At 65.8% G+C, this 57671-nt stretch carries 40 protein-coding genes, 2 other RNA genes, 1 pseudogene and 1 riboswitch (2 of these 44 cut by a window edge); of the genes and pseudogenes, 21 read left to right on the top strand and 22 right to left on the bottom strand.

What is annotated here, in order from left to right; translation table 11 throughout:
- The 3 genes in view from FHY18_RS14740 to FHY18_RS14730 are tightly spaced (at most 40 nt apart) and all read left to right on the top strand, a layout consistent with a single transcriptional unit that may run on beyond the window.
- A protein-coding gene (locus FHY18_RS14740; RefSeq protein WP_259156423.1) for a sensor histidine kinase crosses the window boundary here: on the top strand, positions 1 to 340 show its end. Its footprint begins 1046 nt before the window's first position; 340 of the gene's 1386 nt are visible here — the last part of the coding sequence; its start codon lies off the left edge, out of view; its stop codon occupies positions 338 to 340.
- Positions 340 to 1389, top strand: coding sequence for an ABC transporter substrate-binding protein (locus FHY18_RS14735; protein WP_259156421.1), 1050 nt, complete (start codon positions 340 to 342; stop codon positions 1387 to 1389). Before FHY18_RS14740 ends, FHY18_RS14735 begins: the two co-directional genes overlap by 1 nt.
- A gap of 40 nt (positions 1390 to 1429) precedes the next feature.
- Positions 1430 to 2068 carry a response regulator transcription factor gene (locus FHY18_RS14730; RefSeq protein WP_259156419.1) on the top strand — a complete coding sequence of 213 codons (639 nt, stop codon included), beginning with the start codon at positions 1430 to 1432 and terminating at the stop codon, positions 2066 to 2068.
- 177 nt (positions 2069 to 2245) lie between these two features.
- Here the strand turns inward: FHY18_RS14730 and FHY18_RS14725 are convergent, their stop codons facing one another.
- The 9 genes from FHY18_RS14725 to FHY18_RS14685 all read right to left on the bottom strand — a co-directional run bounded on the left by FHY18_RS14725 (position 2246) and on the right by FHY18_RS14685 (position 13892).
- The gene (locus FHY18_RS14725; RefSeq protein ID WP_259156417.1) at positions 2246 to 3130 is read right to left on the bottom strand and encodes an SDR family oxidoreductase; all 885 of its coding nucleotides are present in this window, start codon (positions 3128 to 3130) and stop codon (positions 2246 to 2248) included.
- A 169-nt stretch (positions 3131 to 3299) separates the two neighbouring features.
- Positions 3300 to 3671: an Atu4866 domain-containing protein gene (locus FHY18_RS14720; protein ID WP_259156972.1), complete on the bottom strand. Its 372-nt coding sequence runs from the start codon at positions 3669 to 3671 to the stop codon at positions 3300 to 3302.
- 11 nt (positions 3672 to 3682) lie between these two features.
- The gene (locus tag FHY18_RS14715; protein ID WP_259156416.1) at positions 3683 to 4222 is read right to left on the bottom strand and encodes a nuclear transport factor 2 family protein; all 540 of its coding nucleotides are present in this window, start codon (positions 4220 to 4222) and stop codon (positions 3683 to 3685) included.
- A gap of 16 nt (positions 4223 to 4238) precedes the next feature.
- Entirely contained in the window at positions 4239 to 5309 is a 1071-nt protein-coding gene (locus FHY18_RS14710; protein ID WP_259156414.1) for an aldo/keto reductase, read from the bottom strand.
- An 851-nt stretch (positions 5310 to 6160) separates the two neighbouring features.
- Positions 6161 to 8281: a TonB-dependent receptor gene (locus FHY18_RS14705; RefSeq protein ID WP_259156412.1), complete on the bottom strand. Its 2121-nt coding sequence runs from the start codon at positions 8279 to 8281 to the stop codon at positions 6161 to 6163.
- 345 nt (positions 8282 to 8626) lie between these two features.
- Entirely contained in the window at positions 8627 to 9463 is an 837-nt protein-coding gene (locus FHY18_RS14700; protein WP_259156411.1) for a DUF1460 domain-containing protein, read from the bottom strand.
- Between the two features lie 291 nt (positions 9464 to 9754).
- Positions 9755 to 12400, bottom strand: a complete 2646-nt coding sequence (locus tag FHY18_RS14695; protein WP_259156971.1) for a PAS-domain containing protein — start codon at positions 12398 to 12400, stop codon at positions 9755 to 9757.
- Positions 12401 to 12459: 59 nt separating this feature from the next.
- Positions 12460 to 12535: non-coding RNA, sX9 sRNA (locus FHY18_RS14690), on the bottom strand.
- Positions 12536 to 12719: 184 nt separating this feature from the next.
- Positions 12720 to 13892 (bottom strand): OprO/OprP family phosphate-selective porin, encoded by a 1173-nt coding sequence (locus tag FHY18_RS14685; protein ID WP_259156410.1) that lies wholly within the window; start codon positions 13890 to 13892, stop codon positions 12720 to 12722.
- A gap of 284 nt (positions 13893 to 14176) precedes the next feature.
- Here FHY18_RS14685 and FHY18_RS14680 point away from each other — a divergent pair, with 284 nt between their 5' ends.
- Positions 14177 to 15523: a dicarboxylate/amino acid:cation symporter gene (locus FHY18_RS14680; protein WP_259156409.1), complete on the top strand. Its 1347-nt coding sequence runs from the start codon at positions 14177 to 14179 to the stop codon at positions 15521 to 15523.
- A gap of 199 nt (positions 15524 to 15722) precedes the next feature.
- Entirely contained in the window at positions 15723 to 18032 is a 2310-nt protein-coding gene (locus FHY18_RS14675) for an NADP-dependent malic enzyme (RefSeq protein WP_259156408.1), read from the top strand.
- A 318-nt stretch (positions 18033 to 18350) separates the two neighbouring features.
- On the opposite strand, the pseudogene FHY18_RS14670 reads toward FHY18_RS14675, so the two are convergent.
- A pseudogene (locus FHY18_RS14670) lies at positions 18351 to 21611 on the bottom strand (GH92 family glycosyl hydrolase); the annotation flags it as partial.
- A 450-nt stretch (positions 21612 to 22061) separates the two neighbouring features.
- Here FHY18_RS14670 and FHY18_RS14665 point away from each other — a divergent pair.
- The 4 genes from FHY18_RS14665 to FHY18_RS14650 all read left to right on the top strand — a co-directional run bounded on the left by FHY18_RS14665 (position 22062) and on the right by FHY18_RS14650 (position 25056).
- Entirely contained in the window at positions 22062 to 22316 is a 255-nt protein-coding gene (locus FHY18_RS14665) for a hypothetical protein (RefSeq protein ID WP_259156405.1), read from the top strand.
- A gap of 104 nt (positions 22317 to 22420) precedes the next feature.
- Complete coding sequence (locus FHY18_RS14660) at positions 22421 to 22618, top strand: zinc-finger domain-containing protein (RefSeq protein WP_005990898.1); 198 nt, start codon at positions 22421 to 22423, stop codon at positions 22616 to 22618.
- 10 nt (positions 22619 to 22628) lie between these two features.
- Positions 22629 to 23741, top strand: a complete 1113-nt coding sequence (locus tag FHY18_RS14655) for a glycosyltransferase (RefSeq protein WP_259156403.1) — start codon at positions 22629 to 22631, stop codon at positions 23739 to 23741.
- A complete protein-coding gene (locus FHY18_RS14650) occupies positions 23722 to 25056 on the top strand; it encodes an O-antigen ligase (RefSeq protein ID WP_259156402.1) in 1335 nt (444 codons plus the stop codon). Before FHY18_RS14655 ends, FHY18_RS14650 begins: the two co-directional genes overlap by 20 nt.
- A 73-nt stretch (positions 25057 to 25129) precedes the next feature.
- Here FHY18_RS14650 and FHY18_RS14645 read toward each other — a convergent pair whose 3' ends face one another.
- Positions 25130 to 26050: an LpxL/LpxP family Kdo(2)-lipid IV(A) lauroyl/palmitoleoyl acyltransferase gene (locus tag FHY18_RS14645; protein ID WP_259156401.1), complete on the bottom strand. Its 921-nt coding sequence runs from the start codon at positions 26048 to 26050 to the stop codon at positions 25130 to 25132.
- Positions 26051 to 26126: 76 nt separating this feature from the next.
- Between FHY18_RS14645 and waaA the strand changes: the two genes are divergently transcribed.
- Positions 26127 to 27443, top strand: a complete 1317-nt coding sequence (gene waaA / locus FHY18_RS14640) for a lipid IV(A) 3-deoxy-D-manno-octulosonic acid transferase (RefSeq protein WP_259156398.1) — start codon at positions 26127 to 26129, stop codon at positions 27441 to 27443.
- A 586-nt stretch (positions 27444 to 28029) separates the two neighbouring features.
- On the opposite strand, the gene FHY18_RS14635 is transcribed toward waaA, so the two are convergent.
- The 3 genes from FHY18_RS14635 to FHY18_RS14625 all read right to left on the bottom strand — a co-directional run bounded on the left by FHY18_RS14635 (position 28030) and on the right by FHY18_RS14625 (position 30871).
- Complete coding sequence (locus tag FHY18_RS14635; protein ID WP_259156397.1) at positions 28030 to 29412, bottom strand: TolC family outer membrane protein; 1383 nt, start codon at positions 29410 to 29412, stop codon at positions 28030 to 28032.
- Positions 29413 to 29432: 20 nt separating this feature from the next.
- Entirely contained in the window at positions 29433 to 30089 is a 657-nt protein-coding gene (locus FHY18_RS14630; protein ID WP_259156395.1) for a protein-L-isoaspartate O-methyltransferase, read from the bottom strand.
- Between the two features lie 128 nt (positions 30090 to 30217).
- On the bottom strand, positions 30218 to 30871 hold the full coding sequence (locus tag FHY18_RS14625) for a TetR/AcrR family transcriptional regulator (RefSeq protein WP_259156393.1): 654 nt from the start codon (positions 30869 to 30871) through the stop codon (positions 30218 to 30220).
- Between the two features lie 329 nt (positions 30872 to 31200).
- Here FHY18_RS14625 and FHY18_RS14620 point away from each other — a divergent pair, with 329 nt between their 5' ends.
- Positions 31201 to 34203, top strand: coding sequence for a ligand-binding sensor domain-containing diguanylate cyclase (locus tag FHY18_RS14620; RefSeq protein WP_259156390.1), 3003 nt, complete (start codon positions 31201 to 31203; stop codon positions 34201 to 34203).
- Between the two features lie 39 nt (positions 34204 to 34242).
- Positions 34243 to 34587, top strand: a complete 345-nt coding sequence (locus tag FHY18_RS14615; protein WP_259156388.1) for a hypothetical protein — start codon at positions 34243 to 34245, stop codon at positions 34585 to 34587.
- Positions 34588 to 34780: 193 nt separating this feature from the next.
- Here FHY18_RS14615 and FHY18_RS14610 read toward each other — a convergent pair whose 3' ends face one another.
- Complete coding sequence (locus FHY18_RS14610; RefSeq protein ID WP_259156387.1) at positions 34781 to 35659, bottom strand: LysR family transcriptional regulator; 879 nt, start codon at positions 35657 to 35659, stop codon at positions 34781 to 34783.
- Between the two features lie 118 nt (positions 35660 to 35777).
- On the opposite strand from FHY18_RS14610, the gene leuC reads away from it, so the two are divergent.
- The 3 genes from leuC (at position 35778) to leuB (ending at position 39095) form a co-directional block, all read left to right on the top strand.
- Positions 35778 to 37226 (top strand): 3-isopropylmalate dehydratase large subunit, encoded by a 1449-nt coding sequence (gene leuC / locus FHY18_RS14605; RefSeq protein ID WP_259156384.1) that lies wholly within the window; start codon positions 35778 to 35780, stop codon positions 37224 to 37226.
- Between the two features lie 67 nt (positions 37227 to 37293).
- Entirely contained in the window at positions 37294 to 37941 is a 648-nt protein-coding gene (leuD, locus tag FHY18_RS14600) for a 3-isopropylmalate dehydratase small subunit (protein WP_039519096.1), read from the top strand.
- Positions 37942 to 38021: 80 nt separating this feature from the next.
- Positions 38022 to 39095, top strand: a complete 1074-nt coding sequence (gene leuB, locus FHY18_RS14595; RefSeq protein ID WP_259156374.1) for a 3-isopropylmalate dehydrogenase — start codon at positions 38022 to 38024, stop codon at positions 39093 to 39095.
- Positions 39096 to 39886: 791 nt separating this feature from the next.
- Here leuB and FHY18_RS14590 read toward each other — a convergent pair.
- The 5 genes from FHY18_RS14590 to ilvC all read right to left on the bottom strand — a co-directional run bounded on the left by FHY18_RS14590 (position 39887) and on the right by ilvC (position 45663).
- Complete coding sequence (locus tag FHY18_RS14590; RefSeq protein WP_259156373.1) at positions 39887 to 41449, bottom strand: 2-isopropylmalate synthase; 1563 nt, start codon at positions 41447 to 41449, stop codon at positions 39887 to 39889.
- The gene (locus tag FHY18_RS14585; protein WP_276577282.1) at positions 41446 to 42564 is read right to left on the bottom strand and encodes a threonine dehydratase; all 1119 of its coding nucleotides are present in this window, start codon (positions 42562 to 42564) and stop codon (positions 41446 to 41448) included. Before FHY18_RS14585 ends, FHY18_RS14590 begins: the two co-directional genes overlap by 4 nt.
- A gap of 90 nt (positions 42565 to 42654) precedes the next feature.
- Positions 42655 to 42912, bottom strand: coding sequence for an ACT domain-containing protein (locus tag FHY18_RS14580; protein WP_259156369.1), 258 nt, complete (start codon positions 42910 to 42912; stop codon positions 42655 to 42657).
- Positions 42896 to 44617 carry an acetolactate synthase 2 catalytic subunit gene (gene ilvG, locus FHY18_RS14575; RefSeq protein WP_259156368.1) on the bottom strand — a complete coding sequence of 574 codons (1722 nt, stop codon included), beginning with the start codon at positions 44615 to 44617 and terminating at the stop codon, positions 42896 to 42898. The genes FHY18_RS14580 and ilvG overlap by 17 nt, the downstream gene beginning before the upstream one ends.
- Before the next feature lie 44 nt (positions 44618 to 44661).
- Entirely contained in the window at positions 44662 to 45663 is a 1002-nt protein-coding gene (gene ilvC, locus FHY18_RS14570) for a ketol-acid reductoisomerase (RefSeq protein WP_046964004.1), read from the bottom strand.
- A 643-nt stretch (positions 45664 to 46306) separates the two neighbouring features.
- Between ilvC and ggt the strand changes: the two genes are divergently transcribed.
- The 3 genes from ggt to FHY18_RS14555 all read left to right on the top strand — a co-directional run bounded on the left by ggt (position 46307) and on the right by FHY18_RS14555 (position 50083).
- Positions 46307 to 48016, top strand: coding sequence for a gamma-glutamyltransferase (gene ggt, locus FHY18_RS14565; protein WP_259156363.1), 1710 nt, complete (start codon positions 46307 to 46309; stop codon positions 48014 to 48016).
- Between the two features lie 77 nt (positions 48017 to 48093).
- Complete coding sequence (locus tag FHY18_RS14560; protein ID WP_259156362.1) at positions 48094 to 49932, top strand: methyl-accepting chemotaxis protein; 1839 nt, start codon at positions 48094 to 48096, stop codon at positions 49930 to 49932.
- Between the two features lie 75 nt (positions 49933 to 50007).
- Positions 50008 to 50083: non-coding RNA, sX9 sRNA (locus tag FHY18_RS14555), on the top strand.
- Between the two features lie 4 nt (positions 50084 to 50087).
- Here FHY18_RS14555 and FHY18_RS14550 read toward each other — a convergent pair.
- On the bottom strand, positions 50088 to 52031 hold the full coding sequence (locus FHY18_RS14550) for a prolyl oligopeptidase family serine peptidase (RefSeq protein ID WP_259156361.1): 1944 nt from the start codon (positions 52029 to 52031) through the stop codon (positions 50088 to 50090).
- A complete protein-coding gene (locus tag FHY18_RS14545) occupies positions 51985 to 52248 on the bottom strand; it encodes a hypothetical protein (RefSeq protein ID WP_259156359.1) in 264 nt (87 codons plus the stop codon). The genes FHY18_RS14550 and FHY18_RS14545 overlap by 47 nt, the downstream gene beginning before the upstream one ends.
- Before the next feature lie 80 nt (positions 52249 to 52328).
- Positions 52329 to 52426: riboswitch (TPP riboswitch) on the top strand.
- Positions 52427 to 52538: 112 nt separating this feature from the next.
- Between FHY18_RS14545 and thiC the strand changes: the two genes are divergently transcribed.
- The 3 genes from thiC to FHY18_RS14530 form a co-directional block, all read left to right on the top strand.
- A complete protein-coding gene (gene thiC, locus FHY18_RS14540; protein WP_259156357.1) occupies positions 52539 to 54416 on the top strand; it encodes a phosphomethylpyrimidine synthase ThiC in 1878 nt (625 codons plus the stop codon).
- Between the two features lie 419 nt (positions 54417 to 54835).
- Positions 54836 to 57175 carry a winged helix-turn-helix domain-containing protein gene (locus tag FHY18_RS14535; protein ID WP_259156967.1) on the top strand — a complete coding sequence of 780 codons (2340 nt, stop codon included), beginning with the start codon at positions 54836 to 54838 and terminating at the stop codon, positions 57173 to 57175.
- Positions 57176 to 57285: 110 nt separating this feature from the next.
- Positions 57286 to 57671, top strand: partial view of a helix-turn-helix transcriptional regulator gene (locus FHY18_RS14530; RefSeq protein WP_259156355.1) — the start only. It continues 508 nt past the right edge of the window; only the first 386 of its 894 coding nucleotides appear in the window; the start codon lies at positions 57286 to 57288; the stop codon falls past the right edge of the window.

Below are 57671 nucleotides of genomic sequence, written 5' to 3'. Positions count from 1 at the left end.
GCTGCGCGGGGATGCGTTGCTGCTGCGCGAAGCGCTCAAGAATCTGATCGATAACGCCTGCAAATACGGTGGCGGCGCGCCGTTGCAGGTGGCCTTGACCGGCGACGGCAACCACCACGTGCTGACCATTGCCGACCACGGGCCAGGCATTCCGGCTGCTGAAGCCGAGCGTGTATTCGAGCGTTTCGTGCGTGGGCCGGATGTCCCCGCCGGCGGCGCAGGCCTGGGGCTTGCCATCGTCAAGCGCGTGGTCGAGGCACATGGCGGGCGCATCGATCTGGCCAACCGCATCGGTGGCGGGTTGATCGCCTCGTTGCATTTCCCGGGAGGAACCGCGTGATGCGCAGGCTGTGGGCGATGGTGTTGCTGCTGGTGCACGGTCTGGCCTGGGCGGCGCCGGGCGATGTGCGGCGCTTTCCCGCACATGGGCCGATGCAGGCGCAGCTACGCGTGCAGGGGTCCACCGATCTGGAAGTGTTCGGCGCGGTCATTCAGGACTACCAACGCCTGCATCCGGGCACCGAGGTGATCTACGAGGATGTGATCGCCTGGGACATCTACGCGCGCTATCTGCATCCGGCCGCCAGTGCGCCCACTGCCGATATGTTGATCAGCGCCAGCATGGATCTGCAGACCAAGCTGGTGAACGATGGGCACGCGCTGGCCCACCGTTCCGCGCAGACCGAAGCGCTGCCGGCCTGGGCGCAATGGCGGCACGAGGTGTTCGGCATCAGCTATGAGCCGGTGGCCATCGTCTACAACACGCGCAAGCTCGATCCCTCCCGCGTCCCGCGCACGCGACGCCAGCTGCTGGCGTTGCTGCGTGCGCCGGATGCGCCGTTACGCGGCAAGGTGGGCACCTACGATGTGGAGCGCAGCGGGGTGGGCTACCTGTTCGCCACTCAGGACGGGCAGGTGGGCAGCATTGCCGGCGCGCTGCTGGCCGCGCTGGGCGCAAACCAGGTCAGGCTGGAAGAACGTACCGGCACCTTGCTCGACCGCGTCAGTCGCGGCGAGTTGCTGCTGGCCTACAACGTGCTCGGGTCCTACGCGCAGGCGCGTATCGATGCCGGCGCGCCGCTGGGTATCGTGCAGCCGCAGGACTACACGCTGGTGGCGCTGCGTACCGCGGTGATCCCCAAGACCGCACCGCATGCGCCGGAAGCGCGCAGGTTTCTCGACTATCTGCTGTCGCCACGCGGGCAGCAGGTGCTCTCGCGCGAAGCGCGGCTGATGCCGATCCTGCCGGCCGCCGGTGGCCGGGGCGGCTCGGCACAACCGCCGTTCCGGCCGATTCCGCTCGGCCCCGGCCTGCTGGTGTATCTGGACAAGCTCAAGCGCCGCCAGTTTCTGGAAGCGTGGCGTGCGAGTACGCAGCCGCCGCGATAGGGCAGCGGCATCGTTGGCGCCCATGTGCCAGACTTGGCAGATGGCCGATCTCACCATTCTCGTCGCCGACGATCACCCGCTGTTCCGTGCCGCCGTGATCCACGTGCTGCAGCAGACCCTGCCGCAGGCGCAGGTGGTGGAAGCCTCCAGCGCCACCACGCTGAGTGCGATGCTGCGCGCGCACCCGCAGGCCGAGCTGGTGCTGCTGGACCTGGCTATGCCCGGTGCGCGCGGCTTCTCGGCGTTGCTGCATGTGCGCGGCGAGCATCCCGATATCCCGGTAGTGGTGATCTCCTCCAACGATCACCCGCGGGTGATCCGGCGCGCGCAGCAGTTCGGCGCGGCGGGTTTCATTCCCAAGTCCACGCCGGCCGAGACCATCGGCACCGCCGTGGCCAGCGTCCTGGACGGCGGCACCTGGTTTCCGCCGATGACCGCCGAGCGTTCGGAGGCCGACGCGCAACTGGCCGCCAAGCTGGCCCAGCTCACCCCGCAACAGTTCCGCGTGCTGCTGAGCCTGGCCGATGGCCTGCTCAACAAGCAGATTGCGCACGAACTCGGTCTGGCCGAGAACACCGTCAAGGTGCATGTCACCGCCATCCTGAAGAAGCTGGACTGCTACAGCCGCACGCAGGCAGCGGTGCTGGTCAAGGCGCTGGAGCCGGAAGGCGAGGGTTAACGCCTGCAAGGCAGGTTGCGTGCGGGAAACCGCCGGTGGCGCGCGCAGATCAGGCGTGTACGGGGCGCCTGGGCCAGGGCTCCAATCGCGTCGCGGCGCGGGCCGCGCGCCCCGAGCTGCTGTCGCCTGCCGGCGCGACAGCGCTGCGATTGTCTGGGGTGCCGCAAGGCGGGTTCATCACCGCGTGAGAGCGCGTAACCGCTGCATGCCCATGATGCGGAACACCCGCTCGGTCTGTGCGTCCACCACGGCATTGACGGCTTCGGCGCCGTAGTCCGCGAAGTCGACAGTGGTACGCAGGGGCTTGGCGCCCCTGGGCAGCGCAAGCACGCGCGCGATCTCGTCGGCCACCGCCTGCACCGGGGCCTGCTGCCCGTCGCGAAACAGGCGGCGCAGGCCCGGTTCGTAGTTGTCCACTTCCGGCTGCACCGCCGCGTAGGCCTGTTCCATCGACTCGGCCGGGCGCACCGCGGTCTGGAAATGCGAGGTGCCATCCATGAAGGTACCGGGCATGACGATGGTCGTTTCGATCCCCAGCGGCTGCACTTCGTAGGCGGTGGTTTCGGCCACTGCGTCCAGCGCATATTTGCCGGCCACGTACGGCATCATGAAGGGCGCGACGATACGGGTGATGGTGCTGCCGACGTACAGCAACACGCCATCGCCTTGCCTGCGCAGTTGCGGTAGTGCAGCGCGATTGAGCCGGTGCGCACCCACCGCATTGGTATTGAAGCTGTCGGCCAGCTGCTCCGGGGTGAAACCCTCGGCCATGCCGATGAACAGATGCGCGGCATTGTGGATCACCGCATCCAGTCGCCCGTGCGCGGCGATTACGCCATCGACCGCATCCTGGCACGACTGCGCATGGTGGATGTCCAGATCGACCACCTGCACGTAGCCACCGTGGTCGCTGGCGTAAGCCTCCAGCGCTTGCCTGCGCGCGGTGCTGCGGCCATGCGGGTCACGCACGCCTGCATGGACCGCGTAGCCGGCACGGATCAGCGTCTGCGCGGTCAGCAGGCCCATACCCGAGCCGGCGCCTGAAATCAGTACAGTCTTCATGGTGTCTCCTTGCTGAGGTGGATAGTTGCAAGCGGCGATCGCGAGGATGCCGCTGCGTCGACGCAGCTGGGCTCATTGCAGCCCGCATCGCCGCGCAGCGCGTGCGCCAGCGGCGGCGCAGCACTGGATTGGCCGACCGTGTAGCCGATTGCGAGGATGCGCTGGAGGCTCAGTCCTGCCGTTGGCGATGCAAGATCATGCCGCCGTGATGCAGTTCGTCCTGGGTGACGAACTGGCCATCGGCGGTGAATCCGCTGTCATCCCAATAGGGGATCGTGGAACCCGTAACGTCGTAACGGCCCTGGTAGGCGCTTCGGCGTGCATCGCGTGCCTCGTCGTAGCGACCGTTGGCCAACAGGGTCTGGCGGATCCTGCCATCACCGGTGACCCACATGCCGACGTAGGGGTGTGTCTGCATGGGGGTTGGCTCCGGCAAGGACGTGCGTGTCGGTGTTGCGGGCGGTGCAGTGGCGGCCATGGCAGCGGCATTGCAGGCGCCGGCTGCGCCGGCGCCAAGCGCCATGGCGACTGCGATGCTCATGCGCGTATCGGTCATCGGTGTGTCCTGCGTCTGAGTTGGGCGGAGGGGCGCTGCAGCACGGCGTCGTACGCGGCAAGATCCAGGAATGCATCCACTTCCACCGCCTTGCCGCCCTGCATGCGCAGGATCCACACGTAGCGATTGCGGTAGCTTCCGCCGTCCGCCAGGTCGGCGGCGCCGTCCCATTGCACGATGACGTGGTCGCCGTCGGCCCACAGCCGCCGTTGCACAGGACGCAGCGGCGAGGACAGGCGCTCGGTCAGCGGGCGCACGGCCCGTTCGATCAGCGCAGCGCGACCGTGGAGGGTGCCGGCGCTCGGGCCGGAGCCGTGGATGGTCCAGGCCACCTCCGGCGCCAGCAGCTCCTCGAAGAGGTTGCTGCCGCCGGCTTCCCAGCGTGCAAACGCTGCATCGACGATGCGCTTGTTGCACGGCTGCAGCGCCTGGTCGACACAGCGCTCGGTTGCGGCCGCCGGGGCGATCGGCCCGGCACCGGCGATGCACGCGGCCGCGATCAACAATGCCGCAGCGAAGGTGGAAGGTCTGCTCATGAGGTCACCCCCGGTCTCAGTGGCGCAGCTGCAGCGCGTGCGTGCCATAGATCAGCTGCTGCGCCATCGGCCGCCCGATGAAGCGCTCCGGGAAGATCGGCGACAGGCCGCTGACCTGATCCAGGCGCGCCAGCTGGTCGTCGCTGAACTCGACCTCCAGCGCACCGAAGTTGTCCTCGGCCTGTTGCAGCGTGCGTGCACCCATCAGCGGCGAGACCACCGCCGGATTGCGCAAGGTCCAGGCAAGCGCCACTTGCGAACGCGAGGCGCCCAGCTCGTCGGCCACCGCACCGACCACATCGGCGATCTCCAGCGAGCGCGCGTTGAGATGCCCGGTCGAGGCGATCACGCCCTTGCGGCTGGTGGATACGTCCGCCGCGTTGTCGTCGGACAGATCCGCGCGGCTGTACTTGCCGGTCAGGATGCCGCCGCCCAGCGGCGACCACGGCAACACGCCCAGGCCCAGCTCGCGCGCCATCGGGAGCAACTCGTGTTCGACGGTGCGTTCGACCAGGCTGTATTCGATCTGCAGCGCGACCAATGGCGACCAGCCACGCAGATCGGCAAGCGTCTGCAGCTGCGCCACGCGCCAGGCCGGCGTGTTGCAGATGCCGATGTACAGCACCTTGCCCGATTGCACCAGATGCTCCAGCCCGCGCATCACTTCGTCCGGCGAGGTCGTGAAGTCCCAGGCATGCAGATACAGCAGATCGATGCGATCGGTGTCCAGTTGCTGCAGGCTGGTCTCCACCGAACGGATCAGGTTCAGACGATGATTGCCGCCGGAGTTGATGTTGTGCGCATCGCGCGCCATGGTGAATTTGGTCGCCACCACAAAGCGCTCGCGATGCGGCTTGATCAGGCTGCCGACGATACGCTCGGCGCCGCCGTTGGTGTAATTGACCGCAGTGTCGATGAAGTTGCCGCCGCGGTCTGCATACGCGTCGAAGATGCGCTTGGCTTCGCCCGCATCCGCGCCCCAGCCCCATTCCTCGCCGAAGGTCATGGTGCCCAGCGACAGCGGCGAGACGCGCAGCCCGGAGCGGCCGAGCAGGCGGTAGTGGTCCAGCGAAAGTGTCTGACTCATGCTTGGGTTCTCCAGATAGTGGCGTCGTGCGTCTTGCGATGCACTGTGCCGCGTGCAGTGGAGTCAGCGTGAGCCTGGTTATCCGGCATCCTTGCCTGATCGTCCGAATCGTCCACGCAGCATCGTCACGCCGCCGTAGCAGTGGCTTGCATGCATTGCAGCATTCGGTTCGAGGTGCGTGGGCGTGCCACGTCGATTGCAAGGCGCCAAGGAACACGCACGCGGTGGTCGCACGGCCCCCGCAGTGGGCGCGAGTATCAGAGACAACGGTGCGCCCTTCTGGGTCGGCGAGTGAGCGACCAGAGCGCCAGGATCTGCGTCGTCGCTGCAGTGCCCTTGCCCGGCCAACCTCACGGGACACGCTGCAAGTACGTCCCTGTCAGCTCTGACGCGGCATCCATGCCGCGTCAGGTCGCGCGACGGTGGGCGGACAAGGATCAGTCGAGATGGTCGGTGTGCATGATTGCAGGCAGGACATGACGTGCGTTGGTTGAATAACGGCGTGTCCGAGCAGCTTCTCAAGCCAAGGCAAACGGCAGGCGGGCAGGCTTTCAATAAAGCAGCTGGCGAACTTTCTGGTGCGGTGTCCCGCGAGCGGCGAGGGCACCGCGCGCTCGACTACCAAGCTTTTATCGCATCTAAACGACGCTACGAATCGACATTTCTATCATCGTGGGCTGATTGAACGCTCTCGATGCATCGGTCGCCGAGCGATAGCGCTCCCGCTCCCCGCCCACCTCTACCTGACACGCCGCAAGTACGTCTGCACAAGGTCCACAGCGGTATCCAAGCGCAGCAGCACGCCTACGCGGGTGTAGCGTGCGCACGCTACCGACAATCACGCAATGCCATCAAAAATCCAGCGAGTAACCCAGCGTAAACGTGCGGCCGCGCCCGGCGAAGTAGCGCAGCGGCTCGACCAGGGCCGATTGCGAGTAGTAGGTGATGTACTGCTTGTCGAACAGGTTGGAGACACCCATGCGCACTGCGCCACGCGGCAACGCGTAATTGAACGTCGCATCCACCAGCGTGTAGCCGCTGAAGCGCTTGTCGGCCTCGTCGAAGGATTGGCTGAAGGCATGCTGGGCCTGCACGAACGAGGAGAGCTTGGGCGTCCACTGCGCCGACCACGAGGCGATCACCCGGTTGGGCGCCACGTTGAGCCCGTCCAGGCGCGCGTCCAGCTGCCCGTCGTTATCGCTGTCGTAGCGGCCGCGGGTGTAGGCGTAGGACAGGCGCAGCCGATGCGCCGCATCCAGGCGATACCCCAGGCTGGCGTCCACGCCCTGCACGCGGGTCTTTTCCCGGCTCATCATGAAGGCGCCGTTGATCGGCACCACGCGCGTGCCCAGATCCGAGTTGGATTGGAAGTAGCTCAGGTCCGCATCGAAGGCGCCACGCGTGAGGCGGGTGCCCGCTTCCATGCTCTTGGTCAGGATGGGCTCCAGCGTGCTCAGGCTGGCCACGCGCGTGCCCGGGGTATTGATCGCGCGCAGCACGCGGCCCACGTCCGGCATGCCGAAGCCTTCGGAATAGCTGGTGAAAAAGCTCACACCTTCGAGCGGCGTGTAGACCAGGCCGGCGTTGTAGAGGGTCTGGTTGAAGTCGAGTGTGCCGCCTTCCACAGCGACCCGGTTGTAGCGCCACAGCGTCTGATAACTGTCGATCTTCAACTTGGCTTCTTCGCGGCGCACGCCGGCGTGCAGGGTCAGCGTGGGCAGCAGCTTGTATTCGCCCTGTACGAACAGCGACAGATTGCGGTAGTCCGATTCGGGCACATAGGTACGCCCGGTGCCGTACAGATCCTGCTTGCCGGTGTCGGCCAGCAGGTCGACGCCGCCGGTGAGCTTGAGCCGGTTGTCGAGCAGGTCGTCCCTGGTCAGGCTGATCTTGCTGCCCCACTTGGAAGCGACCGAACGCGATTGGTCGTACAGCGTGCCGACCGGTGCGATGCGCGGGTCCTGAAACGTGGACGAGTTGTCGGCGCCGAACAGCCCTTCGAATTCCTGGTTGAACACCATCGCGCTCAGCTGCATGCCGGCCAGATCGTCATGGGTGTAGGACAGGCTGGAGGTCAGCACGTCGTTCCACGGCGCGGTGCCCTGCGGGGTGCCGCGCACCGAGGTGGTGGGCAGGCCTTGCGCACGGTTGCCGGGGATGCCGATGTAGTCGTTGTCGTTCTTGATGCGGTAGCGGTTGACGCTGACGCTCAGGCGCTGCGTGTCGGTGAGCGCGTAGCCGAGCTTGGCCAGCACGTCGTAGCTCTTGGACGTCATCAGGTCGCCCTGGGTGTTGTCGGCGCCGATCGGCCGGCCTTCTCCATCCACATACAGGCCCTGGTCGCTGTAGCTGGCCGAGAACAGGTAATCGAGCTTGTCCGAGCGGCCGTCCACGCGGTAGCGGGTCTCGGCGCTGGTGGTTTCCGCGCGCGTCTCGGACGTGGGCGCGGTGGCCTGCATGTCGATGTGCTGGTTGAGCGAGCCGTCCTGCGGGCGCCGGGTGATGATGTTGATGGTGCCGCCGGTGGCGCCCAGCCCGTTGATCGCGTTGGCGCCCTGGATCACTTCGATGCGCTCGACCATCGCATAGTCGATGGTGTGCGCCTCGCGCCCGGTGGGACGGATCGGGTTGGACTGCGGCACGCCGTCGATCAGGATCAATGGCGTGCGCCCGCGCAGGGTTTCGCCGCTACCGTTCATCTTGCCGCGGCTGGGCGTGTACGAGGGAATCAGGTTGGCGAGCACGTCGGAGGAATTGCTGGAGATCGTCAGCTGCTGCTGGATCTGCGCCTTGTCGATGATCAACACCGTCTGCGGCGACTCGGCCACGGTCATGTTGGAGCGCGAGGCGGCCACCACCACGGTGTCCAGTGTGTCGGTGACGTCCGATTGGGCGGACGCGGTTGCGGAGGCGAACAGGCAAAGGGTGGCAACGAACGGCATGCCGGCCGATCCATGGGCGGAAAGCTTCATCGAGTAAGAACTCCAAGGCGCCGACGGAGCACGCGACATGCTCCGCGACGCAAAGTGAAAGTCAAATGGGAATCGTTCTCGATATTCTAGCAGGTGCCGTCGTCCGGCGACCGCACACTGCCGGCTGGATGTGCGCGCGGGCATCGCGCCGACTTCCATGCAATCGCTGAGCGGCGATTTGCAGATCTGCGCGCTGCGTTGGCGGCGCGCGCTGGAGTAGGCGATGGCGCTGCTGCTTGTCCACTCCCACTGACGCAAGGCGGTTCCGACCATGCGCTTACCGTGCGGATCAGATTGAAACGACGATCGCCGCCAGAACGGCTGTTGTGCGCACCACAACCGATGTCAGGGCCTGGGCCGGTAGACCACGATGCCCTGCGTGCGGGCGACGTACTCCATGAACGGCGAGTCCACGACCTTTTCGTTTTCCGGGCGCGATGAGGCATTGCGCAACACCGGGCCCCGGTCGGTCATGACGAAGATGCCGACATGGCTGACATCCAGCCCGGGCGCCGGCGAGTACCTGCCCACATAGTCGCCGGTGCGCAGTTGCCGGACGATAGTGCTGTCCACATCGGTGGCGGGGATGTAGGTGATGGTCCGCTGCACCAGCGGCAATCCGGGCAGATAGCTGCTGCCGTCGGCTTTGAGATTGAGCGTCTTGTCCACGCGCACGGCCCTGGGGCCGAGCGTTGCGGTGATGTCGTCGGCAAGCGGGTAGGGACGTGCGACCCAGTCCGAAAAGAAGTGCTTGCGCGAGGTGAAGCCGATGACGCCATCGACGTAGCGGGTGAGGATCACGCGATCGACGAAGTCCTGCTGCGAATGGGCGTGGCGCGCCGCTTCGACATAGTCCAGATAGGTGAAGCAATCCAGGCCCCTGAAGTCGATGATCAGCCGCTCCGGCACGGTGGCCGAGCCCTGCAGCATGTTGGCCTGATACGGGGTGTCGAGAAATTCCGCCGAGATCAGCTTGATCAGATGCCCCTGACTCACGCCGCGATGCGTGGATGCCTGGTGCAGCACGCGGTCCAGGGTCTGCAGCGTGTATGGGTCCATGTCCGCGCGCACCGGGCCGGAGGGCGGCACGGTCGCCGATGGCGTGGACGCGTGCACGGGCAGATCCGCCGCGCAGCCTGCGGCAAGCAACGCGGTCAACATCATGGCGGCAGGCCTGAACATGGGGGCTCCAATGTCCTGGGGGGAGAACAACCGGCAGCTGAGGGATGCACGATGGAGATGCGAGCAGCCACCCACGCGCAAGCACTGTAGCGCCATCGCGAAGGCAGGCCTGGAACGGCGCGCACTTCGGTACGCTGAAACGATCCGGCGACGCTCGGCCCACAACGTGCAGCGCCAGGAATCGCTGCACAACACGCATGCTGTGGCGCGGCAGGTGCGGCCTTTCAGCGGTGATCAGCTACGCCCGGCGCACAGGCTTCACCTGTTTGTCGAGACGGCTGACTGCGCAGCTCACCCACGTCGCAACAACATCTGCGTCATCAACGCACGCAGGGCCGGTGGCCGCACCGGCTTGGCCAGGAACCCCCAGCCCAGGTCGAGCGCATGTTCGCGCAGGGCCGGGTCGGGTTCGGCGGTGACCAGGATGACGCGCGGTTCGCGCTGCCAGCGTTCCACCAGCTGCGGCAGCAACATGGGGCCGTAGTGCGCACCCATGCGCACATCCAGCAGCAGCAGTTCCGGCGCGTCGTCGGCGCCTGCGCCGGCAAGCGCTTCGTCCGGGCCGCCGGAAAAATCCACGCGGCATTCCCAGCGTTCCAGCAGGGCACGGGTGGCCTCGCAGACACGCGGGTCGTCGTCCACGCACCACACCCGGCAACCGTGCAGGATGGGGTCGTTGCCGTGTTCGGTGGTGGCGGTGGGAGGCGGCAACCGCGTGGCGATGGCGGCGCGTTCGCCCACCGGCACGCTGACCGAAAACACGCTGCCGCTGCCCAGTGTTGAACGCAGGCCGATGCGGTGCCCCAGCAGGCGGCCGATGCGTTCGACGATCGCCAGCCCCAGCCCGGCGCCGCGGTCGTTGGCCACACCATCGTCCAGGCGGCGGAATTCTTCGAAGATTTCGTGCTGCAAGGCGTCTGGAATGCCGGGACCCTGGTCGTGCACTTCGATGCGCAACCAGCCGCCGCGCCGACGGCAACCGATCAGCACACGCCCGCGCGGGGTGTAACGGATCGCGTTGGACAGGAAATTCTGCAGGATGCGGCGCAGCAGGGTTTCGTCGCTCAGCACCACCGCCGATGTCGGCACCCACTCCAGCACCAGGCCGCGGTCTTCGGCGAGGATGCCGAACTCGCGTGCCAGTGTTTCCAGCAGCGGGGCGATGGCGAAATCGCGCACCTGGGTTTTGAGGCTGCCCGCTTCCAGGCGCGAGATGTCCAGCAGGCTGTTGAGGATGGCGTCCTGCGCGGCGAGGGCGCCGTCGATGTTGTCGACCACGCGTGCACTGCCGGGCTCACGCACCTGCCCGCGCAACACCGACACGAACATGCGCGCGGCGTTGAGCGGCTGCAGCAGGTCGTGGACTGCCGAGGCGACAAAGCGGGTCTTGTAGCGGTTGGCGCTTTCGGCCTCGCGCTTGGCGGCGGCCAGATCACGGGTGCGCTCGGCCACGCGATGCTCCAGCGCATCGGCCAGCGAGCGCAGTTCGCGCGCGGCGTTCTTGTAGCTGGTGATGTCAGCGTAGCTGGTGACGAACCCGCCATCGGGCAGCGGGTTGCCACGGATCTCCAGCACCGTGCCGTCTTCCTTTTCGCTTTCGCGCATATGCGGCTTGCCGCTGCGCAGGTGATTGAGCCGTCGCTCGATGGCCGCCTCGATCGGTCCCGGCCCCAGCAGGCCGCGGCGGGCATTGAAGCGGAACAGGTCTTCGATCGGGCGGCCGATCTTGAGCAACTCCGGTGGGAAGCGGAACAGCTCCACGTAGCGCGAATTCCACGCCACCAGATTGAGTGCCTCGTCGATCACCACCACGCCCTGCGGCAGATGTTCCAGGCTGCGGCTCAGGCCGGCGTTGGACTGCTGCGCGGCCGTGACGACACCGTCCTGAGCGGTGCGCAGTTCTTCGGCGTGTTGCTGCAGCAGGGTTTCCAGCTCATGCCGGCTGCGCTGACGCAGCGCCGACAGCCGCCGACGCTGCTGCACGAACAACCACAGCAGCGCCAACGCCAGCCAGGCACCGGCAGCGGCAATGGCCGCAGCGCGCCCGGCAGCGGCGCTGGCGCGGGTGTCGTGCAGCAGATGCAGGCGCCAGCCGCTTTCGGGGACTTCCAGCGTCTGCCACAGCACTGGCGCGGCCAGTGGCGGGTCGCGCACCTCGGCCAGTACACCGCCGTTGCCGGTCTGCTCGATCAACCGCCGACGCAGCGGCAGCAGTCCTTGATTGGCGTACTGGCGGGTGCTCTGCAACTCGCTGCGATCGCGCGGGGTGAGTGGCGCCAGCATGCGGTAGCGCCAGCTGGCGCGGCTGGCCAGAAACACCACGCCATGCGCATCGGAGGCCAGCACGATATCCGGGGTCTGCAGCCATTCGCGCTCCAGTGCGGCCAGCGCGATCTTGATCACCACCACGCCCTGCACCTGGCCGTCAGCGTCGACGATGGCCTGCGACAGGAAGTAGCCCGGTTCGCTGGTGGTCATGCCGATGCCGTAAAAACTGCCGCTACCGGTGGCCAGCGCCTGCTGGTAATACGGGCGGAAAGCGTAATCCACCCCGACATTGCTGCGCACCGCGCGCCAGTTGCTGGCCGCCAGCGCAATGCCGCTGCGGTCGATCAGCGTCAGCGTGGACGATTGGGTGACGTTGTTGGCAAGTTCGAGCTTGCGATTGAGTTGCTGCACGTGTGCGGGCGACAGCGGGCCGGCGACCGCCGCGCGCAGTTCCGGGTCCAGCGCCAGGATCTGCGGCAGGGTGCGATAGCGGTCGATGCGTTGTTGCAGCGCCTGCGCGTACAGACGCAGCTGCCGGCGCACAGTGGCGCTTTCCTCGCGCAAGGCGTTCTGTTCGACGAAGTGTCCGGCTGCCAGCATGGCCACGACCATCCCGCCCAGCACGATGACCAGGGTGAGCAGCAGGCGGCGGCGTTGCGAGGCATACATGCCGGCAAGTATGGCGGTCTGCTCCCGCACGCGCAGCCATCGCCTGACCGTGTGCCTGCCGCCCAAGCGCGGTAGCGAGCAGTCGTGAGGTGAATGTGGATGGCGCGGAGGGGCCGGAGTGCATGCGTGGTCCATGCCGCAGCGCGCACCCGCCGCGCCCGGCTGGCGGTGAGCGCCGTCGTTTTGCTGGCTGCCCTGAACGACAACGGCCGCACCCGTGACAGGATGCGGCCGTCTCGGAACGGCTGCTGCCATTGGCAACGACAGCAGCCCAGTGCGCGGCACCGGTTGCCCGCGCGCTGGAATGCCGCAGCGCTGCTTAGAACTGCACCTGCGCGCGCAGCTCCATCACGTGCGGGGTTTCATGCACGCCATTGCGCGAGGAATCCACCCAGCTGTAGTTGGCCTGGAACTTGAAATGGCTGGTGAGGTACCAGTTAGCGCCGATGGTGGTGTCGTGCTGACGGCCGCCGTGGACGTTGTTGTCTTCCAGATTCAGGCGGCTGTAGCGGGCGGTCAGTTCGACTGCGCCGTAGTCGTGTGCGGGTTTGATGTTGCCCGGCACGCCGCCGGCATAGCTGCGCGACTCGCCGGTCAGCGACCAGGTGCCGTACACGTACTGGCCCTGCGCGATGAAGTGCGGCAGGTTGTCGTTACGCGCCACTTCGGCACGCAGCGCTTCGCTCTGCAACGAGAACGGGCCATTGATCCAGACCGCTTCCACGCCGGTGCGGATCACGTGGTCCACATCGAGGATGGTGCCGGTGTCGATCAGACGCACGTCGGTCAGGCCGGCTTCCGGGCGCGCGCGCAGGCGCACGCGCGGGCTGAACGAGACGCCGCGGCCGTCGCTGAAACCACGCGGGTTTTCCACCGAGCCGGCGATGCCCAGATGCAGCACGTTGCCTTCGGCCTTGAACGGGGTCCACGCCGCATGCACGGCCTGGGTGGTGCCGGGGTTGTCGCCCTGCAGATCCTTGCCGCCGTAGGCGCCGGCCTGCAACAGGTATTGCTGACGCTCCAGGGTCCACTCCACGCCGGTACGCCGGCCCTGGAACACCGCCTGCACCGGCAGGCCCAGCTCCATGAAGCTGCCCGCACGCGAGCTCTGCACCGCTTCCAGACCCACCGGCACCTTCATGTAGCCCAGCCGCACGCGGCCGTAGTCCTGGCCCAGCAGCGCCTTGGTCTCGAAGCGGTAGAACACGTCCAGCCACAGCTTGGCTTCGAAGTCGAAGTACACCATGGCGTCGTAGACGCCCTTCTTCTTGATGGTGGCGCCGAATTCCTTGCGGCGGAAATCGGTGCGGTCTTCCAGGCGGTCGTCGCCGGAAAAGTTGTTGTCGTCGTAGGCGTAGTTGCCGGTCAGGCCCAGCTCGGTGCCATCACCGAAGGTGTACTTGGTGGGCCAGTTTTCGATCGAGGTAGCTGCATTGGCAGCGGCGGGGACGATGGCAATGGCCAACGCCAGGACAAGCGGATTGAGGCGCATAGGAGTGGTCTTCGGCAATGAAAGGGGCCGGGCGTCCTGCCATGGCGGTCGCACTGAACAGCTTCAGCAAGCGCGCAGGTTCCGGACGGCCAACAACACAGGAATCGGTGTCTGCGTTAAACGGAATTAACGGCCGGTGGCGGCGCGGCTGAAGTGTAAGGCGACGTTCAGCCCGCCGACAGTGCGTAGTACCAATGGGCTATCGGCCCGGGCTGCGACGTACGGCCAGAATGCCCGCACCGGGTGCCTGCTCAGGCACCCTCCAGTTCCCTCGGAGTGGTGTCATGCACATCAGCAAGCCTGCCGGCCCCTTGCCGGCGCCCGTTCCCTTTTACCGTCAGCTGTATTTCCAGGTAGTGGTGGCGATCGTCCTGGGTGCCCTGCTGGGCCATTTCGAGCCGGCCTTCGCCGAAAGCCTCAAGCCGCTGGGCGATGCCTTCATCAAGCTGGTGAAGATGATCATTGCCCCGGTGATCTTCCTGACCATCGTCACCGGCATCGCTGGCATGACCCACCTCAAGACGGTGGGCCGGGTCTTCGCCAAGGCGATGACCTACTTCCTGTTCTTCTCCACGCTGGCGTTGATCGTGGGCATGATCGTGGCGCACGTGGTGCAGCCCGGCGCCGGCATGAACATCAACCCGGCCGAGCTGGACCAGAGCGCGGTCAATACCTACGTGCAGAAGTCGCACGAGCTGAGCCTGGTCGGCTTTTTGATGGACATCATCCCGGCCACGCTGATCAGCGCGTTCGTCGATGGCAACATCCTGCAGGTCCTGTTCGTGGCGGTGCTGTTCGGCATCGCGCTGGCCCTGGTCGGCGAGCGTGGCCGCCCGGTGCTGAGCTTCCTGGAAGCGCTGACCGCGCCGGTGTTCCGTCTGGTGCACATCCTGATGAAGGCCGCGCCGATCGGTGCATTCGGTGCGATCGCCTTCACCATCGGCAAGTACGGGGTGGAATCGCTGGTCAACCTGGCCTGGCTGGTGGGCTCGTTTTACCTGACCTCGCTGTTCTTCGTGCTGGTGATCCTGGGCATTGTCTGCCGGTTGTGCGGCTTTTCGGTGCTCAAGCTGATCCGCTACCTCAAGGCCGAGTTGCTGCTGGTGCTGGGCACCTCCTCGTCGGAGTCGGCGCTGCCCTCGCTGATGGAGAAGATGGAAAAGGCCGGCTGCCAGAAGTCGGTGGTGGGCCTGGTGGTGCCGACCGGCTACTCGTTCAATCTGGATGGCACCAACATCTACATGACCCTGGCCGCCTTGTTCATCGCCCAGGCCACCAACGTGGACCTGACCCTGGGCCAGCAGATCACCTTGCTGGCGGTGGCGATGCTCAGCTCCAAGGGTGCGGCCGGCGTGACCGGCGCCGGCTTCATCACCCTGGCCGCCACGCTGTCGGTGGTGCCGGACGTGCCGGTGGCCGGCATGGCGCTGATCCTGGGCGTGGACCGCTTCATGAGCGAGTGCCGCTCGCTGACCAACTTCATCGGCAACGCGGTCGCCACGGTGGTGGTGTCGCGCTGGGAAAATGCGCTGGACCGCGACCAGCTCAAGCTGGTGCTGGATGGCGGCTCGCCGCCGCTGCAGGCACCGGTGGCCTCGACCGACGTCGTCGCCCCGATCAGCGCACGCTGATGCTTCCTACGGCCCTGTTTTCTGTCGGCGCTGCCGGCAGGATGCAGGGCCGTTTTTGCTTCGAGCCAGACCCTGGCCGCAGTGCACGACGCGCTGCAACATGCGATTTCCCTGCCGCGGCGACAGCTGCGCGACAGGCCCTTGTTCAGGCAGGAGGGTAGAATTCAGCCCTCCTGCGCCTTCGAGACCCACAACGCCGATGTCCAACGACGACTTCAAACAGGCCGCCCTCGACTACCACCGCCAGCAGCCGGCCGGCAAGATCAAGGTCACCGCGACCAAGCCGATGCTGACCCAGCGCGATCTGTCGCTGGCGTATTCGCCGGGCGTGGCCTTCGCCTGCGAGGCGATCGTCGAGGAACCCACCCAAGCCAGCGAGCTCACCGCGCGCGGCAATCTGGTGGCGGTGATCACCAACGGCACCGCCGTGCTGGGCCTGGGCAACATCGGCCCGCTGGCGTCCAAGCCGGTGATGGAAGGCAAGGGCGTGCTGTTCCAGAAGTTCGCCGGCATCGATGTGTTCGACATCGAGATCAACGAGAACGACCCGGACAAGCTGGTCGACATCATCGCCAGCCTGGAGCCGACCTTCGGCGGCATCAATCTGGAAGACATCAAGGCGCCGGAGTGCTTCATCGTCGAGCGCAAGCTGCGCGAGCGCATGAACATCCCGGTGTTCCATGACGACCAGCACGGCACCGCAATCATCGTCGGCGCCGCCGTGCTCAACGCGCTGGTGGTCACCGGCAAGAAGATCGAAGAGGTCAAGCTGGCCACCACCGGCATGGGCGCGGCCGGCATCTCCTGCGTCAACATGCTGGTCTCGCTGGGCCTGAAGCCGGAGAACATCCTGGCGCTGGACCGCGATGGCGTGATCCACACCGGCCGCACCGACCTGGACCCGGACAAGCAGCGCTACGCGCGCGACACCGACAAGCGCACCCTGGCCGAGATCGTCGAGGGCGCGGATATCTTCCTGGGCCTGTCGGCGGCCGGCATCCTCAAGCCGGAGATGGTCGCCAGCATGGCGCGCCAGCCGGTGATCTTCGCGCTGGCCAATCCCAACCCGGAAATCACCCCGGAAGCGGCCAAGGCGGTGCGTCCGGACTGCATCATCGGCACCGGCCGCTCGGACTACCCGAACCAGATCAACAACGTGCTGTGCTTCCCGTATCTGTTCCGCGGCGCGCTGGACGTGGGCGCCACCGGCATCAACGAGGAAATGAAGATCGCCTGCGTCAAGGCGATCGCGGCGATGGCGCGGCGCGAGGCCTCCGACCTGGGCGCGGCCTACGGCGGCGAGACCCCGAGTTTCGGCCCGGAATACCTGATTCCGCGTCCGCTGGACCCGCGCCTGCTGGTGGAGCTGTCGTCCGCCGTTGCGCAGGCGGCGATGGATTCGGGCGTGGCCACGCGCCCGATCACCGACATGGAGGCCTACCGCGACAAGCTCGGCCAGTTCGTCTACCGCACCAGCCTGATGATGAAGCCGGTCTACGACCGCGCGCGCGCCGACAAGCAGCGCGTGGTGTATGCCGAGGGCGAAGAGGAAGTGGTTCTGCGCGCGGTGCAGAACGTGGTCGACGAAGGCCTGGCGTTCCCGATCCTGATCGGCCGCCCGGACGTGATCGAAGCGCGTATCGAACGCATGGGGTTGCGCCTGACCGCCGGGGTGGATTTCGAGATCACCAACATTCTCGACGACCCCCGCTTCAACGATTACTGGCAGTACTACCACGCGCTTACCGAGCGTCGTGGCGTGACCGTCACCGCCGCCAAGGAACTGATGCGCTCGCGTCCGACCCTGATCGCCGCGGTGATGGTGGCGCGCGGCGAAGCCGATGCGATGCTGTCGGGTGTGGTCGGCCGCTTCCACAAGAAGCTGGGCTACGCCCGCAGTGTGATTCCACTGGAGCCGCGGGTCAGCTCCACTTCGGCGATGACCGGCGTGATCAACCAGCTGGGCGTGTTCTTCTTCCTGGATACGCATGTGCAGGAAGACCCGACCGTCGAGCAGGTGGTCGAAGCCACGCTGCAGGCCGCGTACCGCCTCAAGCTGTTCGGCATCGAGCCCAACATCGCGCTGCTGTCGCACTCCAACTTCGGCAGCCACGACTCGCGCGATGCGCTGAAGATGCGCCAGGTGCGCGAGGCCCTGCTCAAGCGCAAACCCGAGCTCAACATCGACGGCGAAATGCAGGGCGACACCGCCTGGGACGAAGCGCTGCGCAAGCAGATCATGCCCAACAGCACGCTCAAGGGCCGCGCCAACCTGTTCGTGCTGCCGAACCTGGAAGCGGCCAACATCGCCTACAACCTGGTGCGCGTGTTCACCGACGGCGTGGCGATCGGCCCGATCCTGATGGGCATCTCCAAGCCGGTGCACATCCTCACCACCAGCGCCACCTCGCGCCGGGTGATGAACATGACCGCGATCGCCGCGGTAGACGCGCAGATCCGCCGGCAGCGCGATGCCGAGAAGAGCGCTAGCGAAAAGAGCGGTAGCTGAGATCCGCCCACCAGGAAAACACCGAATACCTGCCCGCTAGCGGCATTACACGCACCGCTCCAAAGCCCCTCTCCCCCCGGGGCGACAAGGCACTGCTTGCGCGCCACTGGCACGCGTGCCTTGAAGCGCCCGCGCCGCAAGCGCGGGCCGGGGCGCGGAGCGGGGGTTGGGGAGAGGATACGGTTCACCTGAGCTGCCGACCTTGCAGCGGGACCTGGCTCCGGCATCAGTCACGCGAATCGAGATTGCGTGCGTGCGTGCGCGGTGGCCACTTGTCTTCAAAAAGCAGTGCGACCGTCGTTTCGATAAACCTCCACCTCACCGCACCGCAGGCTCCGCCCCCAACAACTCGATCTCCGCCAGCTGCACCTTCGCAGGCGCGCTGAATCGCAGCCGATACTCGGCATAGACGCCAGGGGTGGCAATACGAAACGGCCGCGTCTGCAACGGCCATTCGAATGTCTCCTCACGGCGCTGATCGACCACCTTCCACGCACCATCAGCCATGCGTGCCTCCAGCGTCCATCCACTGGACGCAAGCAACGCATTGCCGCTGGTCAGTGTGTAGAGCGTCGGCATGCCGCGCGCAATGCCGCTGAAGGTCAGCGTCGATGTGGATGCAACTGCAGCCACCGTTTCCGCATCGTCGTCATGCAACGCAGCGACATCACCACCATCGTCCAGCGTGATGCGCGCGGTATCTCCGAGCAGATCCTGCAGCGGGGCAGGGCGCTCCCCGGGCGCAGTCAATGACGGCGGCACAGTGTCAGGGCCAGTGCCCCAGCGCGAAGGCGTCGGACCCATCACGAAGTCCAGCGTCGCGCCCTTGGCGATGTCCGCATGCGCCAACCAGGTCTTGCGCCAGGGCTTGCCGTTGACCTTGAGCGATTGCACGTACACGTTTTGCGGCGAATTCTGCGGCGCATTGACCACCAGCGTGCCGCCATTGGGCAGACGCACGCTGGCATGCTTGAACAGCGGTGAGCCGATCACGTATTCCGGCGCGCCCATGCGCAACGGATACAGGCCCAGTGCCGCGAACAGATACCACGCCGACATCTCGCCGTTGTCTTCGTCGCCGGCATAGCCCTGGCCGATCTCGCTCCCCAGATACAGGCGTGACAGGATCTCGCGCGTCAGTTGCTGGGTTTTCCACGGTTGCCCGGCGAACAGATACATCCACGGGATATGGTGTGCGGTCTGGTTGCTGTGCGCATACATGCCCATGCGCACGTCGCGCGCCTCGGTCATCTCGTGGATGGTGTCGCCGTAAGAGCCGGCGAACCTGGCCTCGGCGGTCTCGGGGGTGGCGAAGAACGTATCCAGCTTCGCTGCCAAACCGGTGCGTCCTCCATACAACGCGGCCAGGCCTTGCCCATCGTGCGGTGCGGTGAACGCAAACGTCCAGCCGCTGGATTCGGTGTAGTCGTTGCCCCAGACGCGCGGATCGTAGTGCGCCGCATCCACGCGCCAGCTTCCATCGGCGTTGCGTCCCTGGAAAAAGCCGATCGTCGGGTCGAACAATGCCGCGTATCCCGCTGCCCGCTGCCGGAAATACAGCGCCTCGGTTGCATACCGCTCGCGCACCTTGGCCGTGGTCGCCTGCCTGGCCAACGCGTCGGCCATGTTGGCGATGCCGAAGTCGTTGAGCGCGCCTTCCATCGACCACGACATACCTTCGTGGGTGTCGGTATCGACGTAGCCGCGGAAGGTCGAGCGCGCCATGCCCTTGCGGCCCACGTGGCGATCCGGCGCCACCACGGTCGCGTTCTTGAGCGCAGCCGCGTATGCCTCGGCCGGATCGAAGCCTTGCACGCCCTTCAGCCAGGCATCGGCAAACGCCACATCGGAACTGGTGCCGACCATCAGGTCGGCATAGCCGGGCGAAGACCAGCGCGCAATCCATCCTCCTGCACGCGCTTGTTCGACAAAGCCCTGCACGAGGCGTCCGGCATAGTCGGGCGCAAACAGCGCATACGCCGGCCATGCGGTGCGAAAGGTATCCCACAGCCCGTTGTTGACGTAAACCCGGCCATCGCGGATCGGTGCAAAACTGCGCGCCGCGCTGCCCTCGATGTTGTCGTCCGACCAGCTGTTCTGGCTTGCGTAACGCCAATCCGGCGCGTCGTTGCTTGCTGCGTTTTCATGCGCGGAGTTCGGGTACAGATGCAGCCGATACAGATTGGAATACAGCGTGGTCTTCTGGTCGGCAGTCGCATCGGGCACGTCGAACCGCCCCAGCAACGCATCCCAGGCGTCCTGCGCTTGCGCGGCGATCTGCTCGAAGGACGCCTGCGGTGCGATCTCCAACGCCAGATTGTGTCTGGCCTGCTCGAGCGAGATCAGCGAGGTGGCGATGCGCATCTGCACCTGGCGCGTCGTGCCCGCATCGAACTTGATCCAGCCGGTGGGCCGCCCGGTATCGATGCGGCCACTGGCCGTCCACGGCCGATCGAAGCGTGCATACACGTACATGCGCGTTGCACCGGTCGACAGCCCGCTGCGCACATCGGTGTAGCCGGACAATGTCTGCGTCGCGGCATCCAGGTGTAGCCCGCCGCGCGCATCCACATTGTCGAACAACAGATTGGCATCGCCGTGATCCGGGAAGCGAAAGCGCAACAGCGCCGCGTGATCGGTCGGCGCGATGTCGGCGTGCAGGCCATTATCGAACTGCACCGCGTAGCGATAGGGGCGTGCTACTTCATTGACATGCGAAAACGCCAGCGCACGCTTGCTGCGATCGGCTTCCGGCACGCCCGCGCCAAGCGAGGGCATGACCTGAAAGGTCTGCCGGTCGCCCATCCACGGACTGGGTTGGTGACTCAGTGACAGCGCCTGCAGGCGTGGCCGGTTGTCGGCGTCGTTGTGCTCGTTCCAGCGGTACAACCAGGTCAGCGTCCCCGCATCGGTTACCGGCGTCCAGAAGTTGAACCCATGCGGCACCGCCGTCGCAGGAAAATTATTGCCGCGCGAGAACGTGCCATTGGACTGCGTGCCGCGCGTGGTCACCACCCAATCCGATGGGCGCGCCGGCGTAGGCAGCGGCGCATCGCCCAGCGCGATGTCGTCGATCCAGCCGGCAGCGGCTGCGCCCGCCGGTGGTGCGATGTCGAGCTCGATCGCACGCACGCGGCGCCCGCGCAGCCCGGCCACCTCGCCCAGGCGTACTTGCTTGCGTGCCCACTGCTGCGGATACAAGGTCTTCGATTGCCCCTGCGCCCGCGCGCCCATCGCAACGCCATGCTGGTCCAGCGCCGACGTGGCGGACAACCGCGTGCCATCGTCGAAGACCAGATCCAGCGACACGTAGGTCGAGGCAACATGATCGGCGCCGACGCTTTCCGGAAGCACCATCCACGACAGCGTTGTGTCCGCACCGACCGCGATGTCGGTGCGGAACAGGCGGATGCGGTGGTGTGCGCCGCCAAGGCTGTAGCGCAAGGCGTGGGCGCCGCTGTAGCCCGCCTCCGGCTTGGCGGCAAAGGGGGCGTTGGGGCCGGTGCCGACAGCCACAGCGAGGTGCTGCGCCGCGTCCGTGATGGGCGCGGGCTCTCCTGGCTCGAACGAGGTGGAGAACGCCGGTGGCGTGCCTGCCCGGGCCATCTGCGGCGTCGAAACGAGGAGCGACGCAAGCAGGCTGGCGTGTGCAATGACGGATCGAATCACGTTAGGCGGGTCCTTAACTAAGGTGCTGCGACGGGCAGGTGCGGCGGGAGCGGGATGGATGCATGGTCAACTGCGGCGCCCGCGCCATCACCGACGACAAGGCGCCCCGATGCTGGTCAAAGATGCCCGGACAGGCAAGCGAGCGCGGCCAGATCGCTGCGCGCGCGGCTGCGATCGGCATCGCTGTCTTCGGGTGCGCTTGAGCAAGGTCGCGTCCTGCAGCAATTCCGTCCGCACGCAGCGCTGTCGGACATGTCCCGGCGCGATGCGTCGGGAGTGGCCACCGGGCGGGTTTTGTATGACTATCCAGAGGTCGACGATCAAGGCAAATGACATGGAGCAGGCACAATGAAGTGGTCGATGGGTCTCAGGAGCGCCGTGGTGGCCGCCAGCATGCTGCTGTCGGGCTGTGCAAGTGACGATTGGGCGACGGCGGACGCGTCGTCTCCGCCTGCCGATTGCCTGGTGGGCAACGACGATGGCCCGGTGGCGCCGGCTGGCGCCACCGGTGCGCGCAGCCAGCACGATTCGCGCTGCGATCCCGCCAGGCGAGCGGAGTCCACCGGCATGCGTGCCGACCCGATCAAGCCGAACTTCGGCAAGCGGAACCAGTGAGGCGCCAAGCGGCGTGCTGCGGCACCGATCGGTGCCGCGGCCGCTCTTGCAACGGCCAGCGCTGCTAGAATGCTGGCCGTTCCCCACCGCTTGCGATGTACGCCATGAGCCAGACCGCCACCGCGCCCGCCAATGCCGAAAAGCGTTACACCGTGCAGCGGGCAGACCTGCCGCTGAGCTGCCCGACGCCGCAGATGGCGCTGTGGAACTCGCATCCGCGTGTGTACCTGCCGATCGAGGACGAACCCAACGGCGAGGCCAAGTGCCCGTACTGCGGCGCGTTGTTCGTGCTCGCCGACTGATCCTGGCCGGATGCACCGCCTGACCGTGGTGCAACTGCTGCCGGCGCTGCAGTCCGGCGGCGTGGAACGCTCCACCCTGGAAGTGACCGCTGCGCTGGTGCGCGCCGGCCATCGCGCCGTGGTCGTGTCGGCGGGGGGGCGCCTGGTTCCGCAATTGCTGGACGCCGGCGGTGAGCACCTCACCCTGGATATCGGCCGCAAGTCGCTGCTGACACTGCGCCATGTGGTCGGTTTGCGCCGTCTGTTCGCCGAACTCGGCGCCGACATCGTGCACGCGCGTTCGCGGCTGCCGGCCTGGCTGGGCTGGTACGCGCTGCGCGGCCTGCCTGCCGCCACGCGTCCGCGCCTGGTCACCACCGTGCACGGACTCAACTCGCCCAGCCGCTACAGTGCGGTGATGACCTATGGCGAACGCGTCATCTGCGTCTCGCAGACCGTGCGCGACTATGTCTGCACGCATTACCCGCAAACCGATCCAAACCGTCTGCGCACGATTCCGCGCGGCGTCGACATCGCACAGTTTCCGCGTCGCCTGCGACCGGATCGGCGCGCACGCAGCTGGGCCCAGACCCTGCTGCCCGGGCTGCCTTCCGACGCGCCGCTGCTGCTGTTGCCGGGGCGCGGTACGCGCTTGAAGGGGCATGCCGATGGCCTGCAACTGCTGGCCGATGTGCGCGCTGCCGGCGTGCCTGCCTGGTTGTGGCTGCCGGGTGCACGCGAGCCGGGGCGCGAGGCGTATGTGCGCGAGCTGGAAGCCGAAGCAGCGCGATTGGGTGTGGCCGAGGCGGTCGCCTTCACCGCGCCCACCGCGCGCATCGCCGATGCCTATGCCGCCAGCGATCTGGTGCTGCAGCTGTCGCGCAAACCCGAAGCCTTCGGCCGTACCGTGGTCGAGGCCTTGTCGGTGGGCCGGCCGGTGCTGGGCTGGGCGCATGGCGGCGTTGGCGAACTACTCTCCGAGCTGCAGCCTGGCGGCGCGGTGCCGGCCTTCGATACCGATGCGTTGCGCGCCCAGGCGCTTGGGCTTCTGCAGCATCCGCCGACACCGCCGGCGGTGCTCCCCTATACGTTGCAGGCCATGCAATCGGCCACCTTGAAGGTCTATGACGAACTCCGCCGTTGACGCACCCGTAAGCGCGCCCGCACTCACGCCCGATGCCGGGCGTTGGGCGCCGCTGTGGGTGCTCCTGTTTGTCGCGCTGTGGCCCACACCCGGCCTGGCCGAAACCGTGCTGTCGCTGGGCGCACTGTTTGCAGCCTACCGTTTGCTGCACGCACGTTTTCGCGGCGGCACGCGGCTGCTCAGCGGTGCGGCCTGGGCGCTGACCAGCGTGCTGTTCTTTGCGTACTGGCTGCCGCAGATGCTGTCCGCGTTCGATGCGGTGGATGTCGGTCGCGCGCTGCGCAAGTCGGCCACCGACCTGCGCTATCTGCCTTTCATGTGGCTGTGCGCGATTGCGGTCGCAAACGCGCAGCGGCGCCGCCGCACCTTTATCGGCCTGGCGGCGATCGGCGGGGTGTGGACGCTGGATGCGCTGTTGCAGGCCGCCATCGGCAGCAGCCCATTGTTCTTCGCGCTGGATCAACTCAAGCAACTGATCAGCGGCCATGGGCTGTGCACGCCGCAGGAGCTGGCACTGGTCGACCGCCTCAGTGGCGTGCTGGGGCCGTGCAATCTCAAGTTCGGGCAGACCCTGGCCAGCCTGTCGCCCTTCCTGCTGTTGGCGCTGGGACGACGCAACGTCTGGGCCTGGGCAGGCGCTGCGGCGGCGGTCGGCGTGGTGCTGGTGTTGGCTGGGTCGCGTGCCTCGTGGATCACCTACGGCGTGATCGTGCTGCTGTCCGGCTGGCAACTGCTGGGCGGCCGGCGCCTGCTGGCAGTTGCGGTGGCCGGGGTGCTGCTTGCCGGTGGCGTGGTGGCGTTGGCACCGCAGGCGCGAGAGCGCATCCAGCGCACGACGCTGGCGTTCGGCAATGGCGACCAGGGCGTGGATCAGGCCTTGTCCGGGCGCGGCCAGATCTGGGGCGCGGCGTTGTGCATGATCCGCGCGCATCCGCTCAACGGCGTGGGCGCGCGCGGGTTTCGACAGGCGTACCCGGCCTGCAATCCGGCGCCGGCACAGGCGCCGGCCTGGGGCGATGGCCCGGCTTTCCACGCGCACCAGATCGTGCTGGAAATCCTCGCCGAAACCGGTGTGATCGGCTTGCTGCTATGGCTGGCCGGTGCGGCGCAGGCGTGGCGTGCGTGGCGCTATTCGAGTGTGGCTGCACGCGAGCAGGCGCGCCCGGCGATGATTGCGCTGGTGGCCACCGTGTTCCCGCTCAATACCCATCTGGCGTTCTACTCCAGCTTCTGGGGCGGGCTGAGCCTGATGCTGGCCGGCTTGTATGCCGGCGCATTGCTCAACGACGATGCGGATCAGACGCCGCCGGGCTGATTGGCCTGCATTGAAATGGCGCGTGTCGGTGCGCGACGTCGCCTGCGCGGTCTGTCATCCCCGCAGCGCCGGTTCATTGATAGAACGCGCTGCGCCCACCCGGCTGACGCTTGAAGCGGCGATGGATCCACAGGTATTGGTCCGGCGCCTCGCGCACCATGTCCTCGATCGCCGCATTGACCTGCGTGGTATCGGCGATCACATCCTCCGACGGAATGCCTGCCAGCGGCGGTGCGATCTTGAGGATGTAGCGGCCGCCTTCGCGGCGATGGAAGTACGGCACTACCGCGCAACCGGTCAGCCGCGCCAGCTGGTGGGTGGCCGTGATGGTGGAGGCCGGATGCCCGAAGAACGGCACGAACACGGTGTCCTTGCCGCGCATGTCCTGGTCCGGCGCGTACCACAGGAAACCGCCGCGTTTGAGGTGCTTGATGGTGGCGCGCAGATCCTCGTTGGCGAACATGTGCGTGGCGTAGCGCAGCCGCCCGCGCTTGACCGCCCATTCGAACACCGGGTTGCGATGCTTGCGGTACATGCCGGCCAGCGGCACATGGTCGCAGAGCAGGCGCCCACACATTTCCAGTGTCATGAAGTGTCCTGACACCAGCAGCACGCCGCGTTTTTGCTCCTGCAACTGCTGCAGATGTTCCAGCCCTTCGACCTGCACGCCCGGGCGAATGACCTCGATGCTGCCCCACCAGGCGCGCGCGAACTCAAACAGGCCCACGCCCAGCGCATCGAAACTGTCGCGCAGCAGTCGCGCCCGCCAGGCATCGTCCTGCTCGGGAAAGCACAGCTTGAGGTTGACCTCGGCCGCGCGCCGACGCGTGCCCGCCACGCGCATCGCGATCCAGCCAACGCCACGCCCTATTGCGCGCTGCAGTGTCCAGGGCAGGCGCCCGGCCAGCACCATCACCGCAAGGCCCAGATACATGGGCCAGTGCCTGGGGTTGCGCAGGGAGGGGCGGACGGCGACGTTTGCGGGCTCGGACATGGTGCAATTCTAAGGGATCGTGCGCATCGGACAGCGTGCACATGCGCACGTGCGGGCGCTCCCGTATCCTGCACGGATGCGGAAAGACCCGATCGAATGGCTGTTGCGCGGGCTGTACTCGGCGCTGCTCTACCTGTTGTTGCCGGTCACGGTGTACCACCTGGTGTGGCGCGGTTTCCGTGTGCGCGAATACTTCAACCGCTGGAACGAGCGCTACGCCTCGTACACGCATGCCTGCGGACGTCCACGGGTGTGGGTGCATGCGGTGTCGGTGGGCGAGGTCAATGCGGCCGCGCCGCTGGTCAACGCCCTGCGAGCGCAGCGCCCGGATATCCGCTGGGTGATCACCACCATCACGCCTACCGGTTCCGAGCGCGTGCGCGCGGTATGGGGCGATGCGGTGGACCATGTGTATCTGCCCTACGACGTACCCGGCAGCGTGGGGCGGTTTCTCGAGCATTTCCGCCCGCGCCTGGCGTTGATCCTGGAAACCGAGCTATGGCCGAACATGTTGTTCGGTTGCCGCGACCGCAAGATCCCGCTGTACATCCTCAACGCACGCCTGTCGGCGCGCTCGCTGCGTGGCTACCGCGTGCTGGCGCCCTTGATCAGCCGCGCGCTGCGCACGGTGACCTGCGTGGCGGCGCAGTCGCACGACGATGCGGAGCGCTTCATCACCCTTGGCGCACGCCCGGACCAGGTCGTGGCGCTGGGCAATCTCAAATTCGACATCGCCGCCCCCGACCAATTGCAGGCGCTGGTCGCGCAGTTCCGCAGCCATGTGCCGGCAACCCGGCCGGTGTGGATTGCCGCCAGCACGCATGAAGGCGAAGAGGCGGCGGTGGCCGATATCCATGCGCAGTTGCTGACGCAGTTCCCGGACCTGCTGCTGCTGTGGGCGCCACGTCATCCCGAGCGCTTTCCGAAAGTGGAGGCACTGGCGCGCGAGCGCGGCTGGCGCGTGGCTACACGCAAGGCGCAGCAATGGCCGCAAGCGCGCGACACGGTCTTCGTGCTCGATACGCTGGGCGAACTGATGAGCTTCTACGCATGCGCGCAGGTCGCTTTCGTCGGCGGCAGCCTGCAGCCGATCGGCGGACACAACCTGCTCGAACCTGCGGCAGTCGGCACGCCGGCGGTCACCGGCCCGCATCTGCATAATTTTTCCGAAATCTCGCGGCGCATGCGCGACGCCGACGCAGTGGCTATCTGCGAGGATGCCGACTGCGTCTATCGCGATCTCGCACGTTTGCTCGGCGACCCGGCGCAGCGCGAAGCGATGGCTGCCGCCGGCCTTGCGCTGGTCGCCAATGGCAAGGGTGCGGTCGCCCGCACGCTGGTGCAGATCGCACCGGACCTGCCGGCCGTGGCTGGCGATGGTGTGACGTCTTGAAAGATGTACCCGAGTGCGTGCTGCATCATTGCAGAGAAGCCGCCGCAGTCATCCCAAATCAGATCGTCCAGCGGTCTCTGGACGACTGACAAAACGTGGCGATGGTGCAGTCGTGTGGTTGGCCGCCTTTAGCGTCGTCTGGAGAGCCCCAAGCCGAATTGGTCGAGTGTGCAATGCCCGCACCGCTCGCGGGACACGCCGCGAACCCGTCCCTGGGGACTCGGTGGCGGCATTTATGCCACCAACGGTGCCGCAAGCGGCGAGGACACCGCACCAGACCACTTGCTGGCTGCTTTATCGAAAGTGATGAGCACCAACCATCGTGACTGGTCCTTGCCCGCTCACCGTCGCGGGACCTTTGGCGGCATGGATGCCGTCAAAGAGCTTACAAGGACGTACTTGCAGCGTGTCCCGCGATGGTGGGCGGGCAAGGACCCTGCAGCGAAGCCGCAGATCACTGCTCTGCAACCGATGCAGCGGTGAGTCCCCTCAAGCCAGTCGAACTTCACTGTCTTGCAGTGGCTGACAAGTCACACACGCAAAAGGCGGGCCTGAGCCCGCCTCTTGCGTGACATCTCGGATCGTCTTACTGCAACGAACCGCTGCCCTGCAGCTTGGACTCGGCATCCTGCGACAGCAGGCGATTCACGTCCTGCAGGTCGGTGATGTCGAGTTTGCCGATGGCCTGGCCGAGCAGCAGACGATTCTGCAGGAAGGTGTAGCGCGACTGCGCGTAGTTCAACTGCGCCTGGAACAGGGTGCGCTGGTTCTGCACCACGTCCAGCACGGTCCGCGTGCCGACTTCCAGGCCCACCTGCGAGGCATCGTAGGCGGCCTGCGCAGAGACCACGGCAAGCCGGCGCGCTTCCACTTCGCTGATGCCGGCCACCACGGTCTGATAGGCATTGCGCGTATTGCGGTCCAGCGCGCGCTTCTGTTGTTCGTAGGTGTCTTGCTGGATATCGCGACGCGATAACGCCTGGCGCACGGCCGACTGCGTTGCACCGCCCGCAAAGATCGGGATCGAGAGGGTGATGCCTACCGAATCGGTATCGATGTCGCGGCCCGCGGTGGTGAAGTTGCCTGCGGCCTGATCGACCGTACCCTGGCCGCCCCAGCTATTGCTGCGGCCGATATTGGCGCCCAGGCTCAGGGTGGGGTAATGGCCGGCACGCGCCGCATTGACCTGTGCCTCGGCTGCGCTGACCTGCAACTGCTGCGCCTTCAATGCCGGGTTGTCGGCGATGGCGCTGGCCACCAATTGGTCGACATTGCTGTAAGCCGCCGGTACTTCCGGCCGGAAATCTTCTGGCAGCGCACGCAGGCCCACCACCGGCTGGCCGGTGAGTTCGGTCAACGCCTGGTAGTAATCCTTCAGCGTATTGCGTGCGTTGATGGTGTCGGCACGTGCCTGGTCGTACTGGGCACGTGCTTCGTGCACGTCGGTGATCGGCGCCAGGCCCACTTCCAGGCGCTTGTCGGCGTAGTCGAACTGCTTCTTGGCGGCTGCTTCATTGGTTTCTGCTGCAGCCAGCGACTCGATACCGACCAACACCTGGAAGTACGCCGCAGAGGTGCGGGTGATCAGATCGTTGTTGGCCGATTCCAAGGTGAAGTCTGCTGCCTTGGCCACTTCGCGCTGCGCGCGCAGGTTAGCGAACTGCGCCCAGTTGAAGATGGTCTGGCTGCCCTGAACCGTGTACTGCCGCTGCTTGGTCGTTGAGCGGCCATCCACGCCTTCCAGCTCGCGATGTGCCTGGGTGTACCCGGCGCTACCGTCCAGCTGCGGCAACAACGCCGCACGCGCCTGCACCTGTCCCTCCCGATTCACCAGCCGCGTGGACTCGGCCACGGCCAGCTGCGGGTCGCCATTGCGGGCCATTTCGTACACCTGCAGCAGATCGGTGGCGTGCGCGGCCATCGGTGACAGGGCGGCGGCCAGGGCCAGGGCGAGGGATCGGCGGATCATCGGGGAAGCTTCCTTGGGAATCAGAATTGGAATCGGGGCGTCGGTGCGGCGCCCTGGAGATAGGCGAGGTCGGTTTCGAACAACGATTCGATGCGCGGGGCGTTGACGTCGCCACGGACCAGGACGGCTTCCATCACCGGTGCGTGACCGCGCACCACAAACAGCCGGCCGTTGGGGCGCAACCACTGCAGCCACTGGGCCGGCAGCGTATCGACCGCGCCGGTCACGCAGATGGCGTCGAAGCGCCGCTCGCTCTGCCAGCCGAACACATCGGCGGTTTCGATGCGGACATTGCTGCCCAGACCGGTGGCGTCCAGGTTGGCGCGCGCGGCGGCGGCCAGTGCCGGGTCGATCTCCAGGCTGACCACTTCGCGCGCGAGTGCGCCCAGGCAGGCGGTGGAAAATCCGGTGCCGGTGCCGACTTCCAGCACGTCTTCGCCCGGCTGCAGATCCAGCGCCTGCAACATGCGGCCCTCGACCACCGGCTTCATCATCTTGTCGCCGGCCGACAGCGGAATTTCCACGTCGACATAGGCCAGGGTCTTGTAGGCGTCCGGCACGAAGGCCTCGCGCGGCAGGCGCGCCAGCACGTCGAGCACGCGCAGGTCCAGTACGTCCCACGGCCGGATCTGCTGTTCGACCATCTTTTCGCGGGCCTGGGTGAAATCGATCGTCATGGTGCGGTTATCCAACGCGGTGGGGCGAACATTTTACCGGTGCACGGGGCAACTGGCGCATCTAGCATCGCTGCGCGCCGGCCGCTGGCGCAGTGCCGGAAGTCATCGCCACCAAAGGCCGGGGGCGATCAGCGGGGCGCATACGCCCTCAAAAAGAAGTCCACGCTGGACTGGATGTGCTCATCCACCTGCGCGCGGGTGGGCTGGCCGTGCAGGCCGCACATCATCAGGGCATACAGCTCGCCCTTGAGCAGGCAGAAGAATTGCGAGGCCGCGCGCGCCAGATCGGCGATGTCGAGCTGGCCGTCGGCCACGCGCGCAGACAGAAAATCCGCCAACGCCTGTTGGGTCCGCTTGGGGCCGGCTTCCCAGAACATTTCGCGAACATGCACATCGCCGGTGCCTGGCGCCATCATCATGCGGTGCGTGGAAATGGCCGACTCGGTGCTGACCATGGCGAAGAACGCATGGGCGATTTCGATCAACTGGTCGCGCAGTGCGCCCTTGGGCGCGTGGTCGAACAGGTCGTCCGGCATCATCTCCTGGCACTGCGCGCGGATCGCCTCGGAAAACAGGCTCTCCTTGTCGCCGAAGTGGCTGTAGACGGTGAGCTTGGAGACGCCGGCCTGGGCGGCGATGCCATCCATGCTGACCCCGGCATAGCCTTGCTCCATAAAGAGCGCGCGGGCAGCGCCGAGGATGGCGGCACGTTTCCCAAGGTCCTTGGGACGCCCGGGGCCGTTGCTCTTGGCCTTGGACTTGAGGGAGGGCGAGCTGGACATACGGTCAATACTAGACCATCGGGTTCTATATTTATACTCGACGGCCTGAACGTATCAGGGCATGGGACGCTTCGGCTGATCGGCCTGGCGTGGCCGAGTCACCGGACCATGCCCCAGCCAGGCTGCAATGCCAGTGCTTCATGCCCCAAGCCATACAGATCATGCTGGGCATTCATTGTTTCAATTGAATGCCTCCCGGTGTCATGGTCCGACCGGCAGCTGTGGGGAATCCACCTAGGGCGGTCCGAAAACCCCGGTGATAGATTGCCCCAGGCCTGCCGGTACATACCGGCACGCATGGCCAGCGGCACGGATGAGGGGCGGGGAACGTGGACAGGGTCGGGGCGCAGACGCATGCAAGCCGCGTTCGCAGCACGCGCGTGCTGCGGGCGGCCTTGGTGTGGCTGTGGTTCGGGCTGTGCTGCGGGATGTGCGGCATGCCCGCGGCTGGCGCGCAGGCGCTCGATCACACCGCATATCACACGGTCACGCGCTGGAACATGGACGACGGCCTGCCGCATAACCTGGTGCACGCCGTGGCCCAGGGCGAAGACGGACTGATCTGGCTGGGCACCTGGGAAGGCGTGGCGCGCTTCAACGGCCGCGATTTCACCGTGTACGACCGCCAGAACACACCGGGTGCCGAACTGGGAGGCGTGTTCGTGGTGGTGCGCGACAGCACCGGCGGCATGTTGTTCGGCACCGCATTCGACGGGGTCTATCACTATCAGGATGGCCACTGGCAACAGCTGGGCGACGCGACGGCGCGGCATCTGGCGGTCAGCGCGTTGTTGCGCCGGGCAGACGGAGCGTTGTGGGTGGGGACGCCGCAGACGCTATACCGGATCGAGGCCGATGGGCGCCTGGTCGATGTGGGGCGCCAGACGGACCTGCCGCGCGCGCGCATCACTGCGTTGTCGGCCGACGACCACGGCGATCTGTGGGTGGGCACCGAGGTCGGGTTGTATCGCCTGCCCGGCAATGGCAGCGCTGCCGAGCCCTGGGGCAGGACGCATGGCATGCAGGCAACGCCAGTGCGTCGGCTTGCCAGCGATCGCCAGGGCGGCCTGCTGGTCGCCGGCGATGACGGCGTGTGGTGGTGGAGTCGCGGCGGCGGGCTGCAGCGGTTTCGCCAGGGGCAGCGCGTGGATGCCCTGTTGCTGGATCGGAGCGGGCATCTGTGGATGAGCATGCCCAGCGGGACCTTGGTGGTGCATGGCGGGGCTGGTGTGCCGGACGAGCAGATTTCGATCACCGGCGTCGCCAGCCCCGCGTTGCTGGAAGATGCCGAAGGCCTGATCTGGGTCGGCAGCACGCACGGCCTGTTCCGGATTGCCGAAGGCGCCGCGCACGGCGTGACCCATGACGACGGCCTGGCCTCCGATTACGTGCGCACCGTGTTGCAGACCGGCAATGGCACCGTGTGGGTGGGCAGCGCGGTGGGCCTGGACCGCTGGCGCGACGATCAGATCGATCGCATCGCGCTGTCGCCGGCCCAAGGCGGTCGCGTGCTGGAGCAGTCGGTGTTGTCGCTGGCCGATGCCGGCGATGGCGGGGTCTGGGCCGGCACCTACAGTCAGGGCGTGCTGCGGCTGGATGCGCAGGGCAAGGTGCTGATGCGCATCGGTGCGGGCGATGGACTGCCGTCGCTGTCGGTGCGCGCGGTGTTGCCCGATGGCGACGATCTGTGGATCGGCACCACCGGTGGGCTGGCGCACTGGCGGCAAGGCAAGGTCCGCCGCTACACCGCGGCCGATGGCGTGCCCGACGGCTCGGTGCAGGCGCTGTATCGCGACACGCAGGGCATCCTCTGGATCGGCACCGATCGCGGCATGACCGGGCTGTCGCCGGGCGGCAGCACGCGCGCCTGGCTGGGCGAACAGGACTTCCCTGGGCAGAACGCCTTCGACTTTTTGCGCGATGCCGGCGGCGATCTATGGATCGCCAGCGATCGCGGCCTGTTGCGCCTGCAGGGCGACCATTTTCGCGTCTACGACCACCGCGTTGGACTGCCGCGCGACAAGGTGTTCCGCGTGATCGACGACGGCCGCGGCTATTTATGGCTGTCCAGCAACCACGGCGTCTTCCGCATCGCGCGCAACAACTTCGACCAGATCGATGCCGGTACCCGCGAACAATTGAGTGTGGAAGTGGTGGACCGCAGCGACGGCATGCCCAGTAATCAGGGCAACGGCAGCAGCGCGCCGGCCGGCTGGCTGACGCAGTCCGGGCAGTTGTTGTTTCCCACCTCGGCCGGGCTGGGCGTGATCGATCCGGCGCGTGTCGGCACCTTGCAAGGCCATCGCGTGCCGATCGTGTTCGAGCGCTTGCTGGTCGACGGCATGGTGCAGCCGTTGAGCGGCCCGCATCAGCTCGGCGCCGAGACCCGCCGTATCGCAATCACCTATGCCGGACTGAATTTTCGTGGGCCGGACAAGGTGCGTTACCGCTATCGCCTGGAAGGTTTCGACCCGGAGTGGGTGGATGCCGACAACGCGACCGAAGCGGTGTACACCAACCTGCCGCCGGGCCGTTTTCGCTTCCGCGTGCAGGCGATGTCGCTGCCGGTGGACTGGCGTCAGACCGCGCTGCTGGGAGAATCCAGTCTGGCCATCGCACTGGCGCCGCCCTGGTGGCGCCGTAGCGAAGTGATCGCATTGGGCATCCTTGCGCTGGCCAGCCTGATCTACGGGTTTTACCTGTGGCGCACGGCCAGCTACCGGCGCCGTCAGCGCCAACTCAATACCGTGATCGACCGGCGCACCCGCGAACTCAGCGACAAGAACCTCGCCCTGCAGCAGGCCAGCCAGGAGCGCGAAGCGTTGATGCGCCAGCTGGAATACCGCGCCAGCCACGATGTGCTGACCGCATTGCCCAACCGGCGCGAAGCCGAGCGCGTGCTGCAACAGTGGTTCGACGCGGCGCGTGGCGGTGGTCCCGCGCTGGCGCTGGCATTGATGGATATCGACCACTTCAAACACATCAACGACCAATACGGTCACGACGTCGGCGATGCGGTATTGAGCGCGCTGGGCGAGGCGTTGAGCGACCAGGATCGGGCGCAGTGTTTCGCTGCGCGCCATGGCGGCGAAGAGTTTCTGCTGGCCGCCACCGGACTGGATGCCGAACAGGCGCGCGCGCTGTTCGAATGCATGCGACAACGGCTGGCGACGATCGACGTCGATGCGCACGGCATCACGGTGCGGTGCACCGCCAGCATGGGCATGGCGATGAGCGATGAGGCGCCAACCCGGCGCGAACTGCTCGCGTTGGCAGATCGCCGCCTGTATCAGGCCAAGCGGCAGGGGCGCGATCGGTTGGTGGGGCCGTAAGGGGTGCGACGACGCGCTGGTGCCGTGCAGACGCGATAAGTGACGCAGGTGGGCGTATTTCAAGCACGTGTTGTTGTATCGAATCGTGGGGCGCGGGTGCTTATGTTGCTGATATGGGTGTTGCTTGCTTACCTTGCACTGCTTGGGCTAAACGCAGCGATCAACGAGATGGATTTTCGCCGTAGCCCGGACAAGGCCGAGCGTTACAGGTTGTTGCCACTGCCTTACAAGCTCTGTTGCTGGTTCGGCGTGATTCCGCTCTGCGTTGGCATGCTTTTCTGGCATGGCGCGCTAGGTGTTGTGGTATGCATTGCTCTTGCCGCCTTGCAAAGTGCTTGTGTGCGGTGGTACCAAAAGGCCGGGCTATTGCCGCGCAACGACTGAGCTGCAAAAAACGAATCTGAGGTTGTCTTGGACGCTCCAGGGAAGCTCTGAACAAACCGTTCATAGCCTGCCGATCGACGTCCAAGACAGGCCGGGTCGCTCGCAAGTGTTTGATTTTTTCATCAATGACGATTGTCGCGATTAGGCCAGATGGCAAGCTCTCTCAAGGGGCCATGAGTTGTTCGCAGGCTCGCTAGGGCTGTTCTTGCTGCGCATGCAACAACGCAACGAAGGCTTGCGCGGCACGCGACAAGGTGCGCCCGCCATGCGTCACGCATCCCAACTCGCGCGATAGCGCTACATCGGCCAGCGGCAGCGCCACGATCTGATGGTCGATCATGCGCTCCGGCAGCACGCTCCAGGCCAGCCCCACCGACACCAGCATCTTGATCGTCTCCAGGTAGTTGGTGGTCATGCGCAGATGCGGCACCAGGCCACGCTCGGCGAACAGCCCGGCCACGATGCGGTGGGTGAAGGTGCCCGGGTCCGGCAGCACCGCCGGATGCGCCACCACATCGTCCAGCGCCACCTCACGCAGGGCGGCCAACGGATGATCCGGCGCCACCACGAACTGCAGGCGGTCGTGCCAGATCGGCTGCGCGCGCAGCGGCGCACGCGTCTCCGGTGCCAGCGTGGTCACCGCCAGTTCCACCTCGCCACGCAGCACCGCCGCATAGGCCAGTTCCGAGTCCAGAAACTGGATATCCAGCGCGGCCTGCGGATGTTGCGCGGCAAAGCGGCGCAGCAACGCCGGCAGCCGATGCAGCCCAACGTGGTGGCTGGTGGCCAGGCTCAGGCGCCCGCCGACCGAAGCGCCCAGGTGTTCCAGCACGCGGCGCGTGTCTTCCAGCTCGGCAAGGATGCGTTGGGCGCGCGGCAACAAGGCCTGGCCGGCCTCGGTCAGCACCACCTGGCGGCCCAGGCGATCGAACAGCCGCGCGGATAGTTGCCCCTCCAGCAAGGCAATACGCTTGCTTACTGCCGGTTGGGTCAGATGCAGCGCCTCACCGGCCGCCGAAAAGCTGCCGCTGTCGGCGATCGCCACGAAGGCGCTGAGGCTCGCCAGATCCATGCCATTCCTGAAATTCATTTGTTGAATAAACAATATGAATTTGCGTTATCCAATTCAAGCTCCTAGCATCGAATGCAGCCAGGTGGGGCTCCCACCATCCGCCAACCGGATCGCCGCAATGACTGCCAAGACGCTGTACGACAAGCTGTGGGACCTGCACGAGGTCACGCGCCGCGACGATGGTTCGTCGCTGATCTACATCGACCGCCACATCCTGCATGAAGTGACCTCGCCGCAGGCGTTCGAAGGCCTGCGCCTGGCCGGGCGCAAGCCGTGGCGCATCGATGCCAACATCGCCACGCCCGACCACAACGTGCCGACCACGCGTGCCGAGCGCCAGGGCGGGCTGGAGTCGATCGCCGACGAAGTCTCGCGCCTGCAGGTGCAGACCCTGGACGAGAACTGCGACGACTTCGGCATCCTCGAGTTCAAGATGAACGACGCGCGCCAGGGCATCGTGCATGTGGTCGGCCCCGAGCAGGGCGCCACCCTGCCGGGCATGACCGTGGTCTGCGGCGATTCGCACACCTCCACGCATGGCGCGTTCGGCGCGCTGGCGCACGGCATCGGCACCTCCGAGGTCGAGCATGTGCTGGCCACGCAGTGCCTGATCGCCAAGAAGATGAAGAACATGCAGGTGCGTGTCGACGGCACGTTGCCGTTTGGCGTGAGTGCCAAGGACATCGTGCTGGCGGTAATCGGCAGGATCGGCACCGCTGGCGGCAACGGGCATGCGCTGGAATTTGCCGGCAGCGCGATTGCCGCGCTGTCGATGGAAGGGCGCATGACCATCTGCAACATGTCCATCGAAGCCGGTGCGCGCGTGGGCATGGTGGCAGTGGACGACAAGACCATCGCGTACGTCCAAGGCCGCCCATTCGCGCCCAAGGGGGCGGATTGGGACGCTGCCGTGGCGCTGTGGAAGACGCTGGTCTCCGACCCGGGCGCGCACTTCGACACCGTGGTGGAACTGCGTGCCGAGGACATCAAGCCACAAGTGAGCTGGGGCACCTCGCCGGAAATGGTGCTGGCGGTGGATCAGCAGGTGCCGGACCCGGCAACCGAACAGGATCCGACCAAGCGCGACTCGATCGAGCGCGCGCTGAAGTACATGGGGCTGAAGGCCAATCAGCCGATCACCGAGATCCGCCTGGACCGCGTGTTCATCGGCTCGTGCACCAACTCGCGCATCGAAGATCTACGCGCGGCCGCTGCGGTTGCGAAGGGCCGTAAGGTCGCCTCCACCATCAAGCAGGCGCTGGTAGTGCCGGGCTCCGGTCTGGTGAAAGCGCAGGCCGAGGCCGAAGGCCTGGACAAGGTGTTTCTGGACGCCGGTTTCGAATGGCGCGAGCCGGGTTGCTCGATGTGTCTGGCGATGAACCCGGACAAGCTGGGCAGCGGCGAACATTGTGCCTCCACCTCCAACCGCAACTTCGAAGGCCGCCAGGGCGCCGGTGGCCGCACCCATCTGGTCAGCCCGGCGATGGCCGCAGCGGCGGCGGTCAGCGGGCATTTTGTTGATGTGCGTGAACTCGGGGATTCGGGAGTGGGGATTCGGGATTCGTAAAGACGGGTCTGCGCATTCCAGCTTTTTCGAATCCCCAATCCCCAATCCCCAATCCCGGCCTCTCCCAATGACCCCTTTCACCCAACACACCGGACTGGTGGCGCCGCTGGATCGCGCCAATGTCGATACCGACCAGATCATTCCCAAGCAATTCCTCAAGTCGATCAAGCGCACCGGTTTCGGGCCGAACCTGTTCGACGAATGGCGCTATCTGGACATCGGCGAGCCCGGCCGCGACAACAGCCAGCGCCCGCTCAATCCGGAGTTCGTGCTCAATTTCCCGCGCTATCAGGGCGCCAGCGTGCTGCTGGCGCGCGAGAACTTCGGCTGCGGTTCCTCGCGCGAGCACGCGCCGTGGGCGCTGGACGAATACGGCTTCCGCACGGTGATCGCGCCGAGCTTTGCCGACATCTTCTTCAACAACAGCTTCAAGAACGGCCTGCTGCCGATCGTGCTGGCCGAAGCGGAAGTGGACGCCTTGTTCGAGCAATGCCTGGCCACCGAAGGCTATCAACTCACTGTGGATCTGGCCGCACAGCGCGTGCGCCGCCCCGATGGCGTGGAATACGGCTTCGACATCGATGCATTCCGCAAGCACTGCCTGCTCAACGGGCTGGACGACATCGGCCTGACCCTGCAGGACGCCGATGCGATCGGCCGCTTCGAGCAAGACCATCGCGCTCGCCAGCCGTGGCTGTTCGGCGCGCTGCAGTGAGTTGTGCAGTGACGTTTGCGCGGTGATCGCCGCGGCACATTGAACTAACTGGCGCTGTTGCGTCATTCCACGAGGATTGCATGAGCAAGCAGATTCTGATTCTTCCCGGCGACGGTATTGGCCCGGAGATCATGGCCGAAGCGGTCAAGGTGCTGGCGCGCATCGATGCGCAGCATGGTTTGGGTTTCAGCCTGGTGTACGACGAACTGGGTGGCGCGGCCTACGACAAGTACGGCAGCCCGCTGGCCGACGAAACGCTGGAGCGCGCGCGCGCTGCCGACGCGGTGCTGCTGGGCGCCGTCGGTGGGCCGCAATGGGACACCATCGATCCTTCGTTGCGCCCGGAGCGGGGCCTGCTCAAGATCCGCTCGCAGCTTGGGTTGTTCGCCAATCTGCGCCCGGCACTGCTGTATCCGCAGCTGGCCGATGCCTCCACGCTCAAGCCTGAAGTGGTGTCCGGGCTGGATCTATTGATCCTGCGCGAGCTCACCGGCGGCATTTATTTCGGTCAGCCGCGGGGCACGCGCACGCTGGAAAATGGCGAGCGTCAGGCCTACGACACGCTGCCATACAGTGAAAGCGAGATCCGCCGCATTGCCAAGGCCGGCTTCGAGATGGCACGCCTGCGCGGCAAGAAGCTGTGCTCGGTCGACAAGGCCAACGTACTAGCATCGAGCCAGCTGTGGCGCGCAGTCGTCGAAGAGGTGGCAAAGGACTATCCGGACATTGCGTTGTCGCATATGTACGTGGACAACGCGGCGATGCAGTTGGTGCGCGCGCCCAAGCAGTTCGATGTGATCGTGACCGACAACATGTTCGGCGACATTCTGTCCGACCAGGCGTCGATGCTCACCGGCTCGATCGGCATGCTGCCGTCGGCCTCGCTGGATGCCAACAACAAGGGCATGTACGAGCCATGTCATGGCTCGGCGCCGGATATCGCAGGCAAGGGCATCGCCAATCCGCTGGCCACCATCCTGTCGGTGGCAATGATGCTGCGCTATACGTTTGCGCAATCGGCTGCGGCGGATGCGATCGAGCAAGCGGTCGGCAAGGTACTCGACCAGGGCCTGCGCACCGCCGACATCTGGTCGGAAGGCACGACCAAGGTTGGTACGGTGGCAATGGGTGATGCAGTGGTGGCCGCGCTGTAAAAGCGCTCGCTTCCCCGAGGCGTCGTGGCTTTACCGGTGGCTATCGTTCTTCAGACGATGGCCACTTTCGTTTGGCGTCTGCCTCATCCGTGATCACATCAGTCAACCAAAGCATCTGCATGAACCTACGGATGTCGTGCGCAGGACTTGCAGGCATGGGGGGGGGCGGCAGCGCGGTGCCGCATCCGGTGTCGGGACACGCCGTGAATCCGTCCGTGGAGGCTCGGTGGCGGCATCCATGCCGCCACACGGTCCCGCCCCCGGACGCGACACCGCGCTCCCACTCTTCGCGGCTGCTGATCGGCAAGCAATGCCTTTTGGTAGGCGTGATGCTTGCAGATTCCGCAGTCGGTAGTCGGTAGTCGATGCAGTTTTTCGTCTATTGCTTTGCCATGATTCCGCCAGCGAAGGTCGCGCTCCAAAGCATGATCAATCAATCAAGTAACGCTTCTCCTTCAGCCACCAACACTATTCGGAGGTGCTTGCGCGCGTACCGGCGTGGGACCTTACGCGGCATGGATGCCGCGTAAGAGCCTACAGGGACGTACTTGCGGCGTGTCCCACGCTGGTACGCGTGCAAGCGCCCTCAGTGATCGAGGCGTTTGCGCGAAACCGGCAGACGTCGTGCGTGGGATTGGTCGATGTGGCGCCGCGCTCCCACTCTTCGCGGCTGCTGATCGGCAAGCAATGCATTCTTAGAAAACGTTCAAATCACCAACCACCAAAAACCAAGACGGCCAGCAGATCACTCCGCCGGCCGTCAGATTTACATCGTTTAGCAGATGACAGCGCTACGCCACCGCAGCCGTCTTGCCGGCGACCACGCCGCGCTCGCGCTGACGCAACAGGCGGTTGGCCACATCCAGCCACGCCAGTGCGCTGGCTTCGATGATGTCCTTGCTGGTGCCGGTGCCTTCGTACTCCACGCCGTCGTGGCGCACGCTCAGGCTGGCTTCGCCTCGGGCGTCCGCACCGATGCCTACGCTGTGTACCTGGTAGCTGTCCAGCTCCAGCTTCACGCCGGTGGCCGAGGCCAGCGCACCGAACAAGGCATCGACCGGGCCGTTGCCCTGCGCAGTCTCGGCGACGCGATTGCCTTCCGGGTCGGACAATTCCACCAGCGCATTGGCACGGCTGCCGACATCGCTGATGGTCATCGAGGCCAGGCGGTAGCCTTCCTGCACGGTGGCGTCCTGCATCAATGCCTGCAGGTCCGCGTCGGTGACCACGCGCTGCTTTTCGCACAATGCCTTGAACTGCTCGAAGACCAGCTTGACCTCTTCTTCTTCCAGCAGATATCCCAGGGCACGCAGGCGCTGCTCGACCGCTGCACGGCCGCTGTGGCGGCCCAGCACCATTTGCGACGATTCCCAGCCCACATCTTCCGGACGCATGATTTCGTAGGTGCCGCGATGGCGCAGCATGCCGTGCTGGTGGATGCCCGACTCGTGCGCGAACGCATTGCCACCGACCACCGCCTTGTTGCGCTGTACCGGCATGCCGACCAGGCGCTGCAGCAACTGCGAGGTGGAGACGATGCGTGGAGTATTGATCGACGAATCGATGTTGTAGAACGCACCGCGTACCTTCAGCGCCATGGTGATTTCTTCCAGTGCGCAGTTGCCCGCACGCTCGCCAATGCCGTTGATGGTGCATTCCACCTGGCGTGCGCCGCCTTCGATCGCTGCCAGCGAATTGGCCACCGCCAGGCCCAGGTCGTTGTGGCAATGCGCGCTGAAGATCACCTTGTCGGCGCCTTCCACGCTGGCGATCAGCCGCGCGAACATGCCGCGGATCTCTTCCGGCGTGGTGAAGCCCACCGTGTCGGGCAGGTTGATCGTGGTGGCACCGGCCGCAATCGCCACACGGGTGACCTCGGCCAGGAAATCTTCTTCGGTGCGGGTCGCGTCTTCGGCAGAAAACTCCACGTCATCGATATAGCCGCGCGCCAGCGTCACGTGCTTGTGCACCGATTCCAGCACCTGTTCGCGGCTCATGCGCAACTTGTGCTCGCGGTGCAGCGGGCTGGTGGACAGGAACACATGCAGGCGCGGGTTGGCTGCAGCTTCCAGCGCCTTTGCCGAGGTTTCAATATCCGCCTGCAGGCAGCGCGACAGCACCGCAAGGGTGGGACGACGCAGCTCGCGGCCGATCATCGCCACAGCTTCGCGGTCCGAATGCGAACTGGCCGGAAAGCCGGTTTCGATGATGTCCACGCCGAGTTCGTCCAGCGCGCGCGCCATGACCAGCTTCTGCTGGGGCGTCATGCTGCAGCCGGGGGATTGCTCGCCGTCGCGCAGGGTGGTGTCGAAAATTCGGATACGCGGGGTCTGGTTGGATACGGTCGTGTTCACCAGGAAGACTCCTCTACGGCGATGGCGGTGACAGGCGTTGAAGCGACTGCGGATGGGCGGGAAAGAGCGGGTGTTTGGGGTATGGGCTTGACGCTGCGTTCGTTGCGGAGTCGTTCGGTATTGCGACGCCGCGGTTTGCGTGGCGGACGCGGCCGCACCTCGGACAAGAGTGCGGCCAGAACCGTTGCGTCGATATTACCGCCAGAGACCACCGCACATTTGCGTTTGCCTGCAACACGGCGACCGGCGGCCAGTGCCAGCGCACCGGCGCCCTCGGCGATGACGTGCTCTTCCAGCGCCAGGCGTACCAGGGTTTCACGCAATTCGGCTTCGCGCACGATCACCACATCGTCGAGCAGGCTCGCGCATAAACGGCGGGTCAGAAAGCCGGGAATCTTGACCTTCACGCCGTCGGCCAGGGTGGGGACGGGAGCGATTTCACGCAGATCGCCGCGTACGGCGCGGGCCATCGAATCGACACCTTCCACCTGCGCGCCGACGATGCGCACGCCTTGCGATTTCAGCGCAAGCGCCACCCCGGAGGCCAGGCCGCCGCCGCCGATCGGCACGATCACCACGTCCGGCGCATGCGCAGCCAGTTCGATGCCGACCGTGCCTTGCCCGGCGATCACATCCGGATCGTCGAAGGCGGATAGGAAACGGTAGCCGTTCTGGTCGGCCAGCTCGCGCGCGAACGCAAACGCTTCGTCGTAACTGTTGCCATGCTGGCGGACGGTGGCGCCCCAGTGCGCAACACCGGCGATCTTGGTCTGCGGCGCGCCGTATGGCATCACCGTAATCGCCTGCACGCCCAGCCTGTATGCCGACCATGCCACGCCTTGCGCATGGTTGCCGGCCGATGCGCAGATCACCGGACGCTCGTCGCCACGTTCCAGCCCCGCCAGCAACGCGTTCAATGCGCCGCGCACCTTGTAGGAGCCGGTGCGCTGCAGGTTTTCCAGCTTCAGCCACACGCCGAAGCGCTCGGCATAATGCAGCGGCGTGGGCGACAGGTACTTGCGCAGGCGGGCCTGCGCGGCCAGCACGTCGGCCACGCTGACGGCCACGTCGCCTACGTCTGGTTCCTGCGAAGCGGGGCGGCCGGAATCAGGCATTGCGGCACGCGCGCGGCCGATCCGGAAGAAGACACCTCCGGACGGTGGTCTGGTGGTCGCGCGAGGTTTGCGTGGCCCAGGTCTGCGTGGTCATGCGGCGGCCTCGATCGATTCCAGTGCCGTGATCACCACCGACTCGCAGTCGTACACCTTTTCGAGCTGCAGCCGCAGTGTTTCCGGCGGCCGGCTGCTGTCCACGTCCAACTGCAGGTGCCAGCGCCCGGCATCGTCCGGCGCGGCGGCGCCCTGGATGGCACACGGGCGGAACCCGCGGCGCTCGGTCATGCCGATCACCCGCACCAATGCGCCTTCGGCCGGCTTCAGCACCAGGTCAAGCCGGTAACGCATGTGTCGTCTCCTTGGCCGCGTGTGCAGGATTGCTGTCCAGCATGGTGCTGTTGGCGTTGTTGGGCGGCACCAGCGGCCATACGTTGGCGCGTGCGTCGATGGCAACGTGCAGCAGGCCGGGGCCGGGTTGGGACAGCAATTCCGCCAGTGCCGCATCCACATCGCCGCGCGCGATGATGCGCTTGGCCGGGATGCCGAACACCTGCGCCAGCGCGGCAAAATCCGGGTTGTCGGACAGATCGATTTCGCTGTAGCGCTCGGCAAAGAACAGCTCCTGCCACTGCCGCACCATGCCCAGCGAGCTGTTGTCCAGCAGCACGATCTTCACCGGCAGCTTGCAGCGCGCGATCGTCACCAGCTCCTGCACGTTCATCATGAAACTGCCATCGCCGGAGACCAGCACCACGGTGCGGTCGGGGCAGGCGAACTGCGCGCCCATCGCCGCCGGCAGGCCGAAGCCCATCGTGCCGAGCGCGCCGCTGGTGAGGTGATTGCGCGGATCGTTGAAGCGGCAATGCTGGGCCACCCACATCTGATGCTGACCCACGTCGCACGCGATGATGGTGTCGGCCGGGGCCACTTCGCTCAGGCGCTTGAGCAGCGCCGGCGCGTAGATATCGGTGCCGGGCGCGTCGTAACGCGCGCCGAATTTTTCGCGGTTGGCAAAGCAGCGCGTGCGCCATGCCTGGCAATTGCCACGTGCTGCGCTCAATGCCTTCAGACTGACCGCCACATCGCCGGGCACGGCGATGTCGGCCGTACGCAGCTTGGAGATTTCATACGCATCGGCATCCAGATGGATGACGCGCGCGAATGGTGCGAATTCGCTCAACTTGCCGGTGGCACGGTCATCGAAGCGTGCGCCGACCACCACCAACAGATCGCATTCCTGGATCGCCATATTGGCCGCGCGGGTGCCGTGCATGCCCAGCATGCCCAGATAATCCGGATGCGCATGCGGCAGCGCGCCCAGGCCGCGCAAGGTCAGCGCGGTGGGAATGCCGGTGGCTTCGACAAAGCGCCGAAACGCCTCCACCGCACCGGCCAGGGCGATGCCGCCACCGCCGTACACCACCGGGCGTTCGGCGCTGGCGATGGCCGCCAGCGCTTCGGCCAATTTCGCATCTTCCGGGGCCGGAGGCGGCAACACTGCCGCCGGCACATGATCTGGCAGATGCGAGGCATCGGCGATCTGCACGTCCTTGGGCAAGTCGATCAACACCGGGCCCGGGCGGCCTTCGCGCGCGATGCGAAACGCCTCGCGCACGATCTCCGGGAACTGGTCCACGCTGCGCACCAGAAAGCTGTGCTTGACGATCGGCATGGTCATGCCGAACACGTCCAGTTCCTGGAAGGCATCGGTGCCCAGCAGCGGCGTGGCGACCTGACCGGTCAGGCACACCATCGGCACCGAATCGAGCATTGCGTCCGCAATGCCGGTCACCAGATTGGACGCGCCCGGGCCGGAGGTGGCCACGCACACGCCGACCTTGCCGCTGGCACGGGCATAGCCGTTGGCGGCAAGGGCGGCGCCCTGTTCGTGACGGACCAGGATGTGCTTGAGCCTGGAATCCACCAGGGCGTCGTAGAACGGCATGATGGTGCCGCCCGGATAACCGAACAGCGTTTCCACGCCCTCGGCTTCCAGGGCCTGCGTCAGCCAGCGCGCGCCGTTGCGGGGCGTGCTGTGTGCGGAGGTGTTCATGCGTTGCGGACCTTCGGTGTTAAACGGTGGGGGATGCGGCGGCGTTATGCCGCTTGCTGATTTGCTGGTGCGGCAGCGGCTTGCTGTTCGCCGTTGAGCCACACCATCTTGGCGCGCAGTTTCTTGCCCACTTCTTCGATCGGGTGTTCCAGGTCGGCCTGCTTGAACTTGGTGTAGTTCGGCAGGCCGGCTTCGTATTCGGCCACCCAGTTCTTGGTGAAGGTGCCGTTCTGGATGTCGGTCAGCACGTCCTTCATGCGTGCCTTGGTGCTGGCGTCGATCACGCGCGGGCCGCTGACATAGTCGCCGTATTGCGCGGTTTCGGACACGAATTCCAGCATGCGGGTGATGCCGCCTTCGTAAAACAGGTCCACGATCAACTTCAGTTCGTGCAGCACTTCGTAGTACGCGATCTCCGGCTGATAGCCGGCTTCCACCAAAACTTCGAACCCGGCCTGCACCAGCGACGAGGCGCCACCGCACAGCACGGCCTGCTCGCCGAACAGATCGGTTTCGGTTTCTTCCTTGAAGGTGGTCTTGATGATGTTGGCGCGCGCGCCGCCCAGGCCGCCGGCATAGGTCAGCGCGAACTGCTCGGCCTTGCCGCTGGTGTCCTGGTAGACCGCATAGATGCACGGCACGCCGCGGCCGATCTCATATTCGCGACGCACCAGCGCGCCGGGACCCTTCGGCGCGACCAGCACCACGTCCAGATCGGCACGCGGGGTGATCATGTCGAAATGCACGTTCAAGCCATGCGCGAACAGCAGGCAGGCGCCTTGCTTCATGTTCGGGGCAATGACCTCTTCGTAGAGCTTCTTCTGCACCATGTCCGGGGTCAGGATCGCGACCAGATCGGCACTCTTCACCGCCTCGGCCGGCGCCACGACGGTGAAGCCGTCGGCCTGGGCCTTGGATTCGGTGGGGCCGCCGGGACGCAGGCCGACGGTGACGTCGAAGCCGGAATCGCGCAGGTTCAGCGCATGCGCGCGGCCCTGGCTGCCGTAGCCGATGATCGCGATTTTCGGTTGGGTGTCGTTGCTCATGAAGTAGTCCTTGCGGGGTTGGCAGTGGGAAAGGGATCAGCTAGCAGCGCAGAGGCTGGTTGGCCGAACAAAGCGGGGATGAGCGAGAACACCGTGCACGCGGAGGCTTGCGGCAGCGCAGTTGCTGGCACTGATGGAAGGGGCTGCGGCGATGTCGGTGGTGTCGTTCATGTCATTCGAAACTTTTGGGGGTCCCTGAAACGCGAAACCCCGCGCCGTTGCCGGTGCGGGGTCTGATCGAAGCCTTGTGTGTCTGTTACCTACACGAAGCCGCGTCCCGCACCGGTTGGCGAGGTAATAAGTACGAGCACGAGAAGCGACGCTGCCGTCGCGCCCAAGGGCGCGGTCAGGAGGGCGTTCGTGGTGGCGGTGCGTTGCGGCATGCGTTGAGATAACCATCGCTGCCGGTAGGGTGTCAACCCTTGCGGGTGAAACAGCTGGATCGGTGCCGCTTACCGAGCGCGAAGCCTCATGACAGCAGCATGGTTTCCCATGAAACTGGATCGACGACTTGCCGACATCGCCGATGTGCGTCACCAACTGCGCGGTTTTATCGCTGCAGTGTGGCTGGGATCGAGCGCTGCGATCAAGGCCGCTGGTATGGTTGGTCCTTCATTCGTTGTGTCGTGGGGAGCTCTGGATCATGCGTCGCGTACCCGTCTTACTTGTGTCTGCTCTGACGCTGCTGGCGCCGTCTCTCGGTGCCGCCGACCGGATCACCGGGCAGGGCTTCGCTACCCGCTCCGAAGTGATCGCCCCGCATGCGATGGCGGCGACGTCGCAACCGCTGGCCACCCAGATCGCGCTGGATGTGATGAAGAACGGCGGCTCGGCGGTGGATGCGGCGATTGCCGCCAATGCCGCGCTAGGCCTGATGGAGCCGACCGGCAATGGGGTGGGCGGGGATCTGTTCGCCATCGTCTGGGATCCCAAGACCAACAAACTCTATGGGTACAACGGCTCAGGCCGTTCGCCCAGGTCGCTGACCCTGGCCGAGTTCCAGCGCCGCGGGCTGAAGGACATTCCGCCGACCGGCCCGTTGCCGGTGTCGGTGCCGGGCGCGGTGGATGGCTGGTTCGCGCTGCACGAGCGCTTTGGCCGCAAGCCGATGGCGCAGAACCTGGCCCCGGCGATCCGCTACGCGCGCGAAGGCCATCCGGTGGCCGAAACCATCGCCTATTACTGGGACCGCTCGGTGCCGCGGCTGTCGCAGTACCCCGGCTTCAAGGAGCAGTTCACCATCGACGGCCATGCCCCGCGCAAGGGCGAGCTGTGGAAGAACCCGAACCTGGCCAACACCTTGCAGCAGATCGCCGACGGCGGCCGCGATGCGTTCTACAAGGGCGATATCGCCCGCACCATCGGCGCCTACTTCAAGGCCAATGGCGGCTACCTGAGCTATGCGGACATGGCCAGCCATCAGGGCGAATGGGTGGAGCCGGTCAGCACGAATTACCGCGGTTACGACGTGTGGGAGCTGCCGCCCAACAGCCAGGGCATCGCCGCGCTGCAGATGCTCAACATCCTGGAAGGCTACGACTTCTCCAAGATCCCGTTCGGCTCGGCCGAGCACGTGCACCTGTTCACCGAGGCCAAGAAGCTGGTCTTCGCCGACCGCGCGCGTTTCTATGCCGACCCGGCCTTCCAGCCCGCGCCGCTGGCCAGGCTGGTCTCCAAGGACTACGCCGCCCAGCGTCGCGCGCTGATCTCCATGGACAAGGCGCTCAAGGAGGTGCAGCCGGGCACGCCCAAGCAGCTCGAAGAAGGCGACACCATCTACATGACCGTGGCAGATGCCGACGGCATGATGGTGTCGTTGATCCAGTCCAACTACCGCGGCATGGGCAGCGGTATGGCGCCGCCGGGGCTGGGCTTCATCCTGCAGGACCGTGGCGAGATGTTCGTGCTGAAGAAGGACCACCCCAACGGCTACGCGCCGGGTAAGCGGCCGTTCCAGACCATCATCCCGGCCTTCGTCACCAAGGACGGCAAGCCGTGGCTGAGCTTCGGGGTGATGGGCGGGGCGATGCAGCCGCAGGGGCATGTGCAGATCGTGATGAACCTGGTGGATTTCCATATGAATCTGCAGGAGGCCGGCGACGCGCCACGCATCCAGCACGAGGGCTCCACCGAGCCGACTGGCCAGGCCACCGCCATGAGTGACGGCGGCGAGCTCAATCTGGAGACCGGGTTCTCCTACGACACCATTCGCGCACTGATGCGCAAAGGCCATCGGGTGATCTTTGCCGACGGCCCGTATGGCGGCTATCAGGCGATCGCCCGCGACCCGGGCAATGGCGTGTATTACGGCGCGTCGGAAAGCCGCAAGGACGGGCAGGCGGCCGGTTACTGAGCCAACCGCCACGGATGAGTGCGGCTCAACTCTGCCTGCCGCGCGCCGCTAACCACACCGATGGATTAGGAATCCCCATGAGCTCGATGCACTCGCCTGACCTGCCGTCGCACACGCGTGCGGCCCTGCTCCCCGACGCGCCGGTTGCCTTGTTGCGGCTCTCGGTCGAGGCGCATGTGGTGGCCTGCAATCGCGCCGGCCTGGACGTGCTGGGCAAGACCGCCAGCGAACTGGAAGGCTTGCCGGCCTCCGTGCTGTGGGGATTGAGCGTCACCGACCTGGTCGGCGACGAAGGGGTGTGGGCCGCACCGGGCGACGACCCGGCCCGGCGCGTGCGTTACATCCGCGACCGCGAGCACGGAGGCTGGATGCTGTCGTTGCCGCACGTCGAAACCGCAATCCTGTTGCGCGAAGCCACACGGTTGGCCGACGGTAGTCGCCCGGTGCCGATCTCGCCGCTGCTGCAGCCGCTGGTGGCACGGCTACAGGCCGAGCACGAAGACCGCACCGTGCTGGAGCGCACTGCGCAGGCGCTGGCCGGCTGCGAGCTGGAACTGCTGCTCCCGCCGGGCCTGGCGGACAACGAGATGGGCCGCCGGCTGCAGGCCGGCTTCGGCAATCTGGCCGAAGCGATCCGCCAGGCGGTCGCGCTGTCGGTGCAGATCGCCGCCGAAGTGCCGCCATTGGTGGCCGAAAACGACGAGATGGTGCGTCAATCGCAGGCGCAGACCGAAGCGCTGGACGGCGCCCGCACGGCGGTGGAGCGGCTGTCGTCGAGCCTGCAGGACGTCAATGCCGAACTGGCACAGGTGATCGCGCTGGCCGCCAGCGCCGATGACAGCGCGCGCCAGGGTGTGGCCGCGGCACACGCCCTGGGCCAGGCCATGCACGAGGTGGAGCGTCGCGCCGCACGTGCCGGCGAGGTCATCGAAGTCATCGACTCGGTGGCGTTTCAGACCAATATCCTGTCGATCAACGCCAGCATCGAAGCGGCGCATGCCGGCGACGCCGGGCGCGGCTTTGCGGTGGTCGCCACCGAGATCCGCCGTCTGGCCGAACGTGCCGCGGCGGCGGCGCGCGATGTGCGCGCGATCCTGGCCGAGACCAGTGCTGCGGTGGGCGAGGGCGCTGCCTCCGCGCGTGGCACCGAGGCAGTGCTCGATGGCATCACCCACGTGCTTGGGCAGGCCAGTAGCGCGATGACCACGGTAGCCGGGCGCATCCAGGCGCAGGATGGCGAAATTCGCGGGATCGAGCGTGCGGTGGATGGTGTGGTGGCGCTGGGGCGCAGCAACCTGCAGCATGCCGCGCACGTGGCCGAACGCAGCGAGGCGCTGGAGCGCGGCACCGAAACCCTGCGCGACTGCGTGGGCCTGTTCCGCCTGCCGCCCGATCCATTGCAGGTGCCCAGGCACGCGCGCGTCAAGGAACTTGCCGTCGCTACGGCGGGCAAGATCGGCACCGCACTGGCGCAGGCCATCGCGCGCGGGCAGATCGACGAAGCGGCGTTGTTCGCGCGCACCTACACGCCGATTGCCGGGGTGGAGCCGCCCAAGTTCAGTACCGACTTCGACGCGGTCTGCGATCAGGTGCTGCCCCCGCTGCAGGAGCCGCTGCTGGATGCGCATGCGTGGATCGTATTCGCCATCTGCGCCAATCCCGACGGCTATGTGCCTACCCACAATCTGCGTTTCACCCAGCCGCTGACCGGCGATGCCAAGCGCGATCTGGTCGGCAACCGCACCAAGCGCAAGTTCACCGACCGCGTCGGCCGCAGCGTGGGCGCGCACACCGACCCTTATCGTTTGCAGGTTTATCGCCGCGATACCGGCCAGATCATGTTCGACCTGTCTGCACCGATCTTCGTCGGCCGCAAGCATTGGGGCGGCCTGCGGGTGGGGTATACGCTGGAGTGACGACGGCTGGCGTCAGGGCCGCCGATGAAATTGCTGTACGGCCGCCAGGCGGTCGCGGCCGGTGCTCGGCGTGGCATGTGCCACCCGTACGCTCCGGTTCCGCCGCGCCGCCCACACCCAGCTGACGACGGCTCGCTAGGTTTTGTTCGCCGCTCTTACTGAGGTGTGGCCGGCGTCGGGTTGCCCGCCGATGCGGTTGTCGGGTTGCCCAGCTGCTTGGCCAGGAAGTGCTCGAGGGTGCGATAGAAGGCGATCTGGTTGGCGTCCTTGTAAAACCCGTGGCCTTCCTTGGGCACGGCCATCCATTCGGGCGCGTTGCTGCTACGGGTCAGCGCAGCCCGCAGGCTCTTGGCCTGGGCAAATGGCGCACGCTCGTCCTCTTCGCCGTGGACCAACAGCACGGGCGCCTTGATGCGTTGGGCCAGCGAAACCGGCGAGTGCGCGGCAAGCTCGGCGGCGTCGCGGCCGATCACGCGCTCCAGGTAATTGGTGCCGTACGCGCTCTGATTGATATCGCCCCTGGTGTACATCATCTGCAGGTCGTAGATACCGGCCACACCGACCGCGCAGCGGAACAGCTCCGGTGCCTTCACCTGCACCATCATCGCCGCGTACGCACCAAAACTGGCACCGTAGCTGCAGATGCGCGACCGATCGGCCATGCCCTGGTCGATCGCCCAACGCACGCCATCCACCAGATCGTCCTGGATCCGTTCGCCCCACTGGCGATAACCCGCACGTTCGAAGTCATGGCCGCGTCCCTGCCCGCCGCGGTAGTTGACCTGCAGCACCAGATAGCCGCGGCTGGCGAGAAATTGCGCATCGGTGTCGAACGCCCAACCATCGCCGTCGGTATGCGGGCCGCCATGCGGCAGCAGGATCATTGGCAGTGGCGCACCCTGGGCGGCCGTTGCCGGAACGGTCAGCACGCCGTCCAGCGTCAGCCCGTCGCGGGCCTGGAATCGCACCATGCGCCGCTCGCTCATCCGTGCCGCGGGCAGGGCGCTGCGGGCCTTGATGACCAGCTTGAGCGTATTGGTCGGGCGATTGAAGATGTACCAGGCGCCGGCATCGCGGTCGCTATAGGCCTTCAGCAGCACGGCGTTGCCATCTTCGGTGAAGTTGATGAAATCCACGTACTGACCAGCCAGGGTCTGGCTGAGGCTGCGATGCAACTGCGCCTGTGCGCTGTCGGGCGCGACATAGCGCAGCGCAGGCTGGCCCGGTCCCAGTCGTGCCGCGAACGGCGCAAATGGTGCAGGTCCCCATTGCAGATCGTCCACGTCGTAGAACGGGTCGGATGCCAGCACGCTGCGCTGCTGGCCGTCCGGGTCGCTGGACACCAGTGCCGCCGGACCGCCGGAGACGCTGTGCCAGCCATAGACACGATTGGGCTGTTCGGCAAAGGCGATCGGACGCCAATTGGCCTGGACCTGCGTCAGCGGTGTCCAGCCGTTGCCGCTGCGGCGGAACAGCAGCGAATTGTCGTTGTCGTCGGTGCCGTATGCGTACTGCGCCACATCGGCGTTGTCGAGCACAAACCTCAGGCGCGGCACGTCGATGTCGGCCATCAGCCGGTGGGCGGTGGTACTCGCATCCACGTCGTACAGCATCGAATGGCGCGAATCCAGCGATAGCCGCCGCATGTAGAAGTGCCCGTTGCGCCGGCTCGGCAGCCCTTCGATGTAGCCGAAGCCGCGCTCCAGCCCGGCATTGCGCGTGCTCTGCTGGTAGCCGTAGACGTAGCGCTGATTGCCGCCGTCCAGGTCGGTGGCGATGATCTCGCCCATCGGCACCGGTTCTTCCAGCGAGCCGAGCTTGCGACCCTTGCCGATCACCAGGCGCCGATCGCTGACCCAGGCGATGCGGACCGGCAATTCGTAGCGGGGCAGGCGCAGCATGGTGGTGGATTGCATGTCGGCGATGCGGTACACCACCAGCGCGTAGCTGCCGTCCCCAAGATCGGCGCTGACCGCCAGATGCTTGCCATCCGGCGACATCGCGGGCGAGGAAATCGGGCCGGACTCGACGAAGGCTTCTGCCGGTAGTGGCTCAGCCGCTGCACCAGGTCCGGCCGCTCCGATCAACACTGCTGCCATCCACGCACACCGTTGCATCCATTGCATTCGCGTTGTCCATCCCCTGTTTCACGCGACGATAACGAATCGCGGCCATCGGCTGCAAGAGGGCGTAAAAAATGCCGCCGGAATGCGGCGGCAAGGAGAGAGAGCAGGTTTCTGGTTGTTGTGCGGCCACGCTAGCCAGCCGATGTGCCGCGAAAATGTCTGGGCATGTCAGCTGCACGGCTGCGTTCATCGCGCAGCGTCCGTTTGGCGGGTCAGTGCGCCGTGCAGCCAACCGCGCATGCGCCCGCTCGCGGCGATGTGGTTTAATCGCCGCCGAAGTGGGGGTACCGCAGTGCGCTGCGGTTGAGATAGTCCCTTCGAACCTGATCCGGCTGATACCGGCGTAGGGAAGCTTCGTAAGATGCGACGGCCGGTGCCTGCACCGGTCGTCCTGTTGAGCGCCGCCGCTTCGTCCGCACTGCGACTTCTTCGCAGAGCCAGCGCCATTGGTGCTGGTCACCAGCACACAGGACGAACGCCATGAATGCCGCGCCTACCGTTTTGCAGCAACAAGCCCAGTCGTTATCCGAGGCTGTGACCCAGCCGATTCCCGGTTCCCGCAAGATCTTCGCACCCGGCTCGCGCGCCGACCTGCAGGTGCCGATGCGCGAGATCGTGTTGACGCGCACGCCGACGTTGTTCGGCGGCGAAGACAATGCGCCGCTCAGCGTCTACGACACCTCCGGGCCCTACACCGACCCGCAGGCGGCAATCGATCTCGCTGCCGGCCTTGCGCCGTTGCGTGCCGACTGGATCGCCGAACGTGGCGATACGGTGGCGCTGGAGACCTTGAGTTCGCACTTCGGGCGCGGCCGCGAACACGATGCGCGCCTGGACGCCGTGCGTTTTCCTGCACGGCGCCTGCCGCGGGTGGCGCGCGCCGGCGCCAATGTCACCCAGATGCATTACGCACGTCGCGGCATCGTCACGCCGGAAATGGAGTTCGTGGCGATTCGCGAAAACCAGCGTCTGGAAGCGGTGAGCGACGCGATGCTGCGCAAGCAGCATCCCGGTGAATCGTTTGGTGCGTCGATCCAGCAGCGCATCACGCCGGACTTCGTGCGCGAGGAGATCGCGCGCGGTCGCGCGATCCTGCCCAACAACATCAATCATCCGGAAAGCGAACCGATGATCATCGGTCGCAATTTCCTGACCAAGATCAACGCCAACATCGGCAATAGCGCGGTGTCGTCGGGCATTGCCGAAGAAGTGGAAAAACTGGTGTGGTCGATCCGCTGGGGCGGCGACACGGTGATGGACCTGTCCACCGGCAAGCACATCCACGAAACGCGCGAATGGATCATCCGCAATTCGCCGGTACCGATCGGCACGGTGCCGATCTACCAGGCACTGGAGAAAGTCGATGGGCGCGCCGAAGAACTCACCTGGGAGATTTTTCGCGACACCTTGATCGAGCAGGCCGAGCAGGGCGTGGACTATTTCACCATCCACGCCGGTGTACTGCTGCGTTACGTGCCACTGACTGCAAAGCGCGTCACCGGCATCGTCTCGCGCGGTGGTTCGATCCTGGCCAAGTGGTGTCTGGCGCACCACAAGGAAAATTTTCTCTATACCCACTTCGAAGACATCTGCCAGATCATGAAGGCCTACGATGTGGCGTTTTCGCTGGGCGATGGGTTGCGCCCGGGCTGCATTGCCGATGCCAACGATGCTGCGCAGTTCGGTGAACTGGAAACGCTGGGCGAGTTGACCAAGCTTGCCTGGAAGCACGATGTGCAGACCATGATCGAAGGGCCGGGGCATGTGCCGATGCAGCTGATCAAGGAGAACATGGACAAGCAGCTGCGCGAATGCGGCGAGGCGCCGTTCTACACGCTGGGGCCGCTGACCACCGATATCGCGCCCGGCTACGACCACATCACCAGCGCGATCGGCGCGGCGATGATCGGCTGGTTCGGCACCGCGATGCTCTGCTACGTCACGCCCAAGGAGCATCTGGGCTTGCCCAACCGGCAGGACGTACGCGACGGCATCATGGCCTACAAGATCGCCGCGCATGCGGCCGACCTGGCCAAGGGGCATCCCGGCGCGCAGGTTCGCGACAACGCCTTGAGCAAGGCGCGCTTCGAGTTCCGTTGGGACGACCAGTTCCATCTCGGGCTGGATCCGGAAAAGGCCAGGGAATTCCATGACGAGACCTTGCCCAAGGACGCGCACAAGCTGGCGCATTTCTGTTCGATGTGCGGGCCGCACTTCTGCTCGATGAAGATCACCCAGGACGTGCGCGACTACGCGGCCGAACACGGCATGGGCGAAGCGCATGCTGTGTCGGCTGGCATGGAAGAAAAGGCGTCGCAGTTTCTGGCGCAGGGGGCGCAGATTTATCGCGCCTCATAGCGCCACAAGCCCGCTTAAGGTTGCCCGGAACACGTGGCCCGCTTATCGAAAATTCAGCTTCGGCTGTGCAGATCGCATCGCTGCGCGCAAGTGCCGCGATGCGATCGTGCTGCAAGCGGTTACAGCGGATAAGGGTTTGCAGCGTTCTAGCTGAATCGCAGATAAAAAAATCGCGCCAGAAGGCGCGAAGGAAACATCGTAATTATTTGAATTCGTCGGCGAGAGAGAGAGAGCCTGACGTCGCCGCCTGTTATAGGAAGCAACGGGGCATAGAGTAAAATTTGCACCAAGTGGATGCATGACACAGTTGGTCGTGGTCCTTTGCTGAATTTGGCGTTTCGCACTCCGTGCGAAGCGTTTTTGTAGTCCTTGCATGCCGACGCGTGTCTTTGCCGATGAGTGTTCCTTCTGCTACTGCAATGCCAACTGGCCGGCTGCGTGTCGGGCAGTGTGTGGTCGACGTTGCCTCGCGCGAAGTGCACGCACCGGGCGCAAGGCGCGCGTTGCGCTTGCCTCCCAAGTCGTTGGCGGTGCTGCTGACCCTGGCGCGACAGCCGGGGCAGGTGGTGACGCGCGAGCAGTTGCTCGCCGAGGTATGGCCGGACACCTTGCCCAGCAACGATGTGGTGACCCAGGCAGTGACGCAGCTGCGCAAGGCGTTTGCCAGCAGCGGCAGCCAGCGGTCCGAGTACATCGAGACGATTGCCAAGACCGGGTATCGCCTGATGGCGCCGGTGGGGTGGGAGGCGCGCACCGATGCCGCGGCGACGCTGCCGCAGACGCCGTCCTCGCTGGGGCCGCCTGGCGTGCAGCAGTCCGCGCAGGAAGCACCGCTGGCGACAGATGAGCTCAGCGCTGCGGCTGAGACCGATGACTCCCTGCCATACCAGGCGGCAACGCCATCGCCTGCTGCGGCAGTGACGCCTCACCGGCGTCGCTGGATGGCTCTCGCCTTCGCGGGCCTGGCGCTGGTGGTGGTGCTAGGCCTGGCGGCACGCACGCTGTGGCTGCGCGCACCGGCAACCGATGTCGCAACGTCCACCGCTGTTCCGGGCAGCCCCAAGCGGCCGTACCAGGTCATCACTGCGGGCGGCGGATTCGATCTCACGCCCAGCCTGTCGCCCGACGGCAGCATGGTGGCCTACGCCTCGCTGACCAGCGATCGGCCAGGGACCTCGATCCTGGTCAAGACGACCGACAACGCATATCCGCGCGTGCTGGAAACGCCTGCACCCAGCGTCTCCGACCGACTGCCCGCCTGGTCGCCGGATGGACGCGAAATTGCGTTCTCCCGGCAAGCGCCGGATGGCAGCTGCAGGATCATGATCGCCGCTGCGGCAGGTCAGTCCGCAGCGCGTGAGGTGGTGCGTTGCGATGGCGCGGACATGCTCAGTTTCAGCTGGTCTCCCGACGGCCGTGCGTTGTTGTTCGGTAGCATGACCGGTGCGCAAGGCGCGCCGCGAATCCGGCGCCTGGACCTCGAAACCGGGCACTGGCAGGTATTGACCTACAGCGCGCAACCGACCGACTTCGACTACGCACCGCGCTATTCCCCAGACGGACAATGGATCGTGTTCCTGCGCAATCCGCAGTTGGGCGATCTCTGGCGGATATCCGCCCAAGGCGGCAGTGCGGAACGATTGACGCATGACAACGCCGATATCCGAGGCTGGAGCTGGCTGCCGGACAGCAGCGGCCTGATCTTCGGGCGCCGCGTGGATAGCGAAGCGCGGCTGTATCGCCTCGATCTGGTCGATCGCAGCCTGCACGATCTGGGTCTGGACGACGCCCAGGCGCCGGACGTGGCACGCGGGCATCTGGTGTTCGTGCAGCGCAAGCCGCAATTCGGCGTGTATCAGGTCATCCACGATCCCATGAACGGTGGTTACATCCGGCGTCGACTGTTTCCTTCCAGTGGGCGCGACGACCAGCCGATGATCGCGCCCGACGGGCGTCAGCTCATCTTCGCGTCCAATCGTTCCGGTGCGTACGGATTGTGGTGGGGCGATGTCGGCAAACCTGGCTCGATGCGGTTGATCGAAGGGATTCGCCCGGACGCGCGACAGGCTGCCGACTGGTCGGCCGACTCGCGGCAGGTGCTGGTCAGCGGCAGCGATGCCGATGGGCACGCTGCATTGTTCGAAGTGACGCCGGGCACCGGCAAGGCGGTGCGTCTGCCGGTGCCGCAGGTGCGGCCCTTGCAGGCCATCCATCTTCCCGATCCCAATCGCGTGCTGGTCGTTGCTGCGGCCGACGATGGACATAGCTTTGCCACGCTATACGACCGCAGCGCCAGTCCTTGGCGTGCGCTGGCTACGTTGCAGGATGTTTCGCAAGTGCGCCTGGACCGCTTCAGCGGGAAAGTGCTGTTTACGCATCTGAGCGGGGCAGGGCTATGGCAGATTGCGCCGACCCTGGCCGCCGACACCGTACAACCGGTCGACGCGCAGCAACCATCGCGCTGGCGTTATCGCAGTTGGGCGCCGGGAGCCCAGGGTCAGGTGCATTACCTGTCGTCCACTGACAGTTGCGCGACACACGACAGCACCCTTGGCGGCGGCCGGGCGCAGTGCCTGGATGCGGCCAAGTTCACCACCATCAACGGTTTCAGCCTGGATCAGCGCAGCGACGCGATGTATCTGGCGCTGGCCGAAGAAGATGGCAGCGCAATCGCCTACATGCCGCTGCCGGAGCATCCATCGATGCCAGTCGGATTTATTTCCAACGTATTGATGATGTTGAGAAAAGTGGCTTCGTAACTCCTTCGGAAAGGTTTCGTGGCAATTTCGGCAGACTTTCGTCGAAACCTCCTGACTCACGCCAGATTCGGCAAAACACTACGCCCTCTTTTGTACAAGGGGCTGCCAACATGCAACAGGTCATCACTGCCGATCGCGGGCTCGCACTGTGCCTGGACGGTGCCAGCGATTCGACATCGACCACCTGTCTGGCGGTCTCGCGTCTGGGCAGCATTCGCACCACCGCTGCGACATTCACCTTATGGGTGCAGTTGCGTGGCCGTGCCTGGGTGGAGTCCAAGGAGGGCCGCTTCCGGCTGCGTGCCGGCGACTGGATCGCCTTCGACAAGGAGTCGCATCCCACCGTGCAGGCGGATCGCAGCGCGTTGTGTGTTGGCGTCAGCCTGGATGGCGGCAGCCTGCAGTCGTTGGCCGAGTTGACCGACGCCACGCTGTACCCGGGACGTAGCCAATTGTCGCGCAGCGACCTGCGTATTGCGCTGCGGCTGTGGCGCCG

It is taken from the genome of Xanthomonas sp. 3793, assembly GCF_024806835.1.
GTDB classification, from domain to species: domain Bacteria; phylum Pseudomonadota; class Gammaproteobacteria; order Xanthomonadales; family Xanthomonadaceae; genus Xanthomonas; species Xanthomonas arboricola_F.
The sequence above is the reverse complement of the archived record's forward strand: the minus strand, read 5'-3'. Positions and strand labels throughout refer to the sequence as shown.

What these genes read in the sequence shown, in the direction of transcription:
- FHY18_RS14735 (WP_259156421.1), top strand. Translation starts at nt 340, where the DNA reads ATGCGCAGGCTGTGGGCGATGGTGTTGCTGCTGGTGCACGGTCTGGCC.
- FHY18_RS14730 (WP_259156419.1), top strand. Translation starts at nt 1,430, where the DNA reads ATGGCCGATCTCACCATTCTCGTCGCCGACGATCACCCGCTGTTCCGT.
- FHY18_RS14725 (WP_259156417.1), bottom strand. Translation starts at nt 3,130, where the DNA reads ATGAAGACTGTACTGATTTCAGGCGCCGGCTCGGGTATGGGCCTGCTG.
- FHY18_RS14720 (WP_259156972.1), bottom strand. Translation starts at nt 3,671, where the DNA reads ATGAGCATCGCAGTCGCCATGGCGCTTGGCGCCGGCGCAGCCGGCGCC.
- FHY18_RS14715 (WP_259156416.1), bottom strand. Translation starts at nt 4,222, where the DNA reads ATGAGCAGACCTTCCACCTTCGCTGCGGCATTGTTGATCGCGGCCGCG.
- FHY18_RS14710 (WP_259156414.1), bottom strand. Translation starts at nt 5,309, where the DNA reads ATGAGTCAGACACTTTCGCTGGACCACTACCGCCTGCTCGGCCGCTCC.
- FHY18_RS14705 (WP_259156412.1), bottom strand. Translation starts at nt 8,281, where the DNA reads ATGAAGCTTTCCGCCCATGGATCGGCCGGCATGCCGTTCGTTGCCACC.
- FHY18_RS14700 (WP_259156411.1), bottom strand. Translation starts at nt 9,463, where the DNA reads ATGTTCAGGCCTGCCGCCATGATGTTGACCGCGTTGCTTGCCGCAGGC.
- FHY18_RS14695 (WP_259156971.1), bottom strand. Translation starts at nt 12,400, where the DNA reads ATGTATGCCTCGCAACGCCGCCGCCTGCTGCTCACCCTGGTCATCGTG.
- FHY18_RS14685 (WP_259156410.1), bottom strand. Translation starts at nt 13,892, where the DNA reads ATGCGCCTCAATCCGCTTGTCCTGGCGTTGGCCATTGCCATCGTCCCC.
- FHY18_RS14680 (WP_259156409.1), top strand. Translation starts at nt 14,177, where the DNA reads ATGCACATCAGCAAGCCTGCCGGCCCCTTGCCGGCGCCCGTTCCCTTT.
- FHY18_RS14675 (WP_259156408.1), top strand. Translation starts at nt 15,723, where the DNA reads ATGTCCAACGACGACTTCAAACAGGCCGCCCTCGACTACCACCGCCAG.
- FHY18_RS14665 (WP_259156405.1), top strand. Translation starts at nt 22,062, where the DNA reads ATGGGTCTCAGGAGCGCCGTGGTGGCCGCCAGCATGCTGCTGTCGGGC.
- FHY18_RS14660 (WP_005990898.1), top strand. Translation starts at nt 22,421, where the DNA reads ATGAGCCAGACCGCCACCGCGCCCGCCAATGCCGAAAAGCGTTACACC.
- FHY18_RS14655 (WP_259156403.1), top strand. Translation starts at nt 22,629, where the DNA reads ATGCACCGCCTGACCGTGGTGCAACTGCTGCCGGCGCTGCAGTCCGGC.
- FHY18_RS14650 (WP_259156402.1), top strand. Translation starts at nt 23,722, where the DNA reads ATGACGAACTCCGCCGTTGACGCACCCGTAAGCGCGCCCGCACTCACG.
- FHY18_RS14645 (WP_259156401.1), bottom strand. Translation starts at nt 26,050, where the DNA reads ATGTCCGAGCCCGCAAACGTCGCCGTCCGCCCCTCCCTGCGCAACCCC.
- waaA (WP_259156398.1), top strand. Translation starts at nt 26,127, where the DNA reads ATGCGGAAAGACCCGATCGAATGGCTGTTGCGCGGGCTGTACTCGGCG.
- FHY18_RS14635 (WP_259156397.1), bottom strand. Translation starts at nt 29,412, where the DNA reads ATGATCCGCCGATCCCTCGCCCTGGCCCTGGCCGCCGCCCTGTCACCG.
- FHY18_RS14630 (WP_259156395.1), bottom strand. Translation starts at nt 30,089, where the DNA reads ATGACGATCGATTTCACCCAGGCCCGCGAAAAGATGGTCGAACAGCAG.
- FHY18_RS14625 (WP_259156393.1), bottom strand. Translation starts at nt 30,871, where the DNA reads ATGTCCAGCTCGCCCTCCCTCAAGTCCAAGGCCAAGAGCAACGGCCCC.
- FHY18_RS14610 (WP_259156387.1), bottom strand. Translation starts at nt 35,659, where the DNA reads ATGGATCTGGCGAGCCTCAGCGCCTTCGTGGCGATCGCCGACAGCGGC.
- leuC (WP_259156384.1), top strand. Translation starts at nt 35,778, where the DNA reads ATGACTGCCAAGACGCTGTACGACAAGCTGTGGGACCTGCACGAGGTC.
- leuD (WP_039519096.1), top strand. Translation starts at nt 37,294, where the DNA reads ATGACCCCTTTCACCCAACACACCGGACTGGTGGCGCCGCTGGATCGC.
- leuB (WP_259156374.1), top strand. Translation starts at nt 38,022, where the DNA reads ATGAGCAAGCAGATTCTGATTCTTCCCGGCGACGGTATTGGCCCGGAG.
- FHY18_RS14585 (WP_276577282.1), bottom strand. Translation starts at nt 42,564, where the DNA reads ATGCCTGATTCCGGCCGCCCCGCTTCGCAGGAACCAGACGTAGGCGAC.
- FHY18_RS14580 (WP_259156369.1), bottom strand. Translation starts at nt 42,912, where the DNA reads ATGCGTTACCGGCTTGACCTGGTGCTGAAGCCGGCCGAAGGCGCATTG.
- ilvG (WP_259156368.1), bottom strand. Translation starts at nt 44,617, where the DNA reads ATGAACACCTCCGCACACAGCACGCCCCGCAACGGCGCGCGCTGGCTG.
- ilvC (WP_046964004.1), bottom strand. Translation starts at nt 45,663, where the DNA reads ATGAGCAACGACACCCAACCGAAAATCGCGATCATCGGCTACGGCAGC.
- ggt (WP_259156363.1), top strand. Translation starts at nt 46,307, where the DNA reads ATGCGTCGCGTACCCGTCTTACTTGTGTCTGCTCTGACGCTGCTGGCG.
- FHY18_RS14560 (WP_259156362.1), top strand. Translation starts at nt 48,094, where the DNA reads ATGAGCTCGATGCACTCGCCTGACCTGCCGTCGCACACGCGTGCGGCC.
- FHY18_RS14550 (WP_259156361.1), bottom strand. Translation starts at nt 52,031, where the DNA reads ATGGCAGCAGTGTTGATCGGAGCGGCCGGACCTGGTGCAGCGGCTGAG.
- FHY18_RS14545 (WP_259156359.1), bottom strand. Translation starts at nt 52,248, where the DNA reads ATGAACGCAGCCGTGCAGCTGACATGCCCAGACATTTTCGCGGCACAT.
- thiC (WP_259156357.1), top strand. Translation starts at nt 52,539, where the DNA reads ATGAATGCCGCGCCTACCGTTTTGCAGCAACAAGCCCAGTCGTTATCC.
- FHY18_RS14535 (WP_259156967.1), top strand. Translation starts at nt 54,836, where the DNA reads ATGCCAACTGGCCGGCTGCGTGTCGGGCAGTGTGTGGTCGACGTTGCC.